Raw genomic sequence first — 54,615 nt, 5'->3', positions numbered from 1 at the left:
CTACGCCATGACCACCGGCCGGCTGTGGTCCCTGATCGCCGCCGGGCTGGGCCTGGCGGGGGCCGCCGTCGGCGCCCTCGCCCTCGCCCGCTCCACCGGCCGCCTCCTCCCTCGCCCCCGCACCGCGACCGGAGCCGGGACCGCGCCCGGGGCCGGGACCGGCAGGCGCGGAGCCGTCGTCGCCCTGGCCGCAGGGCTGACCTGCATGGTCATCGGCGGCGTGGTCGTGGCCGCCGCCAAGGGCGGCCCCGGCACCGGCTACGGCATCGTCGGCGGCTACCTGGACCTGGCCCTCGGCCTGGCCGCCATGATCCTCGGCGCCCTCACCCTGGCCCGCCACCGCCGCACCGGATGACCGTCCCGCTCACCTCGGGCCGCCGCCGGTCTCCGTTCAAGAGGTCAAGGCCAGGGCAGTTGCCGGTCATGAACGAAGAGGACAAGCTTCCCGAGGACATGCCTCCCGCGGTCGGACAGGTCAACGGGGAGAGCGACACGACCGCCGCCCGTGCGGGGGTCGAGGTGCGGGACACTCCCCGGCCCATCCCCGCCGAGCCGGTCGAGCCCCCGCCCGACCCCGAGGAGAAGGTCGCGCAGGAGCGGCGCGAAGTGGCCGAAGACCCCGGCGAACCCGAGCCCCCGGACATGGAACCGACCGACTGACGACGCCCCCGGTCGGGCAGGCGACCGGACGAGAGGGAGGCCGATCCGGCGCCGTACCGACGACCATGCCCCCCATCAGGGGCGCAGCAGGGCGTGGGCCAGTTGGTCGGCGCTCCAGCTCTCCCACTGCGCCGTCGTCCAGCCGCACTCGCGGGTCATCACCAGGAACAGATCCGGCGACAGCAGCCCCACCGTGATGTCGGTGGCCCGGTCGCCGGTCAGGCCGGGCCGCAGGGCGTGCAGGCCGTCGAGGATGGCGACGACCTGGCCGTGGGCGGTGTGCCGTTGCTCGCTGTTGACGGCCCACTGGGCCGCCATGTCGGCGTCCCCCGCGGCCGCGTCGCGGACCACGGCCAGGACGGGGGCGACGCGACCGAGGATGACGCCGCTCTGGTGCACCCATCCCCTTACGACCTCCATCGGGTCCCGCGCCGACCGCAACTCCTCGAACCAGGAGCGTCCCAGCAGTGGCACGGGCTCGTCGTCACCGGCGGAGGCGACGTCGACCACATGCTTGAGCAGCTGGCTCTTGGTTCCGTAGTGGAAGTACACCGTCTGGACCGACACCTCGGCCGCGTCCGCGACCAGCTGGAAGGTCGTCCCGGCATAGCCCCGCACGACGAACAGCCCCTGGGCGGCGTTCACGATCCGGCTTCTGGTCTGTGCCGAGCGCCGCTTGGGGCTCTTGACGTCGTCCATCGATTTAGAGTACCACTTTAGAGTAGTACCTTAAAGTGAGACTACAAACGGTGGTGAGGCATGACGCTCCTGAACGGGTTCCACCACGTCAAGCTCCCCGTCTCCAACGTCCACAAGAGCCTGGAGTGGTACCGGCGCGTGCTGGGCCTGGACGTGGCGATCGAGTTCGTCGAGGACGGCGTGCTGCGCGGCGTGGCCCTGAGCGACGCGGCGCACACGATGATGATCGCGCTGCGCGAGGAGCCCGGGCGGGCCGGCGGGTGGAGCGGGTTCGATCCGGTCGCGCTGGCCGTGCCGACCCTGGAGGCGCTCCACGCCTGGTCCGACCACCTCGACGCGCTCGGCGTCGGCCACTCCGACATCGCCGAGGGCAGCGTGGGATGGCTCATCGGCGGCCTCCTCGACCCCGACGGCATCGAGATCCGGCTCTACACGCTGCAGAGACGGCCATGAGCGCCCTCCACCTGCCCGCCGGGACAGGCTCCGCCCAAAGGTTCCTCGGCACGACCATGACGGTGAAGGCGGGCCGGGCGGAGACCGGCGAGAGCCTCACCGTCGTCGAACAGGAGTGCCCGCCCGGCTTCGCCACGCCCTGGCACGTGCACCAGCACGACGACGAGGCGTTCTACGTACTGTCGGGAGCGGCGCGGATGTACTGCGGCGAGCAGTCGTGGCAGGCCACCGCCGGCGCCTTCGTCCTGCTCCCCCGCCGGGTGCCGCACGCCTTCGCCAACGACCGGGACGCCCCGCTGCGCCTGCTCCAGCTGACCTGGCCCGCCGGCTTCGAGACCTTCGCCGCGGACGTCGCAGCCGCCGGCGACGCCGACCCCGGCCTACTGGCCGAGGTGGCCGCCCGTCACGGCTACCAGGTCATCGGCCCGCCCCCGGGCACCGCCGCCTGACCTCCCGCCGCACCCGTCCCCCCAGCACACCCCCCTTCAGGCCGAGCTCCGAGGAGATCTCATGACAGGCAGGACCACGAGCGTGCTCGCCACCGCCCTCGCCCTGGTGCTCTCCGGCACCACGACGGCCGGCGCGTCCGCCCTGGAGCAGAAGACGTACACCTGGCGCGGCTACATGTCGGCGGGCTACTGCACGATCGAGCCCGGCGCGACCTGGACGCTGTACTCGAACGGGACCGCCCGCCTGGACGCCACGATCTCCAGCCTCGGCGACGAGGACGCCTGGCTGATGTGGGCGCACCTGAAGGACGGCGCCGGCGCCCTGCTCGGCGACATACGCGTCCACGGCAGCACCAGCACCAAGTTCGTCAAGAACCTGCACGACCGGCGGACCTACCGCTGGATCGCGAAGGGCCAGTTCGACCCCGAACTGTTCGACCTGGTCAGGCGCATGTCGCTGAGCAAGCACTGCTGAGCCACCCGAACACCCCTGGACGAGCCCGGCCCACTGCACGCGCCGCCCCCCGACGAAAGGACGCCCATGGCCAGCGCGGCTTCACCCTCCCTCATCGGCACGGCCGCCGCCGTGCTCACCGCCGCCTTCTCCCTCACCACGTCACCGGCCGCGGCGGCCGTCAGCGCGTGCGATCCCTCGCTGGTGGCGCCCGCCGGGAGCCTCATCGGCGGCCTGTGGCGCTCCAACGGCGGCGAGCAGAGCGTGTACGGCTGCCCCACCACCAAGGAATTCGGCTACCCGGACAAGAAGGGCTCCTGGCAACGCTTCGCCAACGGCAAGATCGTCTGGTCGCCGAACCTCGGCAACGGCACCCTCGTCCGCGTCTATCAGAAGGGCCAGAACCTCGTCTTCAAGTGGAGCGGCCTGGGCCGCGACTGGGACTACTTCAACGTCCGCTGGAGCAAGAACGGCGGCAAGGCCACCCAGGTCCAGACCGGCCGGCTGACCGCGTGGAGCGGCCAGTACCTGATGGCCCCGTACGTGCAGGGCGGCGTCGGCACCACGACCAACGGCCATGAGGTCGACAAGTTCGCCTTCATCGTCCAGGGCTGCGACCGGACGACCTTCGGCTCCGACTGCGGCCCGTGGAGCATCCCCACGTCCATCAGCCTCGCCCACTGATCCCCCGGCCGCGAGAGGGCCGGGCCCTTGACCGTGATGGTGGTCAAGAGCCCTTGCCGCCTGGTTCAGGCGGCGCGCTCGTCGACGCCCACCGCGCCGACGCCTGTGCCGAGCCGGCCGCAGACGCCCTGCGACTGGCCTGAACGGCCCGGCGGGAGGTCCACCCATTCCCCGACGACGTCCGGCGCCCAGCCGCAGGTGATCACGGCCCGGAAGCGCCAGTTCTGGCCCGTGGGATTGCTGCACATCGCGATGCCGACGTAGTTGTCGTTGTTGTGGACGAAGGTGTCGCAGTCGAGGACGGTCGCCGCCGACGCCGGCGTGGTGAACCCCAGCGACAGCAACGCGACGGACCCGGCGACGACCGCCGCGACATGCCTTGTCTTGAGCAAAGCCCCTCCTGAACGAGTGATGACCTGTCACTTACCGTCATGCAGCGTACGCAAAGAGTGGCGACAGGGAAAGCGCTACCCGGCCAGGACTCCCTTCCCGAACAGACCCGACAGCACGCGGGTCGTTCACGCCGGGTTGGTCGCCGAGGGCCGCGAACGCCCGTCGCCCGGCCACGGGTGTTCGCCGAGGGTGAGCTCGTACAGCAGGCGTTGCCGTCCCTGGTAGAAGGCCGCCAGCAACGGGGGCGCCGCCTGCAACTCGGCGGCCAGTGCGTCGAGTGCGGCGGGCAGCTCGACGTCCGTGGTGGCGACCGCGACGCAGGCGCAGTCGGCCAGTTCGGCGGCCAGCGGCTGGATCGCCCCGGTGAACAGGCCGGCGATAGGGTGCGGGACCACTTCCTCGCGTACTGCGTCCATGACCAGGGCGGCGATGCTGCGGAGGTGGGGGAAGCGGGCCGCGGTGGCGAGCATCGCCCGGTGCACCAGGCCGGCGTCGGGGCCGGGACGGGCCACCACTCGCAGGTGCCGGGGCGTCAGCGGGAGCCAGGTCCAGTCGATGGTGTCGGCGTCGGCCACCACCACGTCGTCGCGATCGTCGGTCAGCGCCCGTAAGGCCGGGGCGTCGGCCCGGCCGCACAGCAGGAGCGTCGCCGGGGGGAGCATGCGTTCGGTGGCGGGTGAGGGCAGCGGCGCGGGGGCGAGCCGAGGACGCATCGCCTGTCCGCCGACTGCGCCATCCCCCATCCCCACCCAGGCCACCCCCTCCCACCCAGAGCCCCGCCCCCGACCACGCCCCTGGCCAAAGCCCTCCCCCTGCCCGTGGGCGTGGTCCTGGTCGGTGTCGCCTGGATGGCCCCGGGTGGGTGGGAGGTCGGCGGTGGCTCGCGGCAGGGCGACAGGTTCGATGGGGGCGGCCGAATGCGGCGCAGGTGCGGCGTGATTCGGCGTGGGCGCGGAGCCGTTCGAGGCGGGTGCCGGACCGTTCAGTACGGGTGTGGGGACGTTCGAGGTGAGTGTGGAGGGGGGATCCAGCGGGAGCCAGGGGGCGTCGGTGGTCAGAGGGGAGGCGGTGATGGCGGCGGGGATGATGGCGCGGATGAGCGTGACCGCGTCATCGCCGGCCCCGCACTCCAGGAAGACCTCCGCACCGCGGGCGGACAGCGCCGTCACGGCCTGCCGGAAGTGGACGGTGACGAGCATCGCGTTGGCGGTGACCGCGACGGGGTCGTCGTCCGGGGTGAGCAGGCGGCCCAGTGTCGGCGAGAACACCGGCCAGCGTGCCGCGGACGGCTTGACGTCCGGCAGGCGGTGCCTCAGGTCGGCGGCCGCGGCGGCGACCGCGGGTGTGTGGGCGGGATGCGGGACATGGAGTTCGGTGCTCGTCCAGCCCAAGTGCTCGGCGATCCGGGACGCCAGCGGCATCAGCTCGCCCGGCCCGGACAGCACGCACCGCTGCGGGGTGTCGTCACAGCCGACCACGAGGTGGGGATGGTCGAGCAGGGCGACCAGGTGACGGCCCTGCACGGCGGAGACGTCGAGGGACATCATCGTGCCCTGCCAGTTCAGGCCGGTCAGTGCGCGGCTGCGTTCACAGGCCAGGCGCGCGCCGTCGCCCGCGCTCAGGACTCCGGCGGCGACCTGGGCCCACAGTTCCCCGAGCCCGTGGCCCACGAGCGCGTACGGCTGGAGCCCGTCCAGTACGAGAGTGTCGAAGGTGGCTAACGACACCGCCATCAAGGCCAGGTAGTGGCTTTCGGGGCCGGGCGGACGGGGTGCGTCCGGGGTGAGGAGGTAGGCGCTGATCGGAGAGGAGCCGTACTCGGCGGCGACGGCGTCGATCTCCGGCAGGAGCTCCGAGACGGCCGGCGTACGGGCGGCCAGAGGCGCCAGCACACCGGCGGAGGGAATGGCTACGCTGCCCGGGAAAACCGCGACGACTTTGCTGCGCATGTAGTCCCTTCCTGGAGGCGGGGCGGGGCTTTTGCGGCACATGGGAGAGCGGCGAGGGGTACGGCTGTTGCGAGCTGCCGGTCCCATCGCCGACGACCCGTTCGGCCCCACGACTGATACCGCTCGCACACGATAAGTAGTCGTGTCATCGCGACACGTCACCCTATCGGTGGAGAAACTCGCCTATAGCCGTCCTCACCTCTTGCAGGACGGAGGTCCGGGTGTGCACCCAGGGGCACCCCCCAACGGACGCGAAGTGCTCGGACCCACAGACCTGCGGCACAGAGGCGCCGCTTTCAGGGACGGGTGGTCGCCAACCCCTTCCCTGGCGTCACACACGGTGATTGGTTAGTCACTTATAGCTGCCAGGGACCTGGGGAGCCCGTCCATCCTGGTGATACGAACGGGTGGGGTCGGTGCGGCCCGGGGGGTGCGCGATGGGATTCTGCCCGGAAGAGGTCGCCGGCTCGATCGGCGGCGGTCTCGGGGATGAGGGACGGGCCGGGCCTTCCGGCGGCCGAGGTGTGCTGCACGGCGCGTTCGCGGTGCTGGAGGAGCTGGCCCGGGTGGAGGAGGCGGGGCTGACGCAGCTCGCCGTGGCCACCGGCCTGCCCAAGGCGACCGCCCATCGATTGTTGTGCCGGCTCACCGACCTCGGCGTGGTGCACCGCGAGGACGGTGGCCGCTACCGGATCGGGACGCGCATGTTCCGCTGGGGTCAGCGGTGGTCACCGGCCCAGGTGCTGAGCACGGCCGCCGTACGACCGCTTCGGCGACTGGCCGCCGCCGGATGCAGCGTGACCATCGCGGTCAGGGACGGTGACGACGTCATCGTCGTGGCGGGGATCGGCGACCCGGCTGTTGACGAGGTGTTCCGGATGCGTCCGGGCATCGTGCTGCCCGCGGCCAGCGCCGCCGAGGTCGTGCTGGCGGTGGGGAACCCGGCGTCGGGCCTCCGTCCGGATCCCGGTTGGAGCCTGCCGCCGGGGCATTCCCGGGCCGAGTGGGCGCGGCGCGTCGGCGACGCCCGGGACCGGCGGGTCGCCTTCGACTTCGAGGCGGCTCTCCCGCCCCTGGGCTGCGTGGCCGCCCCCGTACGGGCGCCGACGGGAGCCGTGGTGGCCGCGGCGGCCGTCGTCGTGGTCGGCACGAACCGGCTCCCCCTGCTGGCGGACGCCGTACGGGAGACCGCGGCGTGCATCAGCGCCAACCTGGCCCGCGTGCCGGGAGCGGGCCGCGCCCTGAGCCTCCTGGCCACCCCGGAAAGCCCACCCCGCGACCGATAGCCCCCCTCCGGCCGGACCACGAGCGCGCCTGCGAACCATCGGTCTCATGCGGGCGCCGGGAAGTGACCGGCAGCCGTCGCCACCGGTCACGGACCGACAGCCCGGCTATGCGTCGAAGTCGATGACCAGCCGGCCCAGCCGGGCACGGAGCGGGACGCTGTCCGCGTGCACGAGCCGCTCAGCCACCGGAATCCGCTGCGCCCCACCACCCGCGGCGGCTGCGGACGAACCACCGCCCTCGCCACCGATGAGCGCCGTCTCGTCGGCTGTGCCCGGGTCGGTGCGGTGGCGTTCGCGGTCCTCCACCAGGAGGCGGTACTGCCAGATGATGTCCAGTCCCGCGGGCGGGATCACCGCGGACCACTGGAACCCGGCCTGCGCCGCGCCGCAGGTCAGCTCGGTTCTGATCGCCGTGTCCGTCCAGTCGAGGTCTTCGATGCTGGTGAAGGGCCGCCGTTGGACGGTGGCGGTGACACGGTGGCCGGCCGCGACCGCGGGCAGCCCGGCACCGGCCTGGAGGCCGAACTCGGTGGCGGCGGCGGGCCCGGCCAGCGTGACGCGCAACCCGCCGCCGGACACCTCTTCGACCGTCAGCGTACGACCCGGCACGAGCTGCGCGAACTCCGCCTGCACCAAGGGCGACAACTCCAGCCCCGCCAGCGCGTGCGGCTGGTAGCGCGCCAGGGCCAGCCGCAGGTACGGGAAGTAGGCCGACTCCCACCCCGCCGCTCCCAGATCGACGTCGACGTCGGCGAACCACAACCCCTTGGCCGCGTCGTACGACGGCTGGTACGCCACGACCGCCCCGGCCAGTTCACGCCCCTCCCCCGACTCGGCCAGCCGGAGCCCGGCGGAGGCGACGGGGCCGGGGAAGTTCGCGGGAGCCGGCGGGGGCAGCACGGTCGCGTCCGACCAGACGGGATCGGTGCCCCACCGGGTCGCCAGATGGCCGGGCAGCGGGTCGCCGCCGGGCGGGTCCAGGACGACCGCCAGCAATTCGTCGTCGCCGGAGGAGAACCACGGCCGGTCCAGGTAGACGCGCACGCCGGCGCCGTCGCGTACCGTCACGTACCGCTTGTTGGGGCGGTCCTCCTGGCGGTTCCACCGGAAGGTGGGCAACAGGTACGAAGGTTTCGGCGGCTCCGGACGCCTGCTCGCGGGCACCGGCCAGCCCCGGCCGGCCGTCCCGGCGCTCGGCTCGCCGGGGCTGGTGACGAGGGCGGGATCGGCGGTGATCGACGGGTGGAAGTACTCGCGGAACCGGGTGGTGGCGGTCGGCCGGTAGACGACGTTGCGGTGCAGCGTGTCGCCGAAGTCGTGGCGGACGGGGGTCGCCGCGTGCGGCAGGCGCACCTCGTCGCGGTCGGAGTAGGCCAGCTCGACGCGGCCGGCGTGGGCGTGCTCCTTGATCCGGCGGGGGGCCGGTTCGGTGACGTCGTCGATCCAGCGCGTCCAGGTGGCGTCGATGTCGACGTGCCCGGTGCTGCGGGGGTGCGACCGCAGGGTGCCGCGCAGGTCGGCGAAGGTCTGTTCGGGTTCGCGGGCGAAGCTCACCTCGCCGAGCTCGGGCGGCGACAGCGGGCGTTCGACGGCGTGCACGAGCCGGATCTCCGTGTACGGGGTGAGCAGCCAGTTCAGCCCGGCGACGGTCTCTTCGGCGATCAGCTCCCGCTCGGCGTCGGTCAGGCCCCGCCAGAAGTCCGAGACGAGCAGGCGCTGCCAGACGGGCAGGAGGGCGAGGTCGGCCGGGGTGAGCCGGCAGCTCAGCCGTACGGTGGCCATCTCGGCCTTGGGCAGGTACACGGTCAGCAGCCGGGGGACGTCCCGCCATCGCGGCGCCTCGTCCCCCTCCTCGATCCGCAGTCTGAACGGCGCGGCGTCCGGCCAGGTGTCGTGGAAGTCGTCGTAGAACGGGACGGGGTGGATCGGCGGCGCGCCCGGCAGGCCGTACAGCGTGACGCCCCTGGCCAGGACGTCGGGCAGGTACGGCAGGATCAGCTCGGCGGCGGTGTGCACGACGAACTCGCCCTGCTTCAGCCCGGCGCCGCGCGTCACGGGCAGCGGGGTGACCGGCTCGGGGTCGAGGGCGTCGTGCTTGGCGACCGCGATCTCGTCGAAGAACAGCAGGTCGCGGGTGCGGCGCGGGTCGTCGGCGTAGCTGACCACGGTGTCGAGGAACGTGCCGGCCTCGCGCGCGGCGGCCGTGAAGAACCTGGTTCGCACCTCCTGCGGCCGGTCGCCGCCGATGGCGTCGTCGAACCGGCCATGCCGCTCGGCCATCTGCAGCGAGGTCTTGGGCGGGGCGACGAACCGCTCGTCGTAGTAGAGGTACCGGCGGCTCAGCCCGTCCGTGGCGGGCGGCTGGTCGGTGTGGCCGGGGACGTCCTGGCGGTCGAGTGCCCACTCCCAGGCGGGCACGTCCCGGCCGCCTGCCGTGACGGTGCTGCGGATGACCAGGCACTGACTGGACTCGCCCTCGTTGAACGGCTTGCGCTCGACGATCACGGGCGGCGGCACCGGCTCCCACCGCGAGTACGTGATCGCCCGCGACAGCGCCGACCCGGGCGCCTCCGCCGACGGTTCCAGGGCGTTGCCCGCCAGGTCCACCACGCGGGCCCGCAGCCGGTAGGTGCGCCCGTACCGGAGCGCCGGCAGTGAGCCGGGCACCGGCGTGAACTTGGTGTCGAGCGGGAAGTTCGCGTCCACCTCCGGATCGGCGACGACCGGGCGGCCGAACCTGTCGAGCGTGCGGCCGGGCAGCGGGGCGGACAGGCTCCAGCCGTCCCAGCCGAACAGGGCCTGGTGCACGTACAGCTCGTCGGACCGCGTCGCGTCGCGGGTGACGGCGCTCGCCCGGACGGCGCCCTCGTCGTCGGCGATCCCCTCGATCCAGTACGGCGGCTGCCCGCCCCGGCGGATGAGGTAGGAGCCCCGGCGGCGGCACAGGGAGAGCCAGCCACTGATCGCGCCGGCGGGGCCGACGACCCCGGCGTCCACGCGGAACCCGCGGACCAGGTGCCCGGCGTGCAGTTCGGGCGCCGCATAGCCCGATCCCCGCTGGTGGGCGGCGTCGTCGCCGATCTGGTCGGCCAGCCAGGCGTCCCGTCCCCGGTGGAAGACGGTGAGGCCGGCGCCCTGGAGCGCCGTCGTGCCGGTGCCCAGGTGTTGCGCGCTCGGCTGGCCGCTCGGGCCGCTCAGCCTGTGCATGCGCTCGATCAGCGCGGTGAAGTCGGCCGCCTTGATGGCCGCGCCGTCGACGTCGGCGTCGGTGACCGTCCAGTCGTCGCCGCCCAGGCCGAGCCAGCCGCCCTGGACGGGGTGCCCCTGCGGGGACGCGGCGGTGAACCGCTTGCCCGCCGCGAAGTCGAACAGCGTCCACGGGCGCAGCGGGTCGGTGTCGAACGGCGGCGGGACGTCCTCGAACGCCACCCGGAGCCGTCCGGTCGCGGCCAGCCCCGGGGGCACGGGGACCACGAGGTCGAGGACGAGCCCGAGCCGCCGGCACAGCTCCGGGTAGTCGGCCAGGAAGCCGCAGACGCCGTGGAACTCCACGTCGGGCGGTTCCGGCCGGGCCGGGACGGCCTCCGCGCCCGCCGGGCCGCGGCCGTCGCCCGCGGGCTTGGGCCGGTCGTAGAACCTGACGGCCTCCGCGAGCGCGAACCTGGTCTCGTCACCCCGGTAGGCGGCACTGGTCCGATCGAGGGTGGCGGGCCGGAGGTCTGCGGCCCGGTCTGTGGCTCGGTCTGCCGCCCGGTCCGGGGCCAGGTCGGCGGAGGCGCGGGCATGCGGTGCCGGGGCGTCCCCGATCATGCCGTCGATGGCCCGGTAGGCGGCCTGGGGATCGCCGCTGAACCTGCTCATCTCCCCGACCGCCGGGATGCCGCGGACGACACCGGTGTACGGCTGACGCCAGGGCCGCGACGCGTCGCCGTCCCGGTCGCCTGAGTGGTCGCGGACGGCCTCGCCGCTGCCGGGCGGCGTGAGGCGGTCGGTGATCACGGCCTGGCCGATCTGGTCGTACAGCGTGGCGATCCGCTCGTGGACCAGCGCCGCGGGGAACGAGCGCAGCACCCGCACGCCCGCCGACCCGGCGGCGACCGCCGCGCCGAGGGCGCCCCCGGCGGCCAGGGAGCGCGACCGCACCGGCGAGGCGGCCGGGAACATCCTCCCCCACAGGTCGGAGTCGGGGGACGGCGAGCGCGGGTCGGGACGCGGGACCACGGGGGCGGCGTGCCCGTCCCAGACGACGCGCAGCGCGGGCAGCACCGTCTCGCGCAGCGTCCTGGGCCAGTCGGTGAACTCGCCGACGTCGTCGAGCCGGCCGCGTGGCGCCTCCAGCCGAGGGCTGACGGCGACCGACAGCCGCACCTCTCGCGGCCCGGCCACCCCGGCCGGCAACACCGTCCACAGAACCCTGAACGTGCCCATGTCCGTACGCTCCCCCGTGCTCGGCTCGGTCCGCTCGCTCATGTCAGCCCACCTCCGCGAAGGCGCCGCAGTACTCGGCGACCGGGTCTCGTCGCGCGCCGGTGACCGGATCCCGGTACGGCGCCATCATCTGGGCGAAGGTCGAGGCGGAACCCGCCGCCGCCCCGACCACCGCCCCGGCCTCTTCGGCGAGCCCCGCGGCGGCCGACAGCGACCGGGCGCCGCCGAACCGCTTCTCGCAGCTGATCTCGACGGACTCCTCGAAGAACCCGATCTCGATGGTGATCGTGATCCGGGCCCGGCCGACCGCGTCGCCGCCCTCGTACCCCAGCTCCAGGTAGAGCTCGATCGACGCGGAGACCAGGCCGAGGACGTCCACCTCGCCGCGGGCGCGGAAGTAGCCGAACAGCACGGCCTGCCCGGTGGCGGCGTCCAGGTGGAAGTAGATCCCGGCCATCACCGACACGCTGCCGCTCGCCACGCCGAAGTCGACGGACGCCGCGGCCCCGAACTCCAGGCCCGCGTCCAGCGCGCGGACGCCGTCGGGCGACAGCACGATCCCGAACCAGCCGCCGCCGCCGAACAGCGAGACGGTGAGCCGGAAGGGCGCGTCCCTGCGGCAGAACGCGAACCCGATCTCCAGCGGCCTGGTGCCCGCGAACGGCAGGTCCAGGTAGGCGTTCAGGGCGATGTTCTCCAGGCTGAAGACGCCGATCGCCAGGTTCGGCAGCGGCATGCCGTACCGCGCCAGCACGCCCCGCGGGGAGACGTCGAGCGTCGGCGGGTCGCTGAACCCGTCGAGCGGGATGATCCGGCGCAGCGTCTCGACGAACGACAGCGCCCCGATGAACTCGACGTTCCGGAACGCCACCTCGACGTCGGGTTTCTCCCCGGCGCGCACGGTGAACCTGATCCGCCGGAAGTCCAGCCGCATCGCCTCCAGCACGCCCGGCAGCAGCACCAGGTCGAACTCCTCCAGCGTGCAGGTCACGTCGGCGGCCGGGCGCACGTCCGGCCGCAGCCCGGCGCGCAGGTCGACGACGACGGAGAAGCGGCCCTCCCGCGCCGGGTCGCCGTGGCCGTCGTGCGGGACGAAGATCGGCGGGTCGCCCTCCCGCAGCGACCAGGGCTGGATGTCGGGCGTCCACTCCAGGCGGGCGGCGACGGACTCCGGCAGCCGGAGACCGGCCTTGGCGCTCTCGATCGCCTGCCGCAGCGGCAGCACCCCGGCGGGGGCGTCGTCCCAGATGGCGAGGGCCTGCCGCAGGTGGCCGAGCAGCGCGACGACGGCGTGGTCCACGTCGGCGGGAAGGCCGGCGCCGAGCGCGTCGAGGGCGGCGGAGAAGTCGCGGAAGGCCGTGTCGACCTGGCCGAGGTCGGCCGTTCCCGCGATGAACGCCTCGACGGTCCTGACGAGGGTCAGCGCGGTGGTACCGACGCGTCCGGCCGCGGCGGCCACGGCCGGGAAGCGGGCGGCGACGCCGATGAGCTGGCGTTCGACGCGGCGCAGGTCGGTGAGGAAGGCGGTGGCGGCGTTGACGGTCTGCGTGACGAACCTCGGCGCCTTCAGCTCCTTGTCCAGCCCGGCCGCCTTGACCAGGGCGGACAGCGGGATGACGCCGAACAGCTTCGCGCCGATCGCGTCGAAGAAGTCCGAGGGCCGGAAGGTGCCGTCGGCGACCGTGCCGAGGGGGTCGTCCGCCGCGGCGGCGGGCGTCCTGGCGGCGCTGACCGGTCCGGTCAGCCGGGACAGGCCCGCGACGGTGAACGTGGGCGCGGCGAGCCCGCCGGAGCGGTCCCGCTGGTCGTCGAAGTCCATCACCAGCGGGGACGTCCCCGTGCCCGGGACCAGTTCCAGGAAGACCTCGCCGGGGTTGACGGGGTCGCCCGGTCTGTCGGGCGTCCTGTCGAAGGCGGCCTGCCGGTAGCGACGGGCGTACCGGACCGGGCGGGGCCCGAGCGCGCCGGTGAGCCGGCTCACGGCCGGCACCACCGCCGACGCCCAGCGCAGCACCGGGAGGAAGCCGGGGACGTGCTGGTAGAGCTCGTCGTCGCGGTCCGTCGGCAGGGCGGTCCCCCAGACGAGACCGGCGGCCTCGACGGTGGTGTCGTCGGGCGCGGCAGGCGCCGCGACGGCGACCCGGGCGCCGCGCAGGGCGGCGCTCAGCCGCGCCGGCGGCGTTCCGGGGTCGGCCGGCCCGGGGTCCAGGGCGTTGTACGCCGCGGCCGCCGCCACCAGGTCGGCGCCCTGGTTGAAGTTCTCGGTGAGGAACAGCAGCGGGGTGTCGAACTCGGTCTCCCGCCCGGCCAGGTCGGTCGCGCGCACCTTGAACAGGTACGGGTCCTGGTCGCGGACGGCGGGGAAGAAGGCGTGCTGCCCTTCGCGCACCGGCAGGATGTCGGCGGGCGGCGAGAGGTCGGGGGTGACGAGGCTGAGCAGCTCGACCCGTCGGAACGGGAACAGGGCGTCGAGCCGTTCGCCGTCGGCGTCGCGGCGGACGGTGCCGGGCGGGAAGTCCCTGACCGGTTCGCGGCAGGTGATGAAGATCCGCTGGGCGAGGTAGGCGGGATGTTCCGGGCGCTGCGGGTCGAACTTCCGCTCGGTCACCTTCACCAGGTCCGCGCGGTGCCCGAAGGGGCACAGGTAGCCCGAGTAGAGCACCCGTACGTAGTGGTCGCGGCCCATGGCCGCCCGGTGCCGCCACTGGCTGACGTTCGTGATCGCCGGGCGGGGGTCCCAGCTTCCGAGGGCGTCGAGCCAGCCGCCCAGCGCGGAGAGGATCAGGTGCCCGACCTCGACGGGCACCGGCACGTACGGCCGATGCCCCGGCTCGGTGAACAGCCCGCGGTCGCTGGTGAGGTGGACGAGCGCGGCCCGGTCGGCAGGGGTCAGCGACGTGGTCAGCGGGTCGGGCGGCGGCTCGACCGGCGTGTCGCCGGGGAAGTCCCTGGTCCACACGGCCCTGGCCTGCGTGCCACTCACCCGCGTGTGCCACAGCTCCACCCGGCCCGTGTCGTCGGCGGGGGACGTGCGGTGCGTCCAGCGCACGTCCGGCGGCGGCGACAGCAGCAGCCGGTACGGCAGCTCGATCGCGGTCCTCGGGTCGCCGACGGGGTCGCGCAGCGGATCGGCCGGGCCCTCGTCGCCCACGGTGCGCAGCGGCAGCCGTCCCATGGCCGCCAGCAGGCCCTCGGCGGTGTACGGGATCTCGTCGTCGGGCCCCACGACGAAGACCAGTGTGCTGCGTCCGCTGATGCGGGAGACGACGGGCGGCGCCGGATGGGGCTGCACCGGGACGGGGTCGGGCAGCCCGGCCCCGGCCGACTCGAAGAACGCCTGCTCCACCACGTGCTGCGCGGGGAAGGTGACGACGATCAGCCCCTCGCGGTCCGGCACGGCCCGGACCAGGACCCGGCGGGCCGCCGGGCGCTTGAACGACAGGCCGGGGAACCGGAAGCGCAGATCCGCCAGGTCCGCGGTGCGGACCAGGCGGACCCGCTCCGGCTCCTCCTCTGGACCGGTCAAAGCTTCACCACCCTTTCCGGCTCAGCCGACGAACGGGGACGCGAAGGCGAACTGCTCCCGGTGGACCAGGTCGGTGACCTGGGTGGAGCCCACGGCACGGTCGAACTGGAAGGGGTTGTTGTCGGGGACGCCGCGGGTGCCGCAGAAGGCCGTCTGCCCGTTCTGGAGGCGGATGGCGGTGCAGCGGGCGTTCCCGGGGAGGGGGTCGAGCGTGGCGGTCAGGACCTCGACCTCGACCGCGAAACCCGTGCCGTTGAAGACCTCCGTCTGGGCCTGCTTCCAGGAGGCGCCGGTGCCCCAGATGCAGGCCCGGGCCGAGAGGCCGGGGAAGACCAGGCTGGAGACCCAGCTTCCGCAGGTCGGGTCGGCCGCGGCCCAGGCGCCGCCCGTGCCGGTCACGCCGGGCGCCATCACCGCCGCCCCCGCGACCGCCGCCGCGACGAGGGCCCTGGTCAGGGCTCTCGCGGATCTGTCGTTCATGCTGCTCGTCCTTCCGTGGAACGGCCTGATCGCTCCCGGAGTCGTCGCTTGGGGTGAGCGATCGTTTACGTTGCGTCCATGCTGTTGGCGTCGCGGTGGGCGGGCAACGTTCGGTCCACTCAGTGGACCGGCCGGGGCGCGGCGCGTCGGCGCAGCTCACGGGGTACGCACGAACCTTGCCGGAGCTGCGGCGCGCCCGCGCCTGACCCGGCGGCCCGCTTCCAGGGCCGCATATTCTTGCCGCATGGAACAGCCGGAGCAGGCGTGACCGCCCTCCTCGACGTCCGGCGGATCTACGTCGAGCCCGAGGCCGCCGCGCTGTCGCGCGGGCGCGAGGTCCTCGCCCGGTTCCCCGCCGCCGAGATCGTCGAGGTCGAGAGCCACCACCGCATCCCCGAGCTGTACGGCGACGAGGCGAACGTGGCCCGCTGGGTGCGCATCAAGACCGAGGCGCTCGTGCTCGGCGTCAAGAAGTCGCTGACGGCCCGCCCCAACGGCCGTTCGGCCGACTTCATCGCGCCCTCCACGGCCAACGGCTGCGCGATGGCGTGCGCCTACTGCTACGTGCCGCGCCGCAAGGGCTACAGCAACCCGGTCACGGTGTTCGCCAACATCGACCGGATCACCGGCTACCTGCGGCGGCACGCCGCCCGCCAGGGCGTCAAGCCCGCGCCCGACCAGGTCGACCCCCGCCTGTGGGTGTACGACATCGGCGAGAACTCCGACTGCTCGGTCGACGCCACGATCTCCGGCAACGTCCGCGACCTGGTCGAGCTCTTCCGCGACCTGCCGAACGCCAAGGCCAGCTTCGCCACCAAGTACGTCAACCGCGACCTGCTCGGCTGGGACCCTCGCGGGCGTACGCGCGTGCGCTTCAGCCTCATGCCCGCCGCCGACTCCAAGCTGCTGGACATCCGCACCTCGCCGGTCGCCGAGCGCATCGACGCGATCAACGACTTCGTCGCCGCCGGATACGAGGTGCACGTCAACCTGAGCCCGGTGGTGGTCCGGGACGGCTGGCTGGCGGACTGGGCCGACCTGCTGGAGCACCTCGACGACGCGTTGTCGCCCGAGGCCCGCGCCCAGCTCGCCGCCGAGGTGATCTTCCTCACCCACAACGACCGGCTGCACCAGGTCAACCTGGGCTGGCATCCGAAGGCGGAGGAGGTGTTGTGGCGGCCGGAGCTGCAGCAGGCCAAACGGTCGGAGACGGGCGGCTGGAACGTCCGCTACCGCAACGGCCACAAGGGCCGCTATGTCGCCGACCTCACCGGCCTGCTCGCCGACCGGCTCCCCTACTGCCGCATCCGCTACGCCTTCTGACGGGCCGATGATCCGGCGGCCTCCAGGGGAACGGTCAGGGTCGCCGGGATCCCGCTCCGCCCGCCGCCCGCCCGGCCTGTTCGCCGGGCGGGTCGCGGCGGCGCGCCTCCCGGACGAACGTCAGGGCCACGGCCCCCGCCACGGGCCCGGCGGCCAGGGTGGCGAACGCGGCGGAGAAGGAGCCGCTCGCCTGGTAGACCGCCCCCACCACGACCGGCACGGTGACGCTGCCCAGTTGCGCCACCGCGTTCGTCGCGCCCGCCGCCGAGCCGGCCAGCGCCGTCCCCGACAGGCCGGGCACCATGGCGATCAGCAGCGGCGAGTACAGGTACGCCCCCAGCCCCGCGAACCCGGCCATGACCAGGAACGCCGTCTCCGTCTCCATGCCGCCGAACAGCAGCAGGCAGCCCGCGAAGGCCACCAGCACGGCGATCGCGGGGCGTTTGCGTCCCCGTCCGGCCAGGTCGGTGGCCAGGCCGATGACCGGTTTGCCCACCGCGCCCGCCGCGGCGAACACCACGACGACCGTCCCCGCCGCCACCGGATCGAGCCCGTGCCCCTTCACCATGAGGGTGTTGGACCAGGTCACGAAGCCGTACGTGCCCCACAGCCCGCCGAAGCCGGCCAGGCCGATCAGCATCAGGTCGCGGTCGCGGACCAGGCCGCGCGGTGACGGGCGAGCCGCCGGCGGCTCCCGCCGGTCGCGCAGCAGCGCCAGGCACACCAGCGCGAGCCCCATCGAGACGATCCCGAACAGGTGGTAGGAGGCCCGCCAGTCGTACCACTGGATCAGCCGGGGCACGAGCACGTTGGCGATCATCGTGCCGAGCGAGGAGGCCATGGTGAACACGCCCATCGCCAGCCCGCGCTCCCGTTCGCCGAACCAGGAGGCGATGAGCTTGACGCCTGCCGCGAAGTCGGCCCCCGCGCAGAGCCCGATCAGCGCCTGCACCGCGATCCCGGCCCCGGCGGACGGCACCGACCCGAACACGATCATGAAGCCGCCCGCCGTGAACAGCGACGCCGACAACACGAACCGGCTGCCGATCCGGTCGCCGAGCAGCCCGCCGCCGACGTTGGACAGCACGTAACCGACGTAGTAGGCCGTCGCGAACGCCCCCAGCCCCGCCAGCGACACGCCCAGCGCATCGCCCGCCTGGAGCGACGCGGGCCCCCAGGTGGAACGGTCGACGGAGGTCATGGTGAGCGAGGCCCAGCAGAGCAGCAGCACGACCCACCGCCGCATGGACCGGCTCCCGACCGATGGTGACTCTATGTGATCGCCCACGTACGGTCACGCTACAGGTCACGTGACTCTCTGTACTTGTCATGCGACAATCTGCTACTGTCAGCGATCCTTCCCGACCAAGCCGAAGGGACGTCAGATGCACAAGAGAAGACGCGGATCACTCGCCGTCGCCGCCGCCGTGACCGGTGTGCTGGTCACCGCCGCCCTGGCCGGACCGGCCCTGGCGGCCGCGCCCCTGCCGCTCCCCCACCCGTACCCCGGCTTCGGGCCGGCCGGCCCGGCCTGGCACGCGCCGGCGGGCACCGTCCACGACCCGGCCCAGGCCGCCCTTGACAGCAAGGGGTCGTGAGGCCCCGACAGGTGCGCCGCCCGGTGCTCTCCCAGGACCCGGGCGGCCCGGTCGGCGCGGCGAAGGGCTCGAAAAATGCAGTGAAACAGCAGGATCTTGTGCGTACTGTCGCGAAGATGGATCCAGCTGACTTCTACACCGGCATCGTCGCGGAGCTCTACGGACCGCTGAAGTCCTTCGCCCAGGACCCCGAGCCCTACGCCGCCTTCGTCGAGCGGGCCGGGGTCCCCGCGCTGGAGCTGGGGTGCGGGGACGGCGATCCCCTGCTGGAGCTGCGCCGCCGCGGCCTGGAGGTCGACGGCGTCGACTCCTCCGCGGACATGCTGGAGCGGCTGCGGAGCCGGGCCGGCGAGCAGGGCGTCACCGCGGACCTGTTCCACCAGCGCATGGAGAGCCTGGACCTGCCCCGCCGCTACCGGGCGATCTTCCTCGCCGGGCCCACCTTCACCCTGCTCCCCGACGACGCCACGGCGCTGGCCGCCCTGCGCGGCATCCGTGCCCACCTGACGGACGACGGTTCCGCGCTGGTGCCCCTGTTCACCCCCGAACCGACCCCGTCCGACCGGATCGGCCACGTGCGCTCGGCCGTCGGACCCGGCGGCGCCGACCTCCGGGTGTCCGTCGTCTCCGAACGACGCGACGAGGCCGCCAGGACGCAGACGACCCTGCTGCGCTACGAACGGCACCACGGCCCGGACGTCAGCGTCACCGAGCGGCCGTGGGTGCTGCACTGGTATCCCCGCGAGGTGTTCGAGGAACTGGCCGCGACCGCCGGCCTGACCGTCACCGCCGTCACGGACCCGGACGGCGCCCCCGTCCCCGCCGACGCCACCGACCTGCACGTCCATCTCGCCCCCGCCACCTGAGGGCGTGGGCCGGCTCTCGCCGGGGCCGAGGAAGATTGTCGGTCGTTTTCGCGTGTTCGCGGCACGTCCGCCGCGCCGGCCGGGGCATCATGCCCCATGCCGAACGTGCAGGCCAGGAGCCTATTTCCGGTCGAATTGGGGCGCAACGGGCTGCTGGTCATCGCAGCACGGGCGCTGCGGACCTTCGGCTACGGCTGCACCAGCGTGCTCCTCGCCGAACTGCTCACCCAGGACGGCGACGCTCCCTGGCAGACCGGTCTGCTGCTGGCCGTGGCCTCCGCCGGCTCGGTGGTCGCGAGCCTGACGCTGGGCCTGTTCGCCGACGTGTGGGGGCGGCGCCGGACGCTGATCGCCTGTGGCTGCCTGATGGCGGTGACCGGCGCCGTGTTCGCGCTCAGCGAGTCCTACCCCGTCCTGATCGCCGCCGCCTTCGTCGGGACGATCTCGCCGTCCACCAACGACAACACGCCCTTCTCCGGAGTGGAGCAGGCGATCCTCGCCCAGACCTGCCCCCAGGCCCGGCACACGTCCGTCTTCACCTGCTACAACGTCACCGCCATGGCCTCCGGCGCGCTGGGCGCCCTGGCCGCCGCCGGGCTCGGGCTCCAGCCCTGGACGTCGGCCCCCGACGCCGCCTTCGCCCTGTACGCGCTCCTGGCCGCCGGCACCGTGACCCTGTTCTGGAACCTGACGCCGCAGGCCGAGCCGCCCAGGACCGCACCCTCCGGCCAGGATCGGCGGAGTGGGCGGATGTCCGGCCAGGTCCGGCTGCTGGCCGGGCTGTCCGCGCTGGACGCCCTGGCCGGAGGGCTGGCCGTCCAGGCGGTGCTGGCCTGGTGGTTCGCCCACCGTTACGGCGCGACGACCACGCAACTGGGCCTGGTGTTCTTCGCCGCCAACCTGCTGCCGGCCCTGGCCCAGCTCACCGCGCCTCTGCTGGCCGCCCGGCGCGGGCTGCTGGCCACCATGCTGCTCCCCCACACCGTGGCCAACCTGCTGCTGGCCTGCATCCCGTTCGCCCCGAACCTGGCCACCGCCGTCACGTTGCTGCTGCTCCGCCAGACGGTGTCCAAGATCGACGTACCGGCGCGGCAGGCGTTCACGGCCGCGGTCGTGCCGTCGGCGCACCGTACGGCCGCCGCCAGCATGACCAGCCTGGCGCGCAGCGTCGCCGTCTCGGTCGCCCCGATCGCCGCTACCACCATGCTGACCGGCACCCTGGCCGCGCTGGGGGCTCCCCTGCTGCTCGGCGCGGCCCTGGGCCTGGGCTACGACCTCGCCCTCTGGCGCGCCTACCGCGGCGTGCCCCTGACCTGAGAGGGACGGGCGACTCATCGCCGCATGCGGGGATCGCGGGTGGGGTCGGCGTACTTGCGTGGGCAGCCGTCGGCGGCGGCTTCGGGGCGCAGTTCGTAGTGCCAGGGTTCGTTCCGGTAGATCTGGCACAGCCCGTACGCCGCGCCGCGCCTCGACAGCCACCCGGCCGCCTCGGAGGGCCCGCCGTGCCCCGAGGTCGTCAGGGAGGTCACCGCCCCGTGGACGACGACGCCTGCGAGCGCCACGACGAGGACGACGAGAGCGGCCACGATGGCGGCCACGACGGCGACCACGATGGCCGATCGGGTACGACGGGATGCCGTTCGTGCTGGTCCGCTGCGGATCATGCCGCCAGTCAAGGCAGCAGGCCGTTGCCGGTGCGTATGTCGTTTTCGATATGCGGGCGATAGGCCCCCGGCCGTACCTTCGGGGGTATGCGGGTACTGATCGTCGAGGACGAGACCTATCTGGCGGAGGCGGTCCGCGACGGCCTCCGCCTGGAAGCGATCGCGGCCGACATCGCGGGCGACGGCGACACCGCCCTGGAGCTGCTGAGCGTCAACGCCTACGACATCGCCGTCCTCGACCGCGACATCCCGGGCCCGTCGGGCGACGAGATCGCCGCCCGCATCGTCGCCTCCGGCAGCGGCATGCCGATCCTCATGCTCACCGCCGCCGACCGGCTCGACGACAAGGCCAGCGGGTTCGAGCTGGGCGCCGACGACTACCTGACCAAGCCCTTCGAGCTGCGCGAGCTCGTGCTCCGCCTCAGAGCGCTCGACCGCAGACGCGCCCACAGCAGGCCGCCGGTGCGCGAGATCGCCGGCCTGCGCCTGGACCCGTTCCGCCGCGAGGTCTACCGCGACGGCCGCTACGTCGCGCTCACCCGCAAGCAGTTCGCCGTGCTGGAGGTCCTGGTCGCCGCCGAGGGCGGTGTCGTCAGCGCCGAGGACCTCCTGGAACGGGCGTGGGACGAGAACGCCGACCCCTTCACCAACGCCGTCCGCATCACCGTCTCGGCCCTGCGCAAGCGCCTCGGCGAACCGTGGGTGATCGCCACCGTGGCCGGGGTCGGCTACCGCATCGACCCGGCGTCCGGCGCCGGACGCGAGGGCGGCGACCATGGATAGGGCCCCCGGCCTGAGTGTCCGCCTCAAGCTCACCCTCAGCTACGCCGGATTCCTCATGATCGCCGGCGCCCTGCCGCTCGGCGCCGTCGGGGTCTACTTCATGCGCGGCCTGCCCGACCACGCGGTCTACACCACCGGCGACGTCCTGATCAACCGGTCCGCCATCGTGCGTTCGTTCGCTCCGGTCGCGGTTCTCGTGCTGGGGTTCCTGCTGGTGTTCGGCCTCGTGGGCGGGTGGCTGCTGGCCGGCCGGATGCTGGCCCCCCTGACCCGCATCACGGACGCCGCCCGCAAGGCCACGGGCGGCTCGCTCTCCCACCGTATCCGGCTGCCGGGCCGCAGGGACGAGCTCCGCGAACTGGCCGACGCCTTCGACACCATGCTCGTACGGCTCGAAGCGCACGTCGCCGAGCAGCGGCGATTCGCCGCCAACGCCTCGCACGAGCTGCGCACCCCCCTCGCGATCGCCCGGACGCTCCTCGACGTCGCCCGCACCGACCCCACCCGCGACCCCGCCGAACTCGTCGACCGCCTCCACCTGGTCAACACCCGCGCGATCGACCTCACCGAGGCGCTGCTCCTGCTCAGCCGGGCCGACCAGCGGTCCTTCCCGCGCGAGGGCGTCGACCTGTCGCTGATCGCGGAGGAGGCCGTCGAGACGCTCCTCCCGCTGGCCGAGCAGCGCGGCCTCACCGTCGAGACCACCGGCGACGGCCTGGCCCCGGCCACCGGCTCACCCGCGCTCCTGCTCCAGATGACGACGAACCTCGTGCACAACGCGATCGTCCACAACCTGCCCGAACAGGGCGCGGTGTGGGTGAGGACCACCGTTCATCCCGGCGCGGTGGCGCTCACCGTCGAGAACACCGGCGACGAGCTTACCCCGGAGCTGGTCCGCACGCTGGTGGAGCCGTTCCGGCGCGGCACCGACCGCGTGCGCTCCGACCACGCGGGTGTGGGCCTCGGCCTGGCGATCGTCGGGAGCATCGCGCGGGCGCACGACGGAACCCTCACCCTCACGCCCCGGCCGTCCGGTGGCCTCCGCGTCACCGTGCGCCTGCCGGCCGAGGTCACGGGCGACGGCCACCGCCGGTAGAGTCCGCCTGTTCCTGGTGCCTGTCGTGCAGGAGTGAGCGCAGTCCGGCGGTGTCGACGACGTGGGCCATCCTCGGGAACACGGTGGTCATCAGCGTCTCGTGGGCCTGCCGGTCCGGGTCGGCGACGCCGTCGGACAGGACGTGGAGCCGGTAGTCGCGGTCGGCGGCGTCGGTGAGGGTGGACAGGACGACGCCGCTGGTGGTCAGGCCGGCGACGACCAGCGTGGTGACCCCGCGATCCCGCAACCGGCGGTCGAGGTCCGTCGTGGACAGCGCGCCGACCCGGGTCTTGCGGACGACGACGTCCCCGGGCTCGGGGGCGAGCCGGGGGTGGAAGTCCGTGGCGGGGTCGGCGTGGTGCAGCAGCCGCCGGTGGCCGATGAGGGAGAACGTCTTGTTGGCGGCCGGGATCGCCGCCCAGTCGTCGTCGGTGAAGCCGAGCCGCACGTGCACGATGACGGCGCCGTGTGCCCGCAGGTCGGCGACCGCGCCGGCCATCCGGGACAGCAGCGCCTGCGGGTCGTCCAGGCCGGGCAGCGAGGCGAGCACTCCCTGCTGGTAGTCCAGGACGAGCAGCGCGGTGGTGCGGGGGTCGAGCGCGAGGGGCGTGGTGGACATTCTTTCTCCTTGGTGGTGAGGGATCACGCGTGGGGTGCGGGCACCGGTTCGGGAACGGGCGCCGCGGCGCGCCGGGGCAGCAGCAGCGGGGTCGCCAGCAGGAGCACGCCGGCCAGGCCGATCGCCGTACGCGGGCCGAGCAGGCCGCCCAGCACGCCCCACGTCGCCGTCAGGAGCGCGGTCGCCGCCTTCGTCGTCACCGACCAGGCCGACAGCGTGCGGGTGACGCGGTCGTTCGCGGTGCGTTCGAGGCGGTAGGTGGCCTGGACGGGGTTGAAGACGCCGCAGCAGAGGATGAGCCCGAGTTCGACGCCCATCACCAGCAGCAGCCCGCCGGTGCCCGGCCCCACGAAGGCCAGCCCGACCGGCCAGACCGCGCGCAACGTCCCGGACACGACCAGGACGCGGTGCTGCCCGAACCTGGTGACGAGCGGACGGGCCAGCCGCGACCCGACCAGCCCGCCGATCGCGGGCACGGCGAAGGCGAGACCGTACTGCCACGAAGTGAACCCCAGCCGGCCGAGCATCAGGACGGCCAGCAGCGCGTCGGCGGCCATCAGCAGCCCGTTGAACAGGGCCGTGTTGAGGAACAGCGGGCGCAGCGTGGCGTCGGCGAGGATGTACCGCCAGCCGTCGAGCAGGTCCCCGGCGCGCAGGCGCGCGGCCTCCCGGCGTCCGGGAGGCGGCTCGTGGCCGCCCGTCGCGCGGATGCCCAGGGCCGACAGCAGGTAGCTGGCCGCGTCGGCGACCACCGTCGCGACCGGGCCGAGCAGGCCGATCGCGGCGCCGCCCAGCGGCGGCCCGATGATCGTGGTCGTCCAGGTCGTGGACTCGAAGCGGGCGTTCGCGACGAGCAGGTGCTCGGCCGGCAGCAGCGTCTTGAGGTAGGCCCCGGAGGCGGCGCGGAAGGTGATGTCGGCCGCCGCGACCACGACCGAGACCAGCAGCAGCTGGACGAAGGTGAGCACGCCGAACGCGAACGCGGCCGGGATCGTCAGCAACGCCGCGAACCGTGCCAGGTCCGCCCCGATGAGCACGGGCCGCTTGCGGCGGAACTCCACCCATGGGCCCAGCGGCACCGCCACGGCCGCACCGACCGCCGCGCCCACGGCCGACAACGCCGCGACCTGCGCCGGCCCGGCGTGCAGCACCTGGACGGCGATCAACGGGAACGCGCCGAAGGCGAGCCACGTGCCGAGCGCGCTGGTGCCGTACGCTCCCCAGAGCCAGCCGAACCGCCGGCCCAGCCGGTGCCCGTTCCCCATGTCCGACACTCCTCGTCACTCGCCCGTACAACCGATCCGCGATCGGGAGTATCAAAGCGGGCCGTGCAGCAGGAGATCAAACAACCGCGGGGGCAGGTCGGCACAACCGTTGGTTGTATCCGTAGAGTGTCCCGCATGGACCTCGACACCGTCCGGACCTTCGTCGCCGCCGCCGAGGCGGGGCAGTTCCAGGAGGCCGCCGCCGACCTGGCGGTCACCCAGCAGGCCGTCTCCAAGCGCGTCGCCGCCCTGGAACGCACGCTCGGGGTGCGCCTGTTCATCCGCACCCCGCGCGGCACGAAGCTCACCATCGACGGGCAGGCGTTCCTGCCGCACGCCCGCGAGCTGCTCCGGGTCGCCGAGCGCGCGGTCGCGTCCGTACGGGCGGGCAGCCGTCCGCTGCGCGTCGACGTGCTCGCCTCGCGCAGCGCGGGGTCGGGCCTGATGCGCGGCTTCCACCGGGCGCACCCCGACGTCGAGCTGGACGTGGTGATGCTCTTCGACGTGGACACGGCCGTGGCCGCCATCCGGTCCGGCACGATCGACGCGTCCTTCCGCGCGGTCGGCGTGCCGGGCCGCCCGCTGCCCGAGGACGTCGAGTCCGCCTGGGTGGTCGACGAGGCCCTCCAGCTCCTCACCGGGCCCGACCACGCGCTGGCCGACGCCCGGTCGGTGCCGCTCGCCCGGCTCGCCGGGCACCGGATCTGGATGCCCGGCCTCGCCCCCGGCACCGAGTGGACCGCCTATTACGACGACCTCGTCGCCGAGTTCGGCCTGACCATCGAGGCGACCGGGCCCAACTTCGGCTCCGACGCGCTGCTCGACACCGTCGCCGACACCCCGGCGCTGGCCACGTTCATGGGCGACCAGACCCGTCTCGTCTGGCCGGCGGGCCACGGCCTGCGCCGGATCCCGGTGACCGACCCCGTGCCCGTCTACCCGCACTCGCTCCTGTGGCACCGCGACAACCCCCACCCGGCGCTGGTCGCCCTCCGTGCCCACCTGGGCGCCACGGCGACCGGTCGCCGCGCCGCCGGGACCTGGGTCCCGGCGTGGGCGCGGGCTTCCCGGGGTCCGGCTCAGCCTTCCTGAGGTCCTTGGGTGACCCAGTAGTCCTGGAGGAGGGTGTTCTTGGGGCACCACTCCTCGCTGACGGACGTGCCGCCCACCATGGGGCCGGGCCGCTCGGGCTCGATGCCGCAGCGGATGTGCACCTGGTGCCAGTGCTGGTAGGTGCCCACCGGGCAGACGGACCGGGCTCCGAACTGCTCGTACCTGATGACCGTGCCGCCGACGCGGTGGGTCTGCTCGGCCCGGCAGGGGCCGTCCGCCGCGGCCTGGTGGTGAGGGTTCGGGGCTGCCTGCGCCGGACGGCCGAGCAGGGTCAGGGCTCCGGCGACGATGACGGCCGTGGTGGCGAGTGCGCCGCGTGCGTCCATGGTGGTCTCCTCTGGTCGTGGGTTTGCGGTGGACCACAGCGAAACAGCGCCGGGACGGTGTCCAACAGCACCTCGGCCGGACTCGGCCGAACCGGGACACCGCACCGGCGACGCGTGCGCGGCGCCCCTCAGGCCGGGACGTCGGTCAGCCGGCGCAGCGTGAACGGCTCCGCCAGGATCTCCTCCAGCACCTGGGCCACGTGCTTGAAGTGCGGCAACGAGAAGTGATGGGCGAGCGCGGCGTCGTCGGCCCACTCCTCCACGATGATCACGCGGTCGGGGCGCTCGGGGTCGGCGTAGGGCTGGTAGCCCATTCGGCGAGCTCGCCCTGGACTACGTGGCCATGCGCGCGCCCGACGACCCCGACCTGACGATGATGATCTACAGCGCCCCGCCGGGCTCCGACGCCGCCACGTCCCTGAACCTGCTGACCGGACTGGCCACCTCGCCCCCGCAGACCACGCCATCCCATCGAACCGTCTCGGTCCACGCCCCCTGAGCGCCGACCCGCCCCGGTAAGGTCATTCCGGGCACCCTCGGACAGAAAGAGCACCCCCTCTGGTGAACCTGGGCATCGTCGGACAGGCCGCAGGGCTGTTCGCCGTCACCAACATCGACGACATCCTGATCCTGGCGCTGTTCTTCGCCCGGGGCGCGGGCCATCGGGGTGCCGCCGGCCGGATCGTGGCGGGCCAGTACCTGGGCTTCCTCGCCCTCGTGGCGGTGGCCGTGGCGGCGGGTCTCGGGGCGACCTTCCTTCCCGAGCGGCTCGTCCCGTACCTGGGGCTGCTGCCCCTCGCGCTGGGCGTCAAGGCCGCCTGGGAGGCATGGAGGAGCCGCCGCGACAGTGACGAACCCTCCGGCGGGCACGCCGACGGGCCGAAGACGCTGGAGGTCGCCGCGGTCACCTTCGCCAACGGCGGCGACAACATCGGCGTGTACGTGCCGGTCTTCGCCACCGCCGGGCCGGGCGGCACGAGCGTCCACGTCGTCGTGTTCGTCGTCCTGGTCGCCGTGTGGTGCGCGGCCGGACGGTTCTTCGCCACCCGCCCTCTCGTCGCCGGGGCCCTGAGCCGGTGGGGGCACGTCCTGCTGCCTGTGGTGCTGATCGGCATCGGCCTGCTCATCCTCGTCGAGGGCGGGGCCTTCGGGCTGTAGGTCCGTGAAACTTCGGCGCATTGCCGAACCAATGGTCGTGGGGCGGCATCCAACGAGATCACGGCGTCAGAGGGGGGCTCGGGTGTTCATCCGGTTGGACGGCGCCTTCGGAGGCCGGGCGTGGTGACGCGCAAACGCACCCCGCGTGCGGCGCAGCGGATCGACGTGGCCCGCGTCCCCGACGACGTCGTGGCGCTCATCTACGCGCTCGAACCCGGCGAGAGCCTGGTCCTCACGCGTGACGGCGCGTCGATCGCGACGATCTCCAGCACCGTCGACGTGGTCCAGGGCGCCGTCGTCGATCGCGCCGAGCCGGACGAGCCCGACCGAGCGGCGCCGGTCGACCACGACGGCGTGACCGTCGTGGCCACCGCGATGGAACTCTCGAACGCGGCCCGCGTCGCGCTGTCCACCCAGCTCGGGGCGGACTACGTGGTGCTCGACATGCACGCGGCCCCGGCGACGGCCGACGTGCTGCTGGTGCCCGCGGGCAGCCCACAGCTGATCGCGGGGCTCCGGTCGATGTTCCCGAAGGCCCGCGTCGTCGTCACCGAGATCGAGGATCCCGAGCTCGGGGTCCGGTACGACGGCCCGGTCCGGCGGCTGCTCGACGCCGGGGCCGACGCGTACCTGCCGCCGGCGACCGTCCCGGTCCTGGCCAGGCAGCTCGACCACACCCTGAACCGGGGGCGCGAGCTCGCCGGAGGCGGGGCCGGGACACCGCTGCAGATCGCACCCGCCGCCGAGGCCGACGAGAACGAGTGAGGCCGCGCGCCCCGGTCGCCGATGTCTCTCCTTCGGTGTGAGCCGTCCGTCACTTCTGCGGCGGCTGGGACGGCGGGCCGAACAAGGTGGCGGTGTCGACGGTGGCGATGGCGCCCGAGTCCGTATGGGTGGGTTCGCCGTCGGCGCCGATGAGAGGCAGGCGGTCCGGGAGCCTGCTCGGGTCGACCGCGCCCGTGTCGGTGATCCAGGACGGGCGCGGCGGCTGCGCCGGTGGCGTCTTGGCCTGGAGGCCGTACTTGGCGGTGATCCACACGTTGCCCGACGGCAGGGAGCCGCCGTACCAGCCGCCGTCGTAGACGTATCCGAAGGCCAGCGTCGCGTACCAGGCGGTGCCGCAGGGGGCGGGGTTGGACCCCTCGCCGCTCCACATGTACCAGTCGGCGTGCGAGGTGGTGTTGGGGGTGAAACGCAAGCCGGAGTCCAGGCCCAGGCAGGGCCCCCAGACCTGGTGGGTCAGGTCGTAGACGAGCACGACCTGACGTATCGCGAGATCGCCGGCGGGCACGGGCCGTCCACGGCCGCACGGGACGCCGTCGTTCGGCCCGTAGACGTTCGCCGCGGACGTCTGGTAGGAGCCGGCGTTGCTGTCGGAGAGGTCGAGCATCTCGGCGTAGACCAGGAGGCACAGGGAGCCCGAACGGTAGACCCAGTCCTCGTTGTGGCGCCCGTTGTCGGCGGCGTACGCCGGGGTCGTCGAGGTGGCCGCGACCAGGACGGCAGCGGCGGCGGCGCACAGGAAGCGGCGGGCCCGCCGGCCTGTCGCGCCGGGCGTCGGGGGGTGACTTCGCATGATGTTCTCCTCAGCGGTGTGCGGGGGTGATGACCACGACGCCGGCCGGGAGCGGCCGTTGCGAACGCAGGAGCGCCGAGGGCGGGTCGGAGGGTGGGGCGAGCCGTTCGCTGCCATGGTCGAGGGGCGCCGGGGTGCGCACAATCTCTTCGGCCGGGCACCGAACAGTTTCGCCGTCAACCGGACGATTGCCTGAAATCGATCATCAGGGGACGATTGGCGCATGCGTCTGAACTTCCAGGTGGGCGACCTCGCGGCCACCCGGATCGTGGTCTCGCCCCTGACCCACGCGATCTTCGCGGCCTTCAGCGTCCATCATCCTGAGCTGACCGAGAAAGGCTCGATCTGGCGGGACATCGCCAGGACCGTGCCGCGCCGGACGCTGCCGCTGCTCGACATCCTCAACCGCGGCGCCTCCCGCGTCACCCTCCATGACGGCCTGGTCGCCTCCGAGGTGGCCCCGCCGATCCAGACCGCCGCGCTCTCCGACGAGCTCGACGCGCTCGCCGCCCTGGACACCCCGCCGCAGGAGCGGGAGTTCGGCGGCGACCTGTGGCGCTTCAGCGGGCTGCCGGGACGGCCCGACCTCGACATGGACCCGGCGCGCTTCCGCCGGGCCCTGGCCGACAGCATGTACGTGCTCTTCCACCGCTTCCTCGCCCCCGAATGGCCCGGCATGCGCCGCCGGCTCGAAGCCCGCCTGGCCGCCTACCAGGAGACGGCGGCACGGATCGGGCTCGGCTCGGCGCTCAGCACGCTCAGCCCGCGGCTGTCCTGGGACGGCAGCGGCATGATCGTCGCGGGCGGCCCGGATCGCACCATCGATCTCGGCGGACGCGGCCTGCTGATCCATCCGATCGCCGGCGCCTCGCCCCGCTACCTGGGCATCGCGACCACCCAGGACCGGCGCAGCTCGGTGCTCACGGTCCCCATACCCGACAGCGGCCGCCAGGCGATGCCGTCCCCGGCCTTCGACTCGCTCGCCGCGCTGGTCGGGCGGGCGCGGGCGCGGGTGATGCGGGCCGTCGGCGGGCCCGGCTGCCGTACGGACGAGCTGGCCGGGCGGCTCAAGGTCAGCGCCTCGACCGCCTCCGAGCACGTCACCGTGCTGCGCAACGCCGGGCTGATCAGCACCCGCCGCAACGGCCAGGCCGTCCACCACCACCTGACCGCCCTCGGCGCCCGCCTCCTGGAGGCCAACGGCTGACCCGGCGCGTAACCGCTCGCCCCCCCGGGGGGGTCAGGACCTGGAGAGGGCGGGCGGGGCGCAGTCGAGGCGGCGGTATTTACCGGGGGGCATGCCGTACTCGCGTTTGAAGGCGTTGGCGAAGGCGAACTCCGAGCCGTAGCCGACCGCGGCGGCGATCGTGCTCAGCGCGGCGTCGGAGTCGCGCAGCATGTGGGCGGCCGTGCTCAGCCGCCACCAGGTCAGGTAGGCCAGCGGCGGACGTCCGACGAACTGGGTGAAGCGGCGGGAGAAGGCCGCGCGCGACAGCCGGGCGCGGCGGCCGAGCGACTCGACCGTCCATGGATGGGCGGGATCGCGGTGGATCCCGTCGAGCGCTGCGCTGACGGCCGGGTCGGCCAGGGCGGCGGCCCAGTTGCCGGCCCGGCAGTGCTCGGCCGAGGTGTCGAACCAGGCGCGCAGGATGTACAGCAGCAACATGTCCAGCAGCGCCGGCACCACCAGGTCCGCGCCCGGCCGCGGGTCGTCGATCTCCTTGCCGAGCAGCTCGACGGCGGCGCGCAGGTCGGTGTTGCGCCCCAGCCCGGTGGGCAGGTGGATCATCTCGGGCAGCCCCTTGAGCAGCGGATGCGCCCGGTCGGGATCGAGCCGGTAGCCGCCGCAGAGCATCACGGTGACCGTCCCGGGGCCCTCCATCGAGGCCGAGGCGAACAGCTCGGCGGGGGCGTAGGGGTCGCAGTCGGGCTCCGGGAGCGGCCTGGTGGGCGAGTCGGCCAGCCCGTAGCCGTGGCCGTGGGGGAAGAACAGCACGTCGCCCGTCCCGACCGGGAACGGCTCGCCCTCCGGCGGGATCGCCCAGCACGAGCCTTGCAGCACGACCTGGAAACCCGCCGAGCCGGGCGCCGACGGGAACCGCTGCCCCCACGGCGCCGGCCACGCGACCCGGGCCGAGCGCGGCACGCCGATGCGCATGGAGGCGACCACGTCACTCAGTACGTCCATGACGGGAGTCTAGTCCGCAAGATGATCGCGTATTAATCGCAGACGGAAACACATTGGATGACTCGCGCCTGGCTCCTACGGTTGACGACATGACAAGAGTCCTGGTCAGCGGGGCGACCGGCACGATCGGCCGTCCGCTGGTGAAGCAGTTGAAGGAGGCGGGCGCCGACGTCCGCACGGTGACGAGGCAGCTCACCGACCCGGTGGCGTTGGCGGCGGCTCTCGACGGGGTCGGCGCGGTGTTCCTGCTGTGGCCGTTCGCCTCGGCCGAGGGGGCCCGCGAGGTGCTGGAGCTGATCGGTTCGCGGCGGGTGGTCTACCTCTCCTCGGCCGCCGCCCGCCCGTACGAGGTCGAGATCGAGCGCATGGTCGCCCGGACCGCGCGGGAGTGGACGGTGCTGCGCCCGCACGCGTTCGCGGCCAACGCCTTGCGGTGGGCCGAGCAGGTCCGTACGGGGGTCGTGCGGCAACCGTACGGCGACGCGGTCCTGTCCCCGATCCACGAGCGGGACGTCGCGGCCGTCGCGGTGCGCGCGCTGCTCGGCGAAGGGCACCACGGCGCGGTCCACACGCTGACCGGGCCGCGTCCGCTGACCCAGCGGGAGCAGGCGCGGGCGATCGGCGCGGCGATCGGCCGGCCGGTGCGGTGGGAGGACGAGCCACCGGAGGAGGCCAAGCGGCGGCTGCTCGGGCTGGGCTGGCCCGGACCGGCCGTGGACGGGATGCTGCGCGCCCTCGCCGAGCCGGGCCCGTCCACCGGGACCGTCGAGGAGGTCACCGGAGTGCCCGCGACCGGCTTCGAGACATGGGCGAGCGAGCACGCCGCGGACTTCCTCGGCACCATGCGGGCCGCCCGCTTCCACGAGTACGGCGACGCCTCGGTGATCAGGGTGGACGAGGTGCCGGTGCCGAGGCCCGGACCGGGCGAGGTGCTGATCGAGGTGGCGGCGACGTCGTTCAACCCGTCGGAGGTCGGCCTGCGCATGGGCCTGCTGCGGGACGTGTTCGGCGGCACCCTGCCGCGCACGCTCGGCTGGGACGTCGCGGGCACCGTGCTCACCGGGGCGGGCGGCCTGGCCCCCGGCGACCGGGTGATCGGGCGCATCGACGGCGCGGCGGCCGGGTACGCGGTCGCGAAGGCGAGCACGCTGGCCAGGGCGCCGCGGCGGATCCCGCTGACGGCCGCGGCCGCCGTGCCCGTGGCCGGGCTCACCGCCTGGCAGGCGGTCTTCGAGCACGCGCGTATCGGCCCCGGCAGCCGGGTGCTGATCAACGGCGCGGGCGGCGGCGTCGGCCTGTTCGCCGTGCAGCTGGCCAAGCACGCGGGCGCGTACGTGGTGGCGACCGCCGGCCCGCGCAGCGCCGCCGCCGTACGGGCGCTGGGCGCGGACGAGATCGTGGACTACACCGCCGCTCCCCTGCCGGACGGCAACGACGTGCTGATCAACCTGGTGGCCGACTTTCCCGCCTCGGTGACGGAGCTGGCCGAGGAGTTCGTCTCCGTCACCCGGCCGATCGATCATCCGCGCGCCGTCCGGTTCGTGGCCCGCGACGACCCGGGCCAGCTCGCCGACCTCGTGGCCCTGGTCGACCAGGGCGTGGTGGACGTCGAGACGGACGTCCGCACGCTGGAGTCGCTGGCCGACGTGCACCGCGAGGCCGAACGCGGTCTCGTCCGCGGCAAGATCACGCTGACGGTGGCCGGATGACCGGTCACCCCCTCGCCGGGACGCGCCGGGGCCGGGCCGCCAGGAGGCAGGCGGCCAGGGAGACGGCGATGACGCAGGGCCTTCCACGAGACGCGCGCGCGAACCCGGCTTCCGCTATCCGCCGGGGGTCACGGTCGCGCCCGGCAGCGACTCCCGCCGGGCCTCCGGCGTGCCCACGACGGCGTTGAGGCCGCCCTTGTAGACCTGCGCGACCGCGTTGCCCGAGACGGACGGCTTCGAGGTCTCCCCCTCGACCCTGATCAGCATCCTGGTGGGGGTGCAGAACAGGCTGACCTTGCTCTCATGGGCGCCGCCGACCTCGGGCTCCGCCGGGCCTGCGAAGCCGTCCTCCCGCGTGGGCTCCGCCGCGTCGGACCTGGTCAGGTCGGCGTTCATGCTCCACCCCTCGCCGCTCAGACCGCACAGCCCCGAGGGGTTGATCCACGCGGTCAGGTCGTGCGGGCCGACCTTGATCCGCGCCAGCGCCAGCTCGGCCTCCTCGGGCAGCCCGCCCTGGACGGAGACCCCCTTCAGGCCGGCCAGCGGCCATCGCGCCGGGTCCTTCAGCATCGGTTCCTTGGCCGGCGCGGCACACGCGCCGAGGACCGGTAACAACACGAACGCCACAACCGGCGCAACACGCCTGATCATCGATATCTCCATTCCGCGAAACGGCTCGGGTGGATCCGGTGAGAGGCGGACTCACCTCCGCGTGACATCCGGCGCGAGGAAGTCGCCGACGAGGCGATCGTAGCGAGGGCGGTCGACGTTCCACGCCTCCGTGTGCTTGCCCTGCTCGAAGGGCTCGAACCTGATGTCCCAGCCCAGGCTCCTGCCCGCGGCCACGAGGCCGTGCGCCTCCTGGATCGGGTGGTCGGTGTCGGGGACGGTGTGGATCAGCAGCAGCGGCGGCCGGACGCGCGGCGGATGCCGGATCAGGCTGAGCCTGTCCACATCGACGCCGGTGCGCCACCGGACGACCAGGTTCGACAGTCCCGCCGTGAAGGCGGGCAGGTGGAAATTCCTGGCACCCTGTTCGGCGGTCATCTGCACGTCGATCATGGGGGCGTCCATGACGACCCGGTCGACCAGGCCCGCCAGCGGTGACCGGTCCAGGAACTGGCCGACGATCTGGCCACCCATCGAGGTGCCGTACAGGACGAACCGCCGCGCCCCCATGGTCCGCGCCTGGCGCAGGGCGGCCTCCAGGTCGCGCCACTCCGAGTCGCCGAGGTGCAGCAGCCCGTCGGGCGAGGGCGGCGCGCCCTGGTCGTTACGGTAGCTGATGTCCAGGAAGGGCAGCCGCAGCCCGTGGACGACGGGCAGGATCTTCAGCTCCGCCTTGCGCCGGCCGTTCTGGCCGTGGACGGCGACGACCCAGGTGTCGCCGTCGCCGGGGACGTACCAGGCGGGGGCGGGCCCGAGCTCGGTGGGGACCATGATCTCGGTGTAGCCGATGCCCCAGGCCACCTGGGGGTCGCCGGGCGGCACGTTGCCGAAGTTGCCGGGCGTGCCCACCGAGGGGACCGAGCCGCGCAGCACCTTGCGCGTCACGCGGTCCGGCGCGCGGGTGACGACGTCGCCGAGCATGGCGTACGAGCCGGTCCACTCCAGCCAGTACGTGCCCGGTTTGTCGGTCTCCGGCGTTCGTGTGAGCGTCACCAGGTCGCCCCGCACGGCCACGACCTCGGTGTTGCCCGTGCCGTAGCGGACGACGGCGATCGACTGGTCGCTGCCGAACCAGGCCCCGGCCCCCGCGCCCCCGGCCAGGACGACGACGATCGCCAGGCCCGCGATCCACCACCGACGGCCCCGGCGCGTCCGCCGTTCGGCGTCCGGCGTCTCGACGTTCTTCTCCCGTGCTCGCATGTATACACGGTAAACCATGAACGTTTACGGTGTATACATCAGCGCTCAGCTCTCCAGGAGATCGGAGAGCCGGTGCAGCCCGCGCGAGATGCGGGCCTTGACGGTGCCGATCGGCACGCGCAGGTGGTCGGCGATCTCCCGCTGGGTCAGGTCGGCGAAGTAGGCCAGTTCGATGGCCTGCCGCTGCGTGTCCGACAGCTCGGCGAGCGCCCGGTCGATCTGGTCCCGGTCGCCGAGCGCGTCCGGCGCGAGCCGCCCGCGTCCCGGCGGATCGCCGGCCTCCTGCAACGGCACGGTCCGCAGCCTGCGGACGCGCAGGTGGTCCACAGCACGACGGTGGGCGATGGCGAAGACCCACGCGGCCTGGCTCCTGCCGGGGTCGTAGCGCCGGCGCGAGCGCCAGACGTCGGCGAAGACGACCTGCAACAGGTCCTCCACCTCCTGGGCGGGCACGAACCGGCGCAGGTAGGAGCGCACGGAAGGGGCGTACGTGCGGTAGCACTCGCCGAGCGCTTCCTCGTCGCTGGTGTCCATGCGCCTGCCCCTCACCGCAAAAACCTATTCAAAACTTATTCATACCGAGGCGCGGGACGGGGTCACAAGCTCATCGAGGGAAAGGGCGGCTCAAATCAGGGTCGAGATGACGCATGCGACGGCGTCGGGCAGCGTCGAGACCCTGACGACGCCCGAAGGAGGCCGGCCCCGCCAGCCCAGGCCGCCGATGACGACCTGGCACGCGGGACGCACGTGGGGCAGGTCCGCGAGGGGGGCGGTGTCACCGGTGGCCGCCCGCTGCGACCAGACGAACACGGCCGCCGGGCCGAGCCGGCGCATCGCCGAGGCCAGCGCGGCGTAGGGGGTGCGGGCGCCGAGCACACGGGTCTGCACGCCCTGTTCGGCTAGCGCGGCGGCCAGGGCGTGCACCGGCAGGCTGTGCTGCTCCTCCTCCGCGCAGGCCAGGAGCACCGGCCGGTCGTCGCCCCGCGGCGGCACGTCGCCGGCGAGCCGGTGCAGGGCCGCCTGGAGGTGGCCGGACAGCAGATGTTCGGCGTCGATGCCGGTTCCGGTCTCGTCCTGGGCCCGGCAGACGGCGTCGAACGCGGGCAGGACGAGGTGCTCCCACGTCCACACCACGCCCTGCGCGGCCAGCGTCTCCTCGATCAGGCCGGAGACGGCTCGGCCGTCGAGCACGGTCGCGGCACGGGCCAGCGCGGCGACGGCCGGCCGCCCCCCGGGCTTCCGCGGCACGGGCGGTGACGTGCGCCTGCCGCCCTTAAGCGGCGAGGGCGGGGGCGGGTCGGGCAGGGACAGGGCGAGTCTGGCGGCTTCGGCCGGGACCAGGCCGGTGGCGATCAGGCGCTTCATCTCGGCCAGCCGCCGCACGTCGGCGTCGCCGTAGCGGCGGTGGCCCCCGGGGCTGCGGCGGCTGGGGCCCAGGCCGTAGCGCAGGTTCCAGGTGCGCAGGGTCGGCGCGGGGATGCCCAGACGCCGGGAGACGGCCCCGATGCCGAATCCCGCGTCCCCTTCGCTGACCGGTGTGTCCTCGTCCATGGTGTTCCCGCTGCCGTTCGACGTGTCCGCCTATCTTTTCGCGCCTGCGAGGTTCTTGGGCGCACGCGGGCCGGGTGCAACCGGGCGGGCTCCCGCCACGAAGGCTCTCATAGCGACAGAAGGAGCTGCGTGCATGGACGCGTCCACCGAGGAGGGCCTCCGATGAGTCCCGTGGTCGTCATCGGGGCCGGGCTGGGCGGCCTGGCGGCGGCCGTCCGGCTGGCGGCGGCCGGACGCCGGGTCAGCGTGGTCGAGGCACTCGGCGAGCCCGGCGGCTGCTGCGGCACCGCCCGCCTCGGCGCGCTCCGCTTCGACACCGGCCCGTCCGTGCTGACCATGCCCGGCGTGCTCGCCGAGGTTTTCGGCGCGGCCGGGGAGGAACTGCGGCACTGGCTGCCGCTGCGCCGCCTGGACCCCTCCTACCGGCTGCTCTTCGACGACGGGTCACGGCTGGACGTGCTGCCCGGGCGCGAGGCGATGGCCGAGCAGGTGCGGACGGTGTGCGGGCCCGCCGAGGCGGCGCGCTACGAGCGCTACCGGCGGCTGCTCGACGAGCTGTTCCGGGTGGAGTGGCCAGCGTTCATCGACGCGGACGTGAGCCGGCTGCGCGCCCTGGCCCGGCCCGCGGCGCTGCTGCGGCTGGCCGGGCTGGGCGGCTTCCGGCGGCTGGACCGCCTGGCCGCCCGGCACCTGCGCGACCCGCGGCTGATCAAGGCGCACACCTTCCAGTCCCTGTACGTGGGGCTCTCCCCGCAACGCGCGCTCGGCATCTACGCCGTCATCGCCCACATGGACACCGTCGGCGGCGTGTACTTCCCCGAGCGCGGCGGCATGCACGCCATCCCCACGGCCATGGCCTCCCTGCTGGAGAAGCTGGGCGGGGACCTCCGCCTCGGCGTCCGCGCCGAGAAGGTCGAGACGGACTCGGACGGCGTCACCGGCGTCCTGCTGGCGGACGGCGAACGGCTCCCGGCGCGGCACGTGGTCGTGGCCTGCGACCGCCTGGCCGCCCGGCGGCTGCTGCCCGGCGCGGCGTCCGACTGGCGGTTGCGCCGCCCCCACCACTCCCCGTCCTGCCTGGTGCTGCACGTGGGCCTGGACCGTCCGCTGAGCGGCCAGGCCCACCACACCCTCCATTTCGGACGAGCCTGGCGGGAGACCTTTGCGGCGCTGGACGCCGGCCGTCCGCAACCGGACCCCAGCCTGCTGATCACCCATCCCGAGCCGGACGGCGAGGCGGCGCCGGCCGGGAAGGCCACGCTCAGCGTCCTGGAACCCACGCCCAACCTGCGGACCGCCGACTGGGACCGGCTGCGGCCCGAGCTGGAGACGCGGCTGCTCGGCCGCCTGGCCGCGCTCGGCTACGGCGACCTGGCGGACGCGCCCAGGCTGGTCCTCGACCCACCCGCCTGGGCCGCGCGCGGGCACAGCGCGGGCACCCCGTTCGCGCTGGACCACCGGTTCACCCAGACGGCATGGCTGCGGCCCTCGGCCGTCGCCCGGCGGGTGCCCGGACTGCACTTCGCCGGCATGTACACCGCGCCCGGCGTCGGCATCCCCCCGGTGCTGATCTCCGGCCGGCTCGCCGCCGAACGCATACTGAAGGAGGCTCGTTGACGCTCACCGCCAGCTACGAACGCTGCCGCCGGCTGCACGCCCGCTACGGCCGCTCCTACTACCTGGCCACCCGGCTGCTGCCGCAGTGGAAACGACGGCACGTGCACGCCCTGTACGGCTTCGCCCGGTACGCCGACGAGATCGTCGACTCCTTCACCATGACCGGCGACCGGGCCCGCGCGCTCGACGACCTGACCGCCCAGGTCGCGGCGGGACTCGCCGGGACGGCGACCGGCGATCCGATGTTGCCCGCGTTCCTGCACACGGTGCACTCGTTCGGCATCGACCACGGCGACGTCCGGGCCTTTCTCGCCTCGATGCGCGCCGACCTGTCCGTGCGGAGCTACGCGACCTACGACGACCTGCTGGGCTACATGTCGGGATCGGCCGCCGCGATCGGCACGATGATGTTGCCGCTGCTGGAGCCGGCGCCCGGCCAGGAGGATCGGGCCCGCGAGCCCGCCCGCCAGCTCGGCCTCGCCTTCCAGCTCACCAACTTCCTGCGCGACGTCGCCGAGGACTTCGCGCGTGGCCGCGTCTACCTGCCGATGGAGGACCTGGACAAGTTCGGCGTCGCCCCTGACATGCTGGGCGAGCCGCGGGCCCGGCGGGCGGTGCGTGACCTGCTGGCCTTCGAGGCCGAGCGCGCCCGCGCCCACTACCGGGCCGCCGACCCCGGGATCGGCCTGCTGGTCGCCTCCTCGCGGCCGTGCGTGCGCGCCGCCTTCGAGCTGTACGGCGGTATCCTCACCGAGATCGAACGCCGTGGCTTCGACGTCCTGGCCGGGCGGGTGCGCGTGCCGCGCCGCCGCAAGGCCGCCGTCTTCGCCCGTCACCTGCTGGCCTCCGCCGGGTCGGGCATGGCCGAGCGGCGCGTCCGCGTGGAGCTGCCGTGACCGGCGCGGCCCCCGTGGTCCTGGACGCGATGGGCGGCGACCACGGGCCCGCCGAGGTGGTCGCGGGCGCGGTGCTGGCGAGCCGCGAGCACGGCGTGCCCGTCGTCCTGGCAGGTCCGGCGGCGCTGCTGGAGGAGGAGCTGCGGCGGCACGGCGCCGCGGGTGAGCTCGCGGTGGCGCACGCCGAGGAGGCCGTGCCCATGACCGAGCGGGGGGCGGGCGCGACCGCGCTGGCCGCCTCCAGCCTGGCGGTCGGCTGCGGGCTGGTCGGACGGGGCGAGGCCGGGGCGCTGGTGTCGGCCGGATCCACCGGCGCGGTGGTCGCGTGCGCGGTGCGCGGCATCGGGCGGGCGGACGGCGTGCTGCGGCCGCCGCTGGCCGTGGCGCTCCCGTCCCTGGCGGGCGGGGCGAGCGTGCTGGTGGACGCCGGCGCGATCGCCGATCCGAACCCCGCCATGATGGCCCAGTTCGCGCAGCTCGGCGCGGGCTACGCGCGGGCCGTGCTCGGCGTGGCCGACCCGGTGGTGGGGCTGTTGTCCATCGCCGCCGAGCCGGGCAAGGGCAACCGGCTGGCCCGTCAGGCGGAGGAGCTGCTCGGCGGGCTGCCGGTGCGCTTCCACGGGCCCGTCGAGGGCCACGACGTCCTGGCCGGCACGGTGGACGTGATCGTCACCGACGGTTTCACCGGCAACGTCGTGCTCAAGAACGTCGAAGGCTGCGTGCGCACGGCGCTGACCATGGTCGCCCGCGCCGGCATCGCCTCCCCCGGCCGGCTCGCCGAGGTGGCGGCCCGCTACGACCCGCAGACGCACGGCGGTGCCGTCCTGCTGGGCCTGCGCGGCACCGTCGTGGTCGCGCACGGCTCCTCGCGGGCGGCCACGATCGCCCGCGCCTGCGTGGTGGCCGGCACTCTGGCGGGACGCGACCCGGCGGCCGGGATCGTGACGGCGGCGGCGGGATGAGCGGGTCAGCCCAGCGGGTCGCGCCCGTCCCAGCTGCCCTCGCCGGCGTAGGGGACGAAGCGGGCGAACAGCTCTTCGGCGTACCAGTCGTGTGCCCGTACCCGCTCGATGACCTGCCGGTGGGCCTGCCCCTGGTAGGCGAAGGCCCGTACGGCCCGCCGGTCGCGCCACAGCGAGAAGGTGGCCTGCCGGGCGAGCGGCCACTCCCCCATGCCGACGGAGGCCAGGCAGCCGTCCTGCCGCCGCAGCAGCTCCTCGACCGGCGGGACCGACCGGTAGAAGGCGACCAGGCGGCCGGGCCGGATCGACGCCCTGGTCAGCACCGCCACCGGACCGGGTCCGCCGTCGTCGCGGGCCGTGAGGCCGCCGAACGGGTCGCGACCGGCCCAGGCGCCGCGCGAGGCCAGCGGCGCCAGCCGGGTCTGCCAGTACTCCGACGCCTCCGCCCGCCAGCGATCGGCGATCGGCGAGCTGCGCAGGAACTCCTCCAGGTCGTCCTCCCCGCGCCAGACGGCGAACAGCGCCCAGCGTCGCAGATCGGCCCCCAGCGACATCGAGCGGCCGCTGCCGGTGCCGAGCAGTTTCCAGAACCGCAGGCCCCCGGCGCGACGCAGCAGCGGCCGGTCGAAGGCCATGTGCTTCATCGCCCCCCTGCCGCCGTACCGGACGAGGTGGAACGACGCGATGGCTGAGGTGCTCGTGGCGGTCGTCATCGGCTACCTGCTGGGCTCGGTGCCGGTCGCGGTCCTGGCGGGGCGGGCGCACGGCGTCGATCCGCGCCACGTCGGCGACCGCAACCCGGGGTACTGGAACGTCAAGGAGCAGCTCGGGCGGCGGGCGGGCGTGCCGGTCTTCGCGGGCGACACGCTGAAAGGCGCTCTGGCCGCGTTGGCGGGGCTCCTGGTCAGCGGCGGCCACACCGGCGCCTTCGGCGTGGTCACCGGGGCGAGCGTGGCGCCGGTGTACCTGGCCGTGGCGGCGTCCATGGCGGGGCACGCGTGGCCGTTGTTCGCCGCGTTCCGGGGCGGGCGTTGCGTGCTGACCTTCGCGGGCGGGGTCGCGGTCATCTGCCCGCCGGCGTTCGCGCTGGCCGTGGCGGCGCTGACCGTTGCGGCGCTGGTGACGCGGTCGTTCGCGGTGGGCGCGCGGCTGGCGGTGTTCGGGGTGCCGCTGCTGCAGCTGCTGTTCATGCCCGCCGAGCTGGTGGCGGCCACCGGTGCGCTGATGTGCCTCATCGGGCTCCGCTTCGGGCAGGCCGCGCTGGCCGGCCGCCGCCGCTGACCTCACCGTACGTGCGGCCGCCGCCGGTGACCTGGCCGTACGTGCGGCCGCGCCACCTGCGCACCGGCCGTACGGTGGCCTGCGTCAGCCGGAACGCGGCCGCCGGGTCCAGCAGCGGCGACAGCAGCAGCCCCGCGCCCGGCCGCCGGTAGCTGCCCCGCAGCGCGGCCGTCAGCGACACCCGCAGGCCCAGCAGCGCCAGGTCCAGGCCGGTCGGGCGGCCCGCGGCCAGCCGCAGCACGGGCAGCGCCGCCGTCAGCCAGACGACCGCCAGGTCGGCTGCCTGCCATCCGGGGCCGGTCACGTCGGCCAGCGGCAGCGAACGTCCCCACTCGCGCCACAGCTCGCCCGCCGAGTCGTGCATGTCGACCTCCAGCAGGCCGCCGGCGTCCAGGAAGCCGACCGACCAGCCCCGTCCGGCCAGGCATCGGGCCAGCGCCACGTCGTCGGTCATCCGGTCGCGTACGAGTGCGAAGCCGTCCGTCTCGGTCATCCGGGCCCGGCGGAAGGCCATGCACTGGCCGTTGGCGAGGGCCCGGTGCGGCGGCGGGGGGCTCGGCGGGCCGACCGGGCCGAAGCGGTAGACGAGGGTCGCCAGCATCGAGGCGTGCAGGGCCTGCTCCAGCGGGCCGTCGCAGACGAAGCGGGGGCCGGCGCTGACCAGGTCGTACCGGTCCAGGGTGGCGGCCAGCGCCCCGAACAGGCCGGGCTCGGGCCGGACGTCGGCGTCCAGCGTGACCACCACGTCGGACCGGGCGGCGGCCACCCCCCGGCGCAGCGCCCACTGTTTGCCCACCCAGCCGGGCGGCAGCGGATCGGCGGTGACGACCACGGCGCCCAGGGACGCCGCCAGCCTCGCCGTGCCGTCCCCGGAGCCGTCGTCGACGACGATCACCTCGCGGACGGCGGGGGCGGCGAGCGCGGCGCGCAGGCACGGCCCGATCCTGGCCTCCTCGTTCCGCGCCGGGATCACCACGGACACCGGCTCGCCGGCGGCCGGACGCGGCAGGAGCGCGGGCAGCCGCCGCCGTCCCCGCGCGAGCCGCGCCACCACGACGGCCGCCGCCGCGACCTGCGCGACGGTGACCGCGACCCGGACCGGCCTCATCGGGGGCCGTCCGTGAGGTCCTGGGCCACCAGGTCGGCCACGATGCGGGCGCCCAGCGCCACCATCGGCAGTCCTCCGCCCGGGTGGGCCGAGCCGCCCACCAGGTACAGCCCGCGCCTCGGCCCCCGGTTGCCCGGCCGGGCGAAGGATGCCAGCCTGCCGCGGTAGGCGCTGCCGTAGATCGCGCCGCCCCACGCGCCGTAACGATCCCGCAGGTCGGCGGGGGTGAGGACGTCGACGAAGCGCAGCCGTCCGGCCAGGTCGAAGCCGCGCCCGGCCAGCCGTTCCAGCACCAGGTCCCGGTACGCCTCGACCCCGATCCCCCATCGCGCCGGATCACGAGCGGGCACGTTGACCAGCATCGTCCAGTTCTCCGCCCCGTGCGGGGCCTGGGAGGCGTCGTCCACCGCCGAGCAGCCGACGTAGACCGTCGGGTCGAGGGGCGGACGCCGCCGGTCGAAGATGTCGGCGAACTCCCGCTCGTAGTCGGCCGAGAATAGCACCGAGTGATGCGGCAGCCCCGGCGTGCGCCCCTCCACCCCGGCCAGCAGCAGGAACGCCGAGGACGAGGTCCCGAGCCGGGCGATCCGGCGCAGCCGCCGCCGGTCGGGGGACAGGCGCCCGTACAGGGCGGCGGCGTCGGTGTTGGCCACCACGATGTCGGCCCGCACCCGGCGCCCGCCCGCCAGCCGCACGCCGGTGACCTTGGAGTCGTCGGCCTCGACGGCGGTGACGGGCTCGGACAGGAAGATCTCCACTCCCGCGGCCTTCAGCAGCAGCGCCAGGTCGTCGGCCAGCCGGGCCAGCCCACCGGGCGCGTACCAGACGCCCTGCCCGTGTTCCAGCGCCGGGACGCACCCCAGCGCGGCCGGCGCACGGTACGGGCTCGATCCCGCGTACGTGGCGTAGCGGCCGACGTACTGACGAAGCCGGGGGTCGCGGAAGTGGCGCCGCGCCAGCCCGGCCAGCGTGCGCGTGGGGGCCACCGCCGTCAGGTCCGACAGGCGCGGCCTGCCCTGCCGCCGGATCGGCGGCCCGGCGAACACGGTCCGCTCGGCCGCCCGCAGACAGCCCTGGGCCCAGTCGTGAAAGGCCGACCAGGCCCGTCCCTCCCCCGGCGCCAGCCGTTCCACCTCGGCGGCCATCCGCCGCGGATCGCGGTGGGCGTCCAGGACCGTGCCGTCGGCGAAGCGGTAGCGGCACAGCAGCGCCGGCTCGATCAGTTCGCGGTCGAGCCCCAGGTCGCGCAGCACGCGCGGCATGGTGAGCAGCGACGGGCCGAGGGAGAAGGTGAAGCCGTCACGCCGATGTTCGGCCAGCTTGCCGCCCAATCGCGGCGACTGCTCGTACAGCCGCACCTCGTGCCCCTGGCGGGCCAGCAGCAGCGCGCACGCCATGCCGCCCACCCCGCCGCCGATCACCGTGACTTCGGCCATGACCGCCTCCAGGCCGGCGCGGCGAACGCGCCCATCGTGATCCCTCCGGCGGCGGCGACCAGGAGGTCGGGCGGCTCGAACACCGCCGCGAAGCCCACCGTCTCCATCACCGCCATGACCGTGTAGAGCGCCAGCAGCCCGCGCGCCGGCCCGGTGGCGCGGGCGATCCGCCCGACGACCACCATGACCAGCGCCGACACCAGCAGCCACCCCGCGAAGTTGCTCAGCGGCACGCCGCGGTAGAAGCCCTCCCGCGCCCACGTCCACAACCCGAGCCGGACCATCTGGGGGTCGAGGAACAGGTCCCACGCCGTCAGCGCGCCCGCGCCCGCGCACACCCGGGCCGGCCCGCCGGACGGCACGACCGCGACCGCCACCGCGTAGGCCGCCAGCCCCATGCCGCCCCACGCCAGCACCACCGGCACGGGGACACCGGCCACCTGCGGCCGCAGCGCCTCGCTGTAGCTGTAGGAGCCGAACGGGAACCCGGTCAGCAGCCCGGCCAGTTCGGCCGCGTACCCGGTCAGCGCCGCTCCGGCGAAGGCGGCCGCCGCCCTGGCCGCCCCCCAGGCGTCCGCGGCGAAGGCCACGGCGCACGTCGCCAGCAGGGCGACGATCACCGCGGTGAGCCGTCCGGGCTGCGAATCCAGCCCTGACGCCACCTGGCAGCCGACCATGGCCAGCGCCGACAGCACGCCGAGCGCGCGGGCCGGCCTCAGGGCCGCACCCGTCACCTGCCGGCCTGGTGTGCGTTCCACATACCTGTGTTTCGCAGGTGCCGCGTCAGGGGTTGCACGTCCCGAGCCGGATCGCGAGCCGGTACGGGACGAAGCGGGTTCTTTGCGCCTTTCCCCGCACACGTCAGGGGCGCGCTTGACATGCTGGGACCGTGACGCGGCGTACGAAGGCATGGTGGTTCCGGGCGGGCGTGGCGATCGGGATGGTCATGCTGACCGCCGCCGCGCTGCGGTTGTGGACGCGGTATCCCGGCGACGTCGACCCGGTCGGCGGAGGGTTCGCGCTCGTCGGGACCGTCCTCGCCGTGATCTCCTGGTGGCAGGCGCAGCGCGTGGCCGACACCGACGTACAGGCGGCCGGGATCCTGCTGGCCCGGCGGGTGCTGACCGAGGAGCGGGCCCAGCGGGCCCAGCTGCTGGGCGGCAAGGGCAGCGACGTCGTCATCGACGTCGACTTCTTCTTCCGCCCCACCGGCGGTTCCCTCTCCGCCCCGCCGTCCGGCACCCTGACGCAGGTGGCCGACTACTTCCGCGGCCTGCGGGAGCCGCGACGGTTCGTGATCGCCGGAGTGGCGGGGTCGGGCAAGACCGTCCTCGCGATCGAGTTGGTCCTCAAGCTGCTCGCCGGCAGGCAGCCCGACGACCGCGTCCCGGTGCGGATCTCCGCGACGAGCATCGACCCGGACGTGCCGGTGAGAACCATGCTCGCCCGGCACCTGACGGCGACGTACGGTCTGAAGCCGGTGATGGCGCGCACGCTCGTGGCGGCGGAGAAGATCCTGCCCGTCGTCGACGGGCTGGACGAGGTGGACGAGACCGACGAGCCGGGCTACGGGTCGCGGGCCGCCCGGGTGCTGCGCGCGCTGGAGGACTACGAGCACGGGCCGGACCGTTGCAGCCTGATCGTGACCTGCCGTACCGGCCAGTACGACGCCCTGGTCGCCGACCGGGCCGTCCCCCGCGGCGTCGTCCGGGTCGACGTGGGGACGGTGACCAGCGACAAGGCATGGCGTTTCATCCAGGCCGTCACCGACCAGGAGGACCCGGACCGCTGGCGGCCGGTGCTGGACGCGCTGACCCGCGACGGCCACGTCCTGGCCGACGCGCTCGGCACGCCGTGGCGGCTGACCCTGGCGGTCAGCGTCTACGAGGAACGCGACCCGCTCACCGGCCGCTACGTGCGCTCCCCCGAGGTGCTCACGGAGTTCGCCGACCAGTCGTCCGTGCGGGAGCACCTTCTCGGCCTGTTCATCCCCGCCCGCCTGGCCGCGGCGGCCCCGGCGGGGAAGGGGCCCACCGCCGAGCGGACGCATGCCTGGCTGGCCGTCCTGGCCGGTTATCTGCGCGGGAACGTGGGCCGGCCGCCGTTCCACGGACGCGTACTGTCCGGCACCGACCTGGTGCTGCACCAGTTGTGGCCGCTGGCGGGTGATCGTCCTCGGGTCGTCGGCGCGCTGGTGGCCCTGGCGACCTGCCTCCCCGGGGTCGGCGTCGTCGTCGCCCTGGCCGTCCTGGCGGTCTCGCAGGTGCACATCGTGGACGGCCGACTGACGGGCGCGGCGGTGGGTGCTCTCATGCTTCTCCTGCTGCCCGGCGTGGTGGCGGTGGGCCTGCTGCTGGAACCGTTCAGGGCCTGGCGGGAGGTGTGGTCCACGGCGGACGAGGCCGGTTTCCGCCGGCTCCGCCGCGTACGTGACCGCAGGAAGGCCGTGGTGGACGGCGTGCTCGCCGCCCTGGGCGGCTGCCTGGCGGGGGCGGCGGTGGTCATGGAGTTCGGCACCGCCCTTCCGCTGTGGGTGCCGGTCGTCTTCGGCCTCCTGTTCGGGATCGGCATGGCGACCGGGCGGGGCGGTCAGAACGGGGACGGCGGTTCCTGGGACGGCGCCGACCCCAGGGCGATCATCCGCGGCGACGTCGTCTCGACGCTGGTGGCGGCGCTCACCTTCGGTCCCGGATTCGGGTTCATCCTCGGGATCTGGTTCGCGGAGCTGCTGGACGGGCTGTCGGTCGCCACGGCGGCCACCGGGAGCGCGGTGTTCGGCATGTCCCTGGTGGCGTCCTGGTCGCCGCTGCTGGCGCGCCGCTACCTGGGATTCCTGCTGTCCACGCGCGGGCGGCTGCCATGGCGGCTGGGACGGTTCCTGCACCGGTGCTACGACGCGGGGCTGCTGCGGATCTCCGGCGTCGCCTACCAGTTCCGTCACCGCGAGCTCCAGGACTACCTGGCCGAGCATCCTTTACCACCAAAAAATGCGACAAACGACCAAATAAATGCACATACAGGGATAAGATGACCCAAGCCTTCCCTCTCCCCCGGAGAAGACGCCATGCAAAAGACTGTGCATATACGTCCCATTGACGACAGCGTGGGGCACGAGGAGTCCCCGGAGTGCGCCTGCGGCCCGGCCTCCCAGGAGGTCTACATCCAGGCGGACAAGCGGATCATCGGCACCATCTACCGCCACCACCCGCTGATCCCCTGCCAGGAATGGGAAGCCTCATGACCAGGGACGCGAGCGCCACACGCCGACGATGACCGCGAGCGCGGACGTCACGACGACCAGGTCGAAGATCACCTGCACGATCACCACCGCCTTCGCCCCCTGCCCCAAGGGGACGACGTCGCCGTACCCGACCGTGCCCAGGGTGATCACCGAGAAGTACAGGGCGTCCACCCGCGTGCGCAGCCCGTGGAACTGGTCGGCCATCAGGTAGTACAGCGCCGCGAAGAAGACCACCACCACGACGACGACGGTCAGCAGCATCGCCAGTTGCTCGGCCAGGAACCGTCCGGGCCGCAGCGCGCGTTCCACCTGCCGCACCAGCAGCCAGGCCAGGATCATCACCCCGGCCAGGCAGGCCAGGGCGCGCAGCTCGGGCGACGCGCCCTGCGATCTTCCCGTCGGCAGCGGCGCGGCGAAGTAGACGCCGGTGATCACCGCGGCCGCGACCGCGCTGCGCGCCCATGCCAGCAGCCCGGCCCGAGAAGCACACATGTGATCAGCCTTCCTCGGCCGGGCGGAGTGCAACGCGGGCGAGGGTATGCAATCGGCCAAGGGTGAACGCCGCGTCCGGGCATGCTCTTTCTTGGGGTCCTCGTTGCCCTCATCGAAGACGGCCGAGGGCAGGACGGTCTCATGGCAGACCTTCCCTTCCAGGATCGGACGGACTTCGACCACGCCGATCGCGGCTTCATCGCCAAGCTGACCCCCGGCGTGGTCAAGTCGAGGAACGGCGAGGTCGTCTGGGACAACGACGCGTACGACTTCCTGGCCGGCGACTGCCCGGAGACCGCTCATCCGAGCCTGTGGCGGCAGGCGCAACTGTGCGCCAAGCAGGGCCTGTACGAGGTCACCGACGGCATCTACCAGGTGCGCGGCCTCGACCTGTCCAACATGACCCTCGTGGAGGGCGACACCGGCGTCGTCGTCATCGACCCGCTGGTCTCGGCCGAGTGCGCCGCCGCCGCGCTCGCGCTCTACCGCGACCACCGGGGCGACCGCCCGGTCACCGGGGTCGTCTACACCCACAGTCACGTCGACCACTTCGGCGGCGTACGCGGCGTCACCGACGGCGACGTGCCGATCCTGGCCCCGGCCCACTTCATGGAACACGCCGTCGCCGAGAACGTCTACGCCGGCACCGCCATGAACCGCCGCGCCCTCTACATGTACGGCCAGCTCCTCCCCCGGACCCCGGAGGGCCAGCTCGGCTGCGGGCTGGGCATGGGCACCTCGCAGGGCACCGTCTCCCTCATCCCGCCGAACGTGGACGTCACCCGCACCGGCCAGGAGGAGACGGTCGACGGCGTGCGCATCGTCTTCCAGCTCACCCCGGGCACCGAGGCCCCCGCCGAGATGAACTTCCTGTTCCCCGACCGCCGCGCCCTCTGCCTGGCCGAGAACGCCACCCACAACCTGCACAACATCCTCACGCTGCGCGGCGCGGTGGTCCGTGACGCCCGCGTCTGGGCCCGCTACCTGACCGAAGCCGTCGAGCTCTTCGCCGACCGGGCCGACGTCGCCTTCGCCTCCCACCACTGGCCCACCTGGGGCAGGGACGACATCGTCACCTTCCTGTCCCAGCAGCGCGACCTGTACGCCTACCTGCACGACCAGACGCTCCGCCTGCTCAACCAGGGCCTGACCGGCGCCGAGATCGCCGAGGTCGTGCAGGTGCCGCCGGCTCTGGAGCAGGTCTGGCACACCCACGGCTACTACGGCTCGGTCAGCCACAACGTCAAGGCCATCTACCAGCGCTACCTGGGCTGGTTCGACGGCAACCCCGCCCACCTGTGGGAACACCCGCCCGTCGAGCAGGCCCGCCGCTACGTCGAGGCGTTCGGCGGCACCTCGGCCGTGGTGAGCCTGGCCGACCGCTACGTCAACGAAGGCGACCTGCGCTTCGCCGCGACGCTGCTCAACCACGCCGTGTACGCCGACGAGAACGACGCCTCGGCCCGCAGGCTGCTGGCCCGCGTCTACACCCGCCTCGGCCAGGGCGCCGAGAACGCGACCTGGCGCAACTTCTACCTCACCGGCGCGGGCGAGCTGAAGGACGGCCCCTCGCCGGCTCCCACCAACACCACCTCACCCGACATGCTCGGCGCGCTGTCCAGCGAGCAGCTCTTCGATTCCCTGGCCATCCGGGTGAACGGCCCCGCCGCCTGGAACGAGCGCTTCGCCATCGACTGGCACCTCACCGACCTGGACGAACGCCACCGGACCACGATGTCCAACGGCGTCCTCGTCCACCAGAAGTCGCCCTCGGGCAACGGGGCCGACCTGACGCTGCGGCTGAGCCGACAGCGCCTGCTCGGCCTGCTCGCCGGTGACGGCGACGCCGGGACGGAGGGGGGCGGGATCGACCATGACGGCGACCTGGCCGTCCTGCGCCGCCTGACCTCCGTGCTGGACCAGCCCAAGCCCGACTTCGCCATCGTCACGCCCTGAAACCGCGAACCGCAGGAGAAACCGCCATGAGCAACCTGATCGCCATCGCCTACCCCGACGTCCAGACCGCCATGTCCGTACGCGACCGCCTCGGGCAGATGCAGAAGGAGAACCTGATCAAGCTGGCGGACGCCGCCGTCGTCGAGCGCAGGGAGGACGGCAAGATCAAGCTGCACCAGGCCACCAGCCTGGCGGGCATGGGCGCGGCCGGCGGCGCCCTGTGGGGCGGCCTCATCGGCCTGCTGTTCCTCATGCCCCTGCTCGGCATGGCGCTCGGCGCGGCGGGAGGAGCGGTCGGCGGCGCGCTCACCGACACCGGGGTGAACGACGACTTCATGCGCGAGCTGGGCGCCAAGCTCGAACCCGGCACCGCCGCCCTGTTCCTCCTGGTCGTCCAGAGCACCCCCGACAAGGTGATCCCGGAGATCGCCCAGTACGGCGGCGACATCCTGCAGACCTCGCTCAGCCACGAGCAGGAGGAGCAGCTGCGCGCCACCGCCGAGGCCGCCAGGGCCGGCGTGTGACCCACGGCCTCATCGGTTCCGGCTCACGGGGAACGGATGAGGCCCCTCTTCGAGGCCGCGGCGACGGCCGCCGTGCGGGAGTCCACGTCCAGCTTGGTGTAGATGTGCGCCAGATGGGTCTTGACCGTGGTCTCGCTGAGGAACATCACCTTGCTGATCTGCCGGTTCGACAGGCCGGCGGCGACGTGCCCGAGGACCTCCAGCTCGCGCGGGCTGAGCGTGGCGTCGGGAGCGCGGACCCGGCCCAGCAGGCGCGCGGCCACGCTCGGCGCCAGCGCGCCGGCCCCCGTGGCGGCCGACCGGACGGCGGCGTGCAGGTCCTCCGACGGGGCGTCCTTCAGCAGGTAGCCGGTTGCGCCCGACTCGATGGCGGCCACGATGTCGGCGTCGGTGTCGAACGTCGTGAGCACCAGGACCCGGGGGCCGTCCAGGGCCACGATCCGGCGGGTCGCCTCGCTGCCGTGCATGCCCGCCCCGAGCTGGAGGTCCATCAGCACGACGTCGGGGGCGAGCCTGGCGGCCAGCTCCACGCCCTCCTCGCCCGTGGCGGCCTCGCCGACCAGGTCGAAATCGGGCTGCCCGGCCAGCATGGCACGCAGGCCGGAGCGGACGACGGGATGGTCGTCCACCAGGATGATCCGGATCACGGCCCCTCCAGGGGCGGCAGCGGCAGGGTCGCCACGACGGCCGTGCCCTCGCCGGGGGCCGACTCCACGGTGAGGCTGCCGCCCAGGGCGCTCACCCGTTCGCGCATCGCGCGCAGGCCGAACCCGGCCGTACGTACGGGGTCGAACCCGCGGCCGTCGTCGTACACGTCCAGCACGACCACGTCGTCCAGGTACGTGAGGGTCACCCCTGCGTGACCGGCTCCGGAGTGGCGGCTGACGTTGCCCAGGGCGCCCTGGGCGATGCGCAGCAGCGTGGCGTCGTAGTCGGCGGGCAGCGGCGCCGGGGTGCCGGAGATCTCGAAGCGCGCCCGGATGGGCGTGCCTGCCACGGCCGAGTCGCCGGCCCTGCGCAGCGCCGCGGCCAGCGACGCGTGTTGCAGCGCCGGAGGAGCCAGGCCGCGGACGAAGTTCCTGGCCTCCTCCAGGTTCTCCTTGGCCGCGTCCGCCGCTTCGGCGATGCGGCGCTCGGCGGCCGGGAGGTCTTCCGCCAGGTCCCGCCGGGCCGCGCGCAGGAGCAGGATGATGCTGGACATGCCCTGGGCCAGCGTGTCGTGGATCTCCCTGGCCAGGCGTTCCCGCTCGGCCAGCCGTACGGCGTCGCCCTCCGCCTGGAGCAGCTTCCCCCGCGTGCGGACCAGGTCGTCGATCAGCAGGCGGCGCTCCTCGCTCTCGGCGTGCAGCGCCTTGTAGACCATGGCCATCAGGGTGGCCACCGCCGCGCCGATCGTCGGGCCGATGACCAGGGCGGCGGTCAGCCGACCCTCGTGCCAGGCGGCGGCCAGGACGGCCGCCAGGGTCAGCGCCACCACGCCCGGCACCGCGACCGCCAGCGGCAGGAGGTGCAGGTAGGCGAAGAAGAGCGGGAAGGCCAGCCAGACGAACTGCGGTGCGGCCAGCGCGAGCCCCGCCCATCCGGCCGTGGTCAGCACCAGCCAGATCCGGCCCAGCCGCAGGTGCGTCGGGCCGCCGAAGTGCGGCAGCCGCTCTTCGATCACGAGACCGGCCAGGTAGAGGACCCCGAGGAGCGCTCCGCCCAGCACCAGCGCGAACCGCCCCTTCCCGGCGACGCCGGCCAGCGCGACCACCAGGAGGATCGCGAACGTGCCGTGCACGGTCCAGCGGAGCAGCCGGAGGGCGGGCGGGAACGGATAGTCAGACATCTCTCACCAAGCGTATGCGACAGCCCCGCGCCCCAAATCGTCCAAAAGAAGTATTCCGGGCGGACCGCATGCACGATGCGGGCGGGAACCGGACGCCCGCACGCTGGGGAACGCCAATGTGACCTTCAACCGCAACGGGGGACGCGCCGTGTTCGTGGCGCTCAGAGACCTGCGCTTCGCAAAGGGACGGTTCGCCCTCATGGGCGCCGTCGTCTTCCTCATCACGCTCCTGGTGACCATGTTGTCCGGCCTGACCGCCGGGCTGGCGCGGGAGAACATCTCGGCCGTGGAGAGCCTGCCCGCCGGGCACCTCGTCTTCGCCGGGGGCGGGAAGCCCGCCTTCGCCGACAGCCGCGTCACCGACCAGACCTGGCAGGAGTGGCGGCGGGTGGCCGGCGACTCCGTCGAGAGGCTCGGCGTCTCCATGTCGAGACTCGGCTACGGCGACGATCGGAGCGCGGGGGTGGCGCTCTTCGGCGTCCAGCCGGGCGGCGCCCTGGCCCAGGGGCGGCCGGTGGACACGGGGAGGATCGTCCTGTCCGCCGCGCTCGCCGCCGACACCGGGGTGAAGACCGGCGACACGGTCCGGATCGCGGGCAAGGACTTCACCGTCTCCGGCGTCGGCGGCCAGGCGTCCTACAGCCACACGCCCGTCGTCTGGCTCGGCATCGGCGACTGGGAGCAGATGGGCCGCCAGGGCGGCGCCGACAGCGTGGCGACCGTCCTGGCGCTGCCCTCCAGCGGCACTGCCGGGCTGGAGGCGGCCGACGCCCGGATCGGCACCACGACGGTCCCGCTGTCCGAGGCCCCCGCCGCGATCGGCTCGTTCTCCTCCGAGAACGGGTCGCTCCAGCTGATGCGCGGCTTCCTGTTCGCGATCTCCGCCCTGGTCATCGGGGCCTTCTTCACCGTCTGGACGATCCAGCGGCGCGGCGACGTCGCCGTGCTCAAGGCGCTGGGCGCGAGCTCCGGCTACCTCCTGCGGGACGCGCTGGCCCAGGCGGTCATCGTGCTGCTGGTCGGCGCGGGCGTCGGGGGGCTGCTCGGGGCGGGTCTCGGGGCGCTGGCCGAGGGGACCGTCCCGTTCGTGCTGTCGGTGACGACCACCGTGGCGCCGGTGGCCGTGATGATCGTCCTCGGGGCGGCCGGAGCCGCGCTGGCCATCCGCAAGATCACCTCTGTCGACCCGCTGACCGCCCTGGGAGCCTCCCGATGACCCTCCAGCTCACCGACGTCGTCCTCACCTACCCCGACGGCGACCGTACGCTGACCGCGCTCGACCACGTCAGCCTGGCCGTCGCGCCGGGCGAGTTCACCGCGGTGGTCGGCCCGTCCGGCTCGGGCAAGTCCAGCCTGCTCGCCGTCGCCGCCACGCTGATCACGCCCGCGGCGGGCAGCGTGATCATCGCCGGGCAGGACGTCTCCAGCGCCGGGCAGGCGGTCCGCACCAGGGTCCGCCGCGACCACGTCGGCATCGTGTTCCAGCAGGCCAACCTGCTGCCCTCGCTGACCGCGCTCGACCAGCTCCTGGTGATGGCACACCTGGCCGGCGAGTCCCCCCGCGACGCGGGCCCGCGGGCACGGGAGCTGTTGCTCGCCGTCGACCTGGGCGGCAAGGAGCACAAGCGCCCGCACCAGCTGTCCGGCGGCGAGCGCCAGCGCGTCAACATCGCCCGCGCGTTGATGAACTCCCCCGAGGTCCTGCTGGTGGACGAGCCGACCAGCGCGCTCGACCACGACCGGGGCGAGCGGATCGTCTCCCTGCTGGCCGACCTCACCAGGAAGAACGACCTGGCCACCGTCATGGTCACGCACGACCTGGCCACCCTGGCGAAGGTGGACACCGTCCTGGCCATGGACGACGGCAGGCTCGGTGCCCGGCCATGGTCAGCCGCGGTCAGCCGCGGGGTGTGAACTGGTTCAGGTCGTAGATGCCGAGCGCCTTCTCGATGTCGGCCACCTGCCCGACCACACCGGTGAACCCGGCCGGGCCGAAACGGCGGTGCTCCTCGTCCTCGAACGTCTCCGCCAGGTCGGCGAACTGCTCGGGCGGGATCACCTCCCGCATGGCCGGGAAGACCACGGTGTCCTCGCGGGCTTCGTGGGGCTCGTACATGCGGACGAAGGCGGTCAGGTCCGCGGCCAGGCCGCGACGGGCCACCTGGGAGGTGGGCCGGGCGGTGGCGCCCAGGATGCGGCCGGTCAGGACGCGTCCGCGCCGGTGCTGCAGGATCAGGACGGGGACGACGTCGGTGAGCTTGCCCGCCTTGACCAGGGGCGGGAAGACGTACCGCTCTTCGAGCTGCTCGTGGTACTGCTCGATGAAGGTGCTGATGATGCCGGCCCCGGCGTGCAGGGGGCCCGCCGGCACCCGCTCGCCGGCCTCGATCCGCCGGACGCCCTCCCGGTAGATCAGCAGGACGCGTTTGAGCACTCCGTGCTCGCGCATGAGGTCTTCGGGCGGCGTGACCGGCACCTCCCGCTCCGGGCCGGGGGTGGGGGTGGCGGTCATGGCGCTGCGGGCCTGGAGCGTGGCGTCGCAGCCGGTCAGCGCCGCCGAGCCGCAGGCCAGGGCGACGGGCATGGTCAGCAGCTCGCGGCGGCGCACGCTCTGTGGCGTGCGGCCTTCGCGCTGTTCGTCCCTCATCGCCCGCTCCCGTTCCCCAGCCGTCCTCCCAGGTGCTGCCCGTCCGCCGGTGTTCCGACGCGAATGGCCCGGTAATCCTTCCCTCTGCACGACGACGGCGATGAAACGTTCACGCGGATCCCGGGGCAATGGGCCGAAACTTTCCGCATGCCTGGTCCTGCATTCCTCTTCCGCACGGAGGCGTAGCGGTCCGAAACTTTTCATATCATTCTTGACAAGTTTCGGACCGATTCTCACACTGAGTCCTCAAGGCGATCTCCCCGTCAGATCGATGGTCCGGGGGCGCGTCCCGCCGTTCCATCCCTTGATTCGCATACGGAGGCTCAGACATGAGCGTCAACGCCCCGTCCCCATCCGTCACCCGCCGGCGCCGCCGGGCACTGATCACCGGCGCGTTAGGCGCCCTCGGCCTGATCACAGCACTGGCGACGGCGATCCCGGCCGACGCCGCCGAGAGCACCC

At 73.5% G+C, this 54,615-nt stretch carries 55 protein-coding genes (1 of these 55 only partly in view); 29 read left to right on the top strand and 26 right to left on the bottom strand.

Annotation, left to right across the window (positions count from 1 at the left end; all coding sequences use genetic code 11):
- Both ACIA8R_RS51530 and ACIA8R_RS51525 read left to right on the top strand, forming a co-directional pair.
- A protein-coding gene (locus ACIA8R_RS51530; RefSeq protein ID WP_364100209.1) for a DUF6223 family protein crosses the window boundary here: on the top strand, positions 1-355 show its 3' portion. The gene continues 47 nt to the left of window position 1, outside the view; only the last 355 of its 402 coding nucleotides appear in the window; the start codon falls outside the window, past its left edge; it ends in the stop codon at positions 353-355.
- Between the two features lie 68 nt (positions 356-423).
- Positions 424-660, top strand: coding sequence for a hypothetical protein (locus ACIA8R_RS51525; protein ID WP_357705627.1), 237 nt, complete (start codon positions 424-426; stop codon positions 658-660).
- Positions 661-735: 75 nt separating this feature from the next.
- Here the strand turns inward: ACIA8R_RS51525 and ACIA8R_RS51520 are convergent, their stop codons facing one another.
- A complete protein-coding gene (locus tag ACIA8R_RS51520) occupies positions 736-1,359 on the bottom strand; it encodes a TetR/AcrR family transcriptional regulator (RefSeq protein ID WP_357705626.1) in 624 nt (207 codons plus the stop codon).
- Between the two features lie 60 nt (positions 1,360-1,419).
- Between ACIA8R_RS51520 and ACIA8R_RS51515 the strand changes: the two genes are divergently transcribed.
- The 4 genes from ACIA8R_RS51515 (at position 1,420) to ACIA8R_RS51500 (ending at position 3,399) form a co-directional block, all read left to right on the top strand.
- On the top strand, positions 1,420-1,812 hold the full coding sequence (locus ACIA8R_RS51515; RefSeq protein WP_364100204.1) for a VOC family protein: 393 nt from the start codon (positions 1,420-1,422) through the stop codon (positions 1,810-1,812).
- Positions 1,809-2,261 carry a cupin domain-containing protein gene (locus ACIA8R_RS51510; RefSeq protein ID WP_397045433.1) on the top strand — a complete coding sequence of 151 codons (453 nt, stop codon included), beginning with the start codon at positions 1,809-1,811 and terminating at the stop codon, positions 2,259-2,261. The genes ACIA8R_RS51515 and ACIA8R_RS51510 overlap by 4 nt, the downstream gene beginning before the upstream one ends.
- A gap of 61 nt (positions 2,262-2,322) precedes the next feature.
- On the top strand, positions 2,323-2,736 hold the full coding sequence (locus ACIA8R_RS51505) for a DUF6294 family protein (protein ID WP_397045431.1): 414 nt from the start codon (positions 2,323-2,325) through the stop codon (positions 2,734-2,736).
- A 66-nt stretch (positions 2,737-2,802) separates the two neighbouring features.
- Positions 2,803-3,399, top strand: a complete 597-nt coding sequence (locus tag ACIA8R_RS51500) for an LGFP repeat-containing protein (RefSeq protein ID WP_397045429.1) — start codon at positions 2,803-2,805, stop codon at positions 3,397-3,399.
- A 65-nt stretch (positions 3,400-3,464) separates the two neighbouring features.
- Here ACIA8R_RS51500 and ACIA8R_RS51495 read toward each other — a convergent pair whose 3' ends face one another.
- A complete protein-coding gene (locus tag ACIA8R_RS51495; protein ID WP_364100192.1) occupies positions 3,465-3,791 on the bottom strand; it encodes a hypothetical protein in 327 nt (108 codons plus the stop codon).
- A 126-nt stretch (positions 3,792-3,917) separates the two neighbouring features.
- Positions 3,918-5,684, bottom strand: coding sequence for an acyltransferase domain-containing protein (locus tag ACIA8R_RS51490; protein WP_397045427.1), 1,767 nt, complete (start codon positions 5,682-5,684; stop codon positions 3,918-3,920).
- 494 nt (positions 5,685-6,178) lie between these two features.
- On the opposite strand from ACIA8R_RS51490, the gene ACIA8R_RS51485 reads away from it, so the two are divergent.
- Positions 6,179-7,027, top strand: a complete 849-nt coding sequence (locus ACIA8R_RS51485; protein WP_397045425.1) for an IclR family transcriptional regulator — start codon at positions 6,179-6,181, stop codon at positions 7,025-7,027.
- Between the two features lie 105 nt (positions 7,028-7,132).
- On the opposite strand, the gene ACIA8R_RS51480 is transcribed toward ACIA8R_RS51485, so the two are convergent.
- The 3 genes from ACIA8R_RS51480 to ACIA8R_RS51470 are packed head-to-tail and all read right to left on the bottom strand — an operon-like array spanning position 7,133 to position 15,461.
- On the bottom strand, positions 7,133-11,497 hold the full coding sequence (locus ACIA8R_RS51480; RefSeq protein ID WP_397045423.1) for a hypothetical protein: 4,365 nt from the start codon (positions 11,495-11,497) through the stop codon (positions 7,133-7,135).
- A 1-nt stretch (position 11,498) separates the two neighbouring features.
- A complete protein-coding gene (locus ACIA8R_RS51475; RefSeq protein WP_397045421.1) occupies positions 11,499-14,981 on the bottom strand; it encodes a hypothetical protein in 3,483 nt (1,160 codons plus the stop codon).
- 21 nt (positions 14,982-15,002) lie between these two features.
- Complete coding sequence (locus ACIA8R_RS51470; protein WP_397045419.1) at positions 15,003-15,461, bottom strand: hypothetical protein; 459 nt, start codon at positions 15,459-15,461, stop codon at positions 15,003-15,005.
- A gap of 264 nt (positions 15,462-15,725) precedes the next feature.
- On the opposite strand from ACIA8R_RS51470, the gene ACIA8R_RS51465 reads away from it, so the two are divergent.
- Positions 15,726-16,784 carry a spore photoproduct lyase family protein gene (locus ACIA8R_RS51465; RefSeq protein WP_397045417.1) on the top strand — a complete coding sequence of 353 codons (1,059 nt, stop codon included), beginning with the start codon at positions 15,726-15,728 and terminating at the stop codon, positions 16,782-16,784.
- A gap of 34 nt (positions 16,785-16,818) precedes the next feature.
- Here ACIA8R_RS51465 and ACIA8R_RS51460 read toward each other — a convergent pair whose 3' ends face one another.
- A complete protein-coding gene (locus tag ACIA8R_RS51460; protein WP_397045415.1) occupies positions 16,819-18,030 on the bottom strand; it encodes an MFS transporter in 1,212 nt (403 codons plus the stop codon).
- A gap of 139 nt (positions 18,031-18,169) precedes the next feature.
- Between ACIA8R_RS51460 and ACIA8R_RS51455 the strand changes: the two genes are divergently transcribed.
- From ACIA8R_RS51455 to ACIA8R_RS51445, 3 genes are all read left to right on the top strand, one after another.
- Positions 18,170-18,382: a hypothetical protein gene (locus ACIA8R_RS51455; protein WP_397045413.1), complete on the top strand. Its 213-nt coding sequence runs from the start codon at positions 18,170-18,172 to the stop codon at positions 18,380-18,382.
- 116 nt (positions 18,383-18,498) lie between these two features.
- A complete protein-coding gene (locus tag ACIA8R_RS51450) occupies positions 18,499-19,248 on the top strand; it encodes a class I SAM-dependent methyltransferase (RefSeq protein WP_397045411.1) in 750 nt (249 codons plus the stop codon).
- A 96-nt stretch (positions 19,249-19,344) separates the two neighbouring features.
- Positions 19,345-20,565: an MFS transporter gene (locus ACIA8R_RS51445; protein ID WP_364100162.1), complete on the top strand. Its 1,221-nt coding sequence runs from the start codon at positions 19,345-19,347 to the stop codon at positions 20,563-20,565.
- A gap of 14 nt (positions 20,566-20,579) precedes the next feature.
- On the opposite strand, the gene ACIA8R_RS51440 is transcribed toward ACIA8R_RS51445, so the two are convergent.
- Entirely contained in the window at positions 20,580-20,858 is a 279-nt protein-coding gene (locus ACIA8R_RS51440) for a hypothetical protein (protein ID WP_397045409.1), read from the bottom strand.
- A gap of 141 nt (positions 20,859-20,999) precedes the next feature.
- On the opposite strand from ACIA8R_RS51440, the gene ACIA8R_RS51435 reads away from it, so the two are divergent.
- Together ACIA8R_RS51435 and ACIA8R_RS51430 are read left to right on the top strand one after the other, a co-directional pair.
- The gene (locus tag ACIA8R_RS51435) at positions 21,000-21,695 is read left to right on the top strand and encodes a response regulator transcription factor (RefSeq protein ID WP_397045407.1); all 696 of its coding nucleotides are present in this window, start codon (positions 21,000-21,002) and stop codon (positions 21,693-21,695) included.
- Entirely contained in the window at positions 21,688-22,791 is a 1,104-nt protein-coding gene (locus tag ACIA8R_RS51430; protein ID WP_397045405.1) for a sensor histidine kinase, read from the top strand. The genes ACIA8R_RS51435 and ACIA8R_RS51430 overlap by 8 nt, the downstream gene beginning before the upstream one ends.
- Here ACIA8R_RS51430 and ACIA8R_RS51425 read toward each other — a convergent pair.
- Positions 22,766-23,410, bottom strand: a complete 645-nt coding sequence (locus ACIA8R_RS51425; RefSeq protein WP_364100150.1) for a cysteine hydrolase — start codon at positions 23,408-23,410, stop codon at positions 22,766-22,768. The two genes, ACIA8R_RS51430 and ACIA8R_RS51425, sit on opposite strands and share 26 nt — an antisense overlap.
- Positions 23,411-23,433: 23 nt before the next feature.
- On the bottom strand, positions 23,434-24,675 hold the full coding sequence (locus tag ACIA8R_RS51420; RefSeq protein ID WP_397045403.1) for an MFS transporter: 1,242 nt from the start codon (positions 24,673-24,675) through the stop codon (positions 23,434-23,436).
- Positions 24,676-24,810: 135 nt separating this feature from the next.
- On the opposite strand from ACIA8R_RS51420, the gene ACIA8R_RS51415 reads away from it, so the two are divergent.
- A complete protein-coding gene (locus ACIA8R_RS51415) occupies positions 24,811-25,767 on the top strand; it encodes a LysR family transcriptional regulator (protein ID WP_364100144.1) in 957 nt (318 codons plus the stop codon).
- Here ACIA8R_RS51415 and ACIA8R_RS51410 read toward each other — a convergent pair.
- Together ACIA8R_RS51410 and ACIA8R_RS51405 are read right to left on the bottom strand one after the other, a co-directional pair.
- Positions 25,755-26,114 (bottom strand): hypothetical protein, encoded by a 360-nt coding sequence (locus ACIA8R_RS51410; protein WP_364100141.1) that lies wholly within the window; start codon positions 26,112-26,114, stop codon positions 25,755-25,757. The genes ACIA8R_RS51415 and ACIA8R_RS51410 overlap by 13 nt on opposite strands.
- 128 nt (positions 26,115-26,242) lie before the next feature.
- The gene (locus tag ACIA8R_RS51405; RefSeq protein ID WP_364100138.1) at positions 26,243-26,428 is read right to left on the bottom strand and encodes an antibiotic biosynthesis monooxygenase; all 186 of its coding nucleotides are present in this window, start codon (positions 26,426-26,428) and stop codon (positions 26,243-26,245) included.
- Between the two features lie 29 nt (positions 26,429-26,457).
- Between ACIA8R_RS51405 and ACIA8R_RS51400 the strand changes: the two genes are divergently transcribed.
- From ACIA8R_RS51400 to ACIA8R_RS51390, 3 genes are all read left to right on the top strand, one after another.
- On the top strand, positions 26,458-26,613 hold the full coding sequence (locus ACIA8R_RS51400; RefSeq protein ID WP_364100135.1) for a hypothetical protein: 156 nt from the start codon (positions 26,458-26,460) through the stop codon (positions 26,611-26,613).
- 62 nt (positions 26,614-26,675) lie between these two features.
- Positions 26,676-27,272 carry a cadmium resistance transporter gene (locus ACIA8R_RS51395; protein WP_397045400.1) on the top strand — a complete coding sequence of 199 codons (597 nt, stop codon included), beginning with the start codon at positions 26,676-26,678 and terminating at the stop codon, positions 27,270-27,272.
- A gap of 120 nt (positions 27,273-27,392) precedes the next feature.
- On the top strand, positions 27,393-28,037 hold the full coding sequence (locus ACIA8R_RS51390; protein WP_397045398.1) for a hypothetical protein: 645 nt from the start codon (positions 27,393-27,395) through the stop codon (positions 28,035-28,037).
- Between the two features lie 49 nt (positions 28,038-28,086).
- Here the strand turns inward: ACIA8R_RS51390 and ACIA8R_RS51385 are convergent, their stop codons facing one another.
- Complete coding sequence (locus ACIA8R_RS51385) at positions 28,087-28,848, bottom strand: hypothetical protein (RefSeq protein WP_397045396.1); 762 nt, start codon at positions 28,846-28,848, stop codon at positions 28,087-28,089.
- A gap of 223 nt (positions 28,849-29,071) precedes the next feature.
- On the opposite strand from ACIA8R_RS51385, the gene ACIA8R_RS51380 reads away from it, so the two are divergent.
- Positions 29,072-30,055, top strand: a complete 984-nt coding sequence (locus ACIA8R_RS51380) for a winged helix-turn-helix domain-containing protein (RefSeq protein ID WP_357705598.1) — start codon at positions 29,072-29,074, stop codon at positions 30,053-30,055.
- Between the two features lie 33 nt (positions 30,056-30,088).
- Here the strand turns inward: ACIA8R_RS51380 and ACIA8R_RS51375 are convergent, their stop codons facing one another.
- On the bottom strand, positions 30,089-31,036 hold the full coding sequence (locus ACIA8R_RS51375; RefSeq protein ID WP_397045394.1) for an AraC family transcriptional regulator: 948 nt from the start codon (positions 31,034-31,036) through the stop codon (positions 30,089-30,091).
- An 89-nt stretch (positions 31,037-31,125) separates the two neighbouring features.
- Between ACIA8R_RS51375 and ACIA8R_RS51370 the strand changes: the two genes are divergently transcribed.
- Positions 31,126-32,745, top strand: coding sequence for an alcohol dehydrogenase catalytic domain-containing protein (locus tag ACIA8R_RS51370; RefSeq protein ID WP_397045392.1), 1,620 nt, complete (start codon positions 31,126-31,128; stop codon positions 32,743-32,745).
- 114 nt (positions 32,746-32,859) lie between these two features.
- Here the strand turns inward: ACIA8R_RS51370 and ACIA8R_RS51365 are convergent, their stop codons facing one another.
- The 4 genes from ACIA8R_RS51365 to ACIA8R_RS51350 form a co-directional block, all read right to left on the bottom strand.
- Positions 32,860-33,396: a hypothetical protein gene (locus ACIA8R_RS51365; protein WP_397045390.1), complete on the bottom strand. Its 537-nt coding sequence runs from the start codon at positions 33,394-33,396 to the stop codon at positions 32,860-32,862.
- Positions 33,397-33,447: 51 nt separating this feature from the next.
- A complete protein-coding gene (locus tag ACIA8R_RS51360; RefSeq protein WP_397045388.1) occupies positions 33,448-34,614 on the bottom strand; it encodes an alpha/beta hydrolase family protein in 1,167 nt (388 codons plus the stop codon).
- 45 nt (positions 34,615-34,659) lie between these two features.
- Entirely contained in the window at positions 34,660-35,148 is a 489-nt protein-coding gene (locus ACIA8R_RS51355; RefSeq protein WP_364100108.1) for an RNA polymerase sigma factor, read from the bottom strand.
- A gap of 90 nt (positions 35,149-35,238) precedes the next feature.
- Positions 35,239-36,165 (bottom strand): MerR family transcriptional regulator, encoded by a 927-nt coding sequence (locus tag ACIA8R_RS51350; RefSeq protein WP_397045386.1) that lies wholly within the window; start codon positions 36,163-36,165, stop codon positions 35,239-35,241.
- Positions 36,166-36,327: 162 nt separating this feature from the next.
- Here ACIA8R_RS51350 and ACIA8R_RS51345 point away from each other — a divergent pair, with 162 nt between their 5' ends.
- Genes ACIA8R_RS51345 through ACIA8R_RS51335 form a run of 3 tightly spaced genes read left to right on the top strand, consistent with a single transcriptional unit; the run spans position 36,328 to position 39,640 of the window.
- A complete protein-coding gene (locus ACIA8R_RS51345; RefSeq protein ID WP_397045384.1) occupies positions 36,328-37,782 on the top strand; it encodes a phytoene desaturase family protein in 1,455 nt (484 codons plus the stop codon).
- A complete protein-coding gene (locus tag ACIA8R_RS51340; protein WP_397045382.1) occupies positions 37,779-38,678 on the top strand; it encodes a phytoene/squalene synthase family protein in 900 nt (299 codons plus the stop codon). The genes ACIA8R_RS51345 and ACIA8R_RS51340 overlap by 4 nt, the downstream gene beginning before the upstream one ends.
- The gene (locus ACIA8R_RS51335; RefSeq protein WP_397045380.1) at positions 38,675-39,640 is read left to right on the top strand and encodes a phosphate acyltransferase; all 966 of its coding nucleotides are present in this window, start codon (positions 38,675-38,677) and stop codon (positions 39,638-39,640) included. Before ACIA8R_RS51340 ends, ACIA8R_RS51335 begins: the two co-directional genes overlap by 4 nt.
- Positions 39,641-39,645: 5 nt before the next feature.
- On the opposite strand, the gene ACIA8R_RS51330 is transcribed toward ACIA8R_RS51335, so the two are convergent.
- Positions 39,646-40,353 (bottom strand): spheroidene monooxygenase, encoded by a 708-nt coding sequence (locus ACIA8R_RS51330; protein ID WP_397045378.1) that lies wholly within the window; start codon positions 40,351-40,353, stop codon positions 39,646-39,648.
- Here ACIA8R_RS51330 and ACIA8R_RS51325 point away from each other — a divergent pair.
- Positions 40,325-40,921 carry a glycerol-3-phosphate acyltransferase gene (locus tag ACIA8R_RS51325; protein WP_397045376.1) on the top strand — a complete coding sequence of 199 codons (597 nt, stop codon included), beginning with the start codon at positions 40,325-40,327 and terminating at the stop codon, positions 40,919-40,921. The two genes, ACIA8R_RS51330 and ACIA8R_RS51325, sit on opposite strands and share 29 nt — an antisense overlap.
- On the opposite strand, the gene ACIA8R_RS51320 is transcribed toward ACIA8R_RS51325, so the two are convergent.
- From ACIA8R_RS51320 to ACIA8R_RS51310, 3 genes are read right to left on the bottom strand one after another with little or no spacing between them, the layout of a single operon-like run.
- A complete protein-coding gene (locus ACIA8R_RS51320) occupies positions 40,872-42,029 on the bottom strand; it encodes a glycosyltransferase (RefSeq protein WP_397045374.1) in 1,158 nt (385 codons plus the stop codon). The two genes, ACIA8R_RS51325 and ACIA8R_RS51320, sit on opposite strands and share 50 nt — an antisense overlap.
- Positions 42,026-43,465: a phytoene desaturase family protein gene (locus ACIA8R_RS51315; protein ID WP_364100087.1), complete on the bottom strand. Its 1,440-nt coding sequence runs from the start codon at positions 43,463-43,465 to the stop codon at positions 42,026-42,028. The genes ACIA8R_RS51320 and ACIA8R_RS51315 overlap by 4 nt, the downstream gene beginning before the upstream one ends.
- Positions 43,447-44,223, bottom strand: a complete 777-nt coding sequence (locus tag ACIA8R_RS51310; RefSeq protein ID WP_357705582.1) for a carotenoid biosynthesis protein — start codon at positions 44,221-44,223, stop codon at positions 43,447-43,449. The genes ACIA8R_RS51315 and ACIA8R_RS51310 overlap by 19 nt, the downstream gene beginning before the upstream one ends.
- A gap of 131 nt (positions 44,224-44,354) precedes the next feature.
- On the opposite strand from ACIA8R_RS51310, the gene ACIA8R_RS51305 reads away from it, so the two are divergent.
- On the top strand, positions 44,355-46,496 hold the full coding sequence (locus tag ACIA8R_RS51305) for an NACHT domain-containing protein (RefSeq protein WP_397045371.1): 2,142 nt from the start codon (positions 44,355-44,357) through the stop codon (positions 46,494-46,496).
- Between the two features lie 33 nt (positions 46,497-46,529).
- A complete protein-coding gene (locus ACIA8R_RS51300) occupies positions 46,530-46,706 on the top strand; it encodes a hypothetical protein (protein WP_357705580.1) in 177 nt (58 codons plus the stop codon).
- On the opposite strand, the gene ACIA8R_RS51295 is transcribed toward ACIA8R_RS51300, so the two are convergent.
- Positions 46,701-47,198, bottom strand: coding sequence for a potassium channel family protein (locus ACIA8R_RS51295; protein WP_397045369.1), 498 nt, complete (start codon positions 47,196-47,198; stop codon positions 46,701-46,703). The two genes, ACIA8R_RS51300 and ACIA8R_RS51295, sit on opposite strands and share 6 nt — an antisense overlap.
- Positions 47,199-47,339: 141 nt before the next feature.
- Between ACIA8R_RS51295 and ACIA8R_RS51290 the strand changes: the two genes are divergently transcribed.
- Together ACIA8R_RS51290 and ACIA8R_RS51285 are read left to right on the top strand one after the other, a co-directional pair.
- A complete protein-coding gene (locus tag ACIA8R_RS51290; protein WP_364100075.1) occupies positions 47,340-49,154 on the top strand; it encodes an alkyl sulfatase dimerization domain-containing protein in 1,815 nt (604 codons plus the stop codon).
- Between the two features lie 26 nt (positions 49,155-49,180).
- A complete protein-coding gene (locus ACIA8R_RS51285) occupies positions 49,181-49,678 on the top strand; it encodes a DUF1269 domain-containing protein (RefSeq protein ID WP_364100072.1) in 498 nt (165 codons plus the stop codon).
- Positions 49,679-49,701: 23 nt separating this feature from the next.
- On the opposite strand, the gene ACIA8R_RS51280 is transcribed toward ACIA8R_RS51285, so the two are convergent.
- Together ACIA8R_RS51280 and ACIA8R_RS51275 are read right to left on the bottom strand one after the other, a co-directional pair.
- On the bottom strand, positions 49,702-50,325 hold the full coding sequence (locus ACIA8R_RS51280; protein ID WP_397045366.1) for a response regulator: 624 nt from the start codon (positions 50,323-50,325) through the stop codon (positions 49,702-49,704).
- A complete protein-coding gene (locus ACIA8R_RS51275; RefSeq protein ID WP_397045364.1) occupies positions 50,322-51,506 on the bottom strand; it encodes a sensor histidine kinase in 1,185 nt (394 codons plus the stop codon). The genes ACIA8R_RS51280 and ACIA8R_RS51275 overlap by 4 nt, the downstream gene beginning before the upstream one ends.
- Before the next feature lie 148 nt (positions 51,507-51,654).
- On the opposite strand from ACIA8R_RS51275, the gene ACIA8R_RS51270 reads away from it, so the two are divergent.
- Together ACIA8R_RS51270 and ACIA8R_RS51265 are read left to right on the top strand one after the other, a co-directional pair.
- Positions 51,655-52,722, top strand: coding sequence for an FtsX-like permease family protein (locus tag ACIA8R_RS51270; RefSeq protein ID WP_357705710.1), 1,068 nt, complete (start codon positions 51,655-51,657; stop codon positions 52,720-52,722).
- On the top strand, positions 52,719-53,420 hold the full coding sequence (locus ACIA8R_RS51265) for an ABC transporter ATP-binding protein (protein WP_397045362.1): 702 nt from the start codon (positions 52,719-52,721) through the stop codon (positions 53,418-53,420). Before ACIA8R_RS51270 ends, ACIA8R_RS51265 begins: the two co-directional genes overlap by 4 nt.
- Here the strand turns inward: ACIA8R_RS51265 and ACIA8R_RS51260 are convergent.
- On the bottom strand, positions 53,404-54,153 hold the full coding sequence (locus tag ACIA8R_RS51260; protein ID WP_397045360.1) for a hemerythrin domain-containing protein: 750 nt from the start codon (positions 54,151-54,153) through the stop codon (positions 53,404-53,406). The genes ACIA8R_RS51265 and ACIA8R_RS51260 overlap by 17 nt on opposite strands.
- Positions 54,154-54,615 lie beyond the last annotated feature (462 nt).

It is taken from the genome of Nonomuraea sp. NPDC051191, assembly GCF_044455665.1.
Classification (GTDB): Bacteria; Actinomycetota; Actinomycetes; order Streptosporangiales; family Streptosporangiaceae; genus Nonomuraea.
Note: the sequence above shows the minus strand (reverse complement) of the source record. Positions and strands in the feature narration are given on the sequence as shown.

Bases quoted from the DNA above. Each gene is read 5' to 3' on its own strand.
- ACIA8R_RS51315 (WP_364100087.1), bottom strand. From the start codon at position 43,465: ATGGCCGAAGTCACGGTGATCGGCGGCGGGGTGGGCGGCATGGCGTGC.
- ACIA8R_RS51505 (WP_397045431.1), top strand. From the start codon at position 2,323: ATGACAGGCAGGACCACGAGCGTGCTCGCCACCGCCCTCGCCCTGGTG.
- ACIA8R_RS51380 (WP_357705598.1), top strand. From the start codon at position 29,072: ATGCGTCTGAACTTCCAGGTGGGCGACCTCGCGGCCACCCGGATCGTG.
- ACIA8R_RS51515 (WP_364100204.1), top strand. From the start codon at position 1,420: ATGACGCTCCTGAACGGGTTCCACCACGTCAAGCTCCCCGTCTCCAAC.
- ACIA8R_RS51375 (WP_397045394.1), bottom strand. From the start codon at position 31,036: ATGGACGTACTGAGTGACGTGGTCGCCTCCATGCGCATCGGCGTGCCG.
- ACIA8R_RS51345 (WP_397045384.1), top strand. From the start codon at position 36,328: ATGAGTCCCGTGGTCGTCATCGGGGCCGGGCTGGGCGGCCTGGCGGCG.
- ACIA8R_RS51260 (WP_397045360.1), bottom strand. From the start codon at position 54,153: ATGAGGGACGAACAGCGCGAAGGCCGCACGCCACAGAGCGTGCGCCGC.
- ACIA8R_RS51415 (WP_364100144.1), top strand. From the start codon at position 24,811: ATGGACCTCGACACCGTCCGGACCTTCGTCGCCGCCGCCGAGGCGGGG.
- ACIA8R_RS51405 (WP_364100138.1), bottom strand. From the start codon at position 26,428: ATGGGCTACCAGCCCTACGCCGACCCCGAGCGCCCCGACCGCGTGATC.
- ACIA8R_RS51365 (WP_397045390.1), bottom strand. From the start codon at position 33,396: ATGATCAGGCGTGTTGCGCCGGTTGTGGCGTTCGTGTTGTTACCGGTC.
- ACIA8R_RS51285 (WP_364100072.1), top strand. From the start codon at position 49,181: ATGAGCAACCTGATCGCCATCGCCTACCCCGACGTCCAGACCGCCATG.
- ACIA8R_RS51325 (WP_397045376.1), top strand. From the start codon at position 40,325: ATGGCTGAGGTGCTCGTGGCGGTCGTCATCGGCTACCTGCTGGGCTCG.
- ACIA8R_RS51330 (WP_397045378.1), bottom strand. From the start codon at position 40,353: ATGACGACCGCCACGAGCACCTCAGCCATCGCGTCGTTCCACCTCGTC.
- ACIA8R_RS51485 (WP_397045425.1), top strand. From the start codon at position 6,179: ATGGGATTCTGCCCGGAAGAGGTCGCCGGCTCGATCGGCGGCGGTCTC.
- ACIA8R_RS51295 (WP_397045369.1), bottom strand. From the start codon at position 47,198: ATGTGTGCTTCTCGGGCCGGGCTGCTGGCATGGGCGCGCAGCGCGGTC.
- ACIA8R_RS51290 (WP_364100075.1), top strand. From the start codon at position 47,340: ATGGCAGACCTTCCCTTCCAGGATCGGACGGACTTCGACCACGCCGAT.
- ACIA8R_RS51420 (WP_397045403.1), bottom strand. From the start codon at position 24,675: ATGGGGAACGGGCACCGGCTGGGCCGGCGGTTCGGCTGGCTCTGGGGA.
- ACIA8R_RS51410 (WP_364100141.1), bottom strand. From the start codon at position 26,114: ATGGACGCACGCGGCGCACTCGCCACCACGGCCGTCATCGTCGCCGGA.
- ACIA8R_RS51520 (WP_357705626.1), bottom strand. From the start codon at position 1,359: ATGGACGACGTCAAGAGCCCCAAGCGGCGCTCGGCACAGACCAGAAGC.
- ACIA8R_RS51430 (WP_397045405.1), top strand. From the start codon at position 21,688: ATGGATAGGGCCCCCGGCCTGAGTGTCCGCCTCAAGCTCACCCTCAGC.
- ACIA8R_RS51360 (WP_397045388.1), bottom strand. From the start codon at position 34,614: ATGCGAGCACGGGAGAAGAACGTCGAGACGCCGGACGCCGAACGGCGG.
- ACIA8R_RS51300 (WP_357705580.1), top strand. From the start codon at position 46,530: ATGCAAAAGACTGTGCATATACGTCCCATTGACGACAGCGTGGGGCAC.
- ACIA8R_RS51460 (WP_397045415.1), bottom strand. From the start codon at position 18,030: ATGCGGCGGTGGGTCGTGCTGCTGCTCTGCTGGGCCTCGCTCACCATG.
- ACIA8R_RS51320 (WP_397045374.1), bottom strand. From the start codon at position 42,029: ATGAGGCCGGTCCGGGTCGCGGTCACCGTCGCGCAGGTCGCGGCGGCG.
- ACIA8R_RS51385 (WP_397045396.1), bottom strand. From the start codon at position 28,848: ATGCGAAGTCACCCCCCGACGCCCGGCGCGACAGGCCGGCGGGCCCGC.
- ACIA8R_RS51355 (WP_364100108.1), bottom strand. From the start codon at position 35,148: ATGGACACCAGCGACGAGGAAGCGCTCGGCGAGTGCTACCGCACGTAC.
- ACIA8R_RS51275 (WP_397045364.1), bottom strand. From the start codon at position 51,506: ATGTCTGACTATCCGTTCCCGCCCGCCCTCCGGCTGCTCCGCTGGACC.
- ACIA8R_RS51425 (WP_364100150.1), bottom strand. From the start codon at position 23,410: ATGTCCACCACGCCCCTCGCGCTCGACCCCCGCACCACCGCGCTGCTC.
- ACIA8R_RS51455 (WP_397045413.1), top strand. From the start codon at position 18,170: ATGCACAAGAGAAGACGCGGATCACTCGCCGTCGCCGCCGCCGTGACC.
- ACIA8R_RS51445 (WP_364100162.1), top strand. From the start codon at position 19,345: ATGCCGAACGTGCAGGCCAGGAGCCTATTTCCGGTCGAATTGGGGCGC.
- ACIA8R_RS51470 (WP_397045419.1), bottom strand. From the start codon at position 15,461: ATGAACGACAGATCCGCGAGAGCCCTGACCAGGGCCCTCGTCGCGGCG.
- ACIA8R_RS51525 (WP_357705627.1), top strand. From the start codon at position 424: ATGAACGAAGAGGACAAGCTTCCCGAGGACATGCCTCCCGCGGTCGGA.
- ACIA8R_RS51510 (WP_397045433.1), top strand. From the start codon at position 1,809: ATGAGCGCCCTCCACCTGCCCGCCGGGACAGGCTCCGCCCAAAGGTTC.
- ACIA8R_RS51480 (WP_397045423.1), bottom strand. From the start codon at position 11,497: ATGAGCGAGCGGACCGAGCCGAGCACGGGGGAGCGTACGGACATGGGC.
- ACIA8R_RS51450 (WP_397045411.1), top strand. From the start codon at position 18,499: ATGGATCCAGCTGACTTCTACACCGGCATCGTCGCGGAGCTCTACGGA.
- ACIA8R_RS51265 (WP_397045362.1), top strand. From the start codon at position 52,719: ATGACCCTCCAGCTCACCGACGTCGTCCTCACCTACCCCGACGGCGAC.
- ACIA8R_RS51435 (WP_397045407.1), top strand. From the start codon at position 21,000: ATGCGGGTACTGATCGTCGAGGACGAGACCTATCTGGCGGAGGCGGTC.
- ACIA8R_RS51500 (WP_397045429.1), top strand. From the start codon at position 2,803: ATGGCCAGCGCGGCTTCACCCTCCCTCATCGGCACGGCCGCCGCCGTG.
- ACIA8R_RS51370 (WP_397045392.1), top strand. From the start codon at position 31,126: ATGACAAGAGTCCTGGTCAGCGGGGCGACCGGCACGATCGGCCGTCCG.
- ACIA8R_RS51350 (WP_397045386.1), bottom strand. From the start codon at position 36,165: ATGGACGAGGACACACCGGTCAGCGAAGGGGACGCGGGATTCGGCATC.
- ACIA8R_RS51400 (WP_364100135.1), top strand. From the start codon at position 26,458: ATGCGCGCGCCCGACGACCCCGACCTGACGATGATGATCTACAGCGCC.